Raw genomic sequence first — 55,202 nt, 5'->3', positions numbered from 1 at the left:
GGCCCCTTCATCTTGACGGTCTGGCCATCGACGGTCGCGGTAACGCCCGACGGCACCGTCACAGGCTTTTTGCCAACTCGTGACATGGATCGAAAATCCTTCTCAGAACACCGTGAAGAGGACTTCGCCGCCCACATTCGCGTCGCGCGCGCTGTGGTCGGCCATGATCCCCTTCGGCGTCGACAACACCGAAATGCCGAGCCCGTTGTTGACCCGCGGCAGGTTCTTCACCGAGGCGTAGACGCGACGCCCGGGCTTGGAAACACGTTCGATCTCGCGGATGACGGGCTCGCCGTCGAAATACTTCAGCTCGATCTCGATCTCGCTGCGACCCGAGGAATGCTCGACCGTGGCGTAGCCGCGGATGTAGCCCTCGGACTTCAGCACCTCGAGCACGTTCTCGCGCATCTTGGAGCCGGGCGTGGAGACCTTGGTCTTCGAGCGCATCTGCGCGTTGCGGATGCGGGTGATCAGATCGCTGATTGGATCGTGCGTAGACATCTAAACGACCCTCCTTACCAGCTCGACTTCACGAGGCCCGGGACCATGCCCTTGGAGCCAAGTTCGCGCAGCGCGATACGGGACAGCTTGTTCTTGCGATAGTTCGAGCGCGGACGGCCCGACAGCTCGCAACGCATGCGGATGCGGGTCGCCGACGAATTGCGCGGCATTTCCGCGAGCTTCAGGGTCGCGGCGAACCGCTCCTCCATCGGGATCTTCTTGTCGGCGATGATCGCCTTCAACCGCTCGCGCTTGGCGGCGGCGTTCTTCACCATCCGCTTGCGCCGGTTGTTCTTCTCGACTGAACTCTTCTTTGCCATGCTTGGCTCCTGGGTATCCGCGTTTGAGAGGCTTTAGGTCAGCGTCTCACTGCCGGAACGGGAAATTGAAAGCGGTCAACAAGGCCCTCGCCTCTTCGTCGGTCTTGGCCGTGGTGCAGACGGTGATGTCCATACCGCGGGCTTCCGTGACCTTGTCGAAGTCGATCTCGGGGAAAATGATGTGCTCCTTGATGCCGAGCGAATAGTTGCCGCGGCCGTCAAAGCTCTTCGGGTTCAGCCCGCGGAAGTCGCGGACGCGCGGCAGCGCGACCGTCACCAGGCGATCGATGAACTCGTACATGCGGGCCTTGCGCAGCGTGACCTTGCAGCCGATCGGCTGGTTCTCACGCAGCTTGAAGGTCGCGATCGCGATGCGCGAATAGGTCACGATCGCCTTCTGGCCGGCGATCTGGGTCAGTTCGGCGGCGGCGTTCTCAGCCTTCTTGCGGTCGTTGACGGAATCGCCGACGCCCATGTTCAGCACGACCTTGTCCAGCCGCGGAACCTGCATGACGTTCTCGTAACCGAACTTCTCGGTCAACGCGCCGCGAATCTTCGCGTCATATTCCGCGCGCAGGCGCGGCACGTAGGCGGTGTCAGCCATCGATCTCAGCTCCCGAGCTCTTGGCGATGCGGACCTTCTTGCCGTCCGCCAGAATCTTGAATCCGATGCGCGTCGGCTTTCCGTCCTTGCCGAGATACGCGATGTTGGACAGTTGGATCGGCGCCTCTTTCGAGATGATGCCGCCCTCCTGGGCCTGCGTCTGCTTCTGGTGACGCTTGACCATGTTGATGCCGCGCACGAGAGCCGTGCCGGCCTCCGGGCGCACCTCGAACACCTCGCCGGTGCGGCCCTTGTCACGGCCGGTCAGCACGACGACCTTGTCGCCCTTGCGGATCTTCGCAGCCATCACAGCACCTCCGGTGCGAGCGAAATGATCTTCATGTGGTTCTTGGCGCGCAGCTCGCGCGGCACGGGCCCGAAGATACGGGTACCGACCGGCTCGGCCTGGTTGTTGATCAGGACGGCGGCGTTGCGGTCGAAGCGGATGACCGAACCGTCAGCGCGGCGGATGTCCTTGCGGACACGCACCACCACGGCCTTCATCACGTCGCCCTTTTTCACCTTGCCACGCGGAATCGCTTCCTTGATCGAGACGACGATGATGTCGCCGATCGTGGCGTAGCGGCGCTTGGAGCCTCCGAGCACCTTGATACACATGACACGGCGTGCGCCAGAATTGTCGGCCACGTCGAGGTTGGTCTGCATCTGAATCATTGATGCACCTCGTCCTCTTTCTCTTTTGCGCCAGCCTGGCCGGCGCTCAACATTTCCCTGAAGTCAGTCGGCTAGATGCCGGCAGCTCAGGCGCTTTTCTTGTGTTCGCCCCGGATCACGACCCAGCGCTTCAACTTCGAAATCGGCTTCGATTCCTCGATCCAGACCACGTCACCCGGCTTGAACTGGTTGTTCTCGTCGTGCGCGTGATAGTTCTTCGAACGTCGGATCGTCTTCTTGTAGATCGGGTGCGTGAAACGGCGATCGACGCGCACCACGATGGTCTTGGCCTGCTTGTCGCTGACGACCACGCCCTGCAGAGTACGTTTCGGCATCTTCGTAGGCCTCTTACTTCTTCTTCGCGCGCTGCTGCGCGGCGACGGTCTTGATGCGGGCGATGTCGCGGCGGGCCTCGCGCAGGCGCGAGGTGTTCTCGAGCTGCCCGGTGGCACGCTGGAAGCGCAGGTTGAAGCGCTCCTTCTTCAGGTTCAGGATGGCGTCATCCTGCTGGTCGGGGCTCATCGCGCGGATGTCTTCAATCTTCATCTGGGCCATGGCCATTACTCCGCAATACGCTCGACGAAGCGCGTCTTGATCGGCAGCTTGGCGGCCGCCAGGGTCAGCGCCTCGCGCGCCGTCTGGGTGTTGACGCCGTCGATCTCGAACAGCACCCGGCCCGGCTTGACGCGGGCGACCCACAGCTCCGGCGAACCCTTGCCGGAGCCCATGCGGACTTCGGCCGGCTTCTTCGACACCGGAACGTCCGGGAACACGCGGATCCAGACGCGGCCGGCGCGCTTCATGTGGCGGGTCAGCGCGCGGCGGGCGGCCTCGATCTGGCGCGCGGTGACGCGCTCAGGCTCGGTCGCCTTCAGGCCGAACTGGCCGAATGCCAACGTCGCGCCCGAAGACGCAACGCCGTGGATGCGGCCCTTATGCGCCTTCCGGAACTTCGTTTTCTTAGGTTGCATCATGGCTTTAAGCCCTCAAATTCTCAGTCGGCTTCAGGCCGCGGCCGCGTCGCGACGCTGCCGGCCGCCACCGCTACCACCACCCTCACCTTCGGCCATTCTCTTGTCCTGGGCCATCGGATCGTGCTCGAGGATCTCACCCTTGAAGATCCAGACCTTGACGCCGCAGGTGCCGAAGGTCGTGAACGCGGTCGCGACGCCGTAGTCGATGTCGGCGCGCAGCGTGTGCAGCGGCACGCGGCCTTCGCGGTACCACTCCATGCGCGCGATTTCGGCACCGCCGAGACGGCCCGAGCAGTTGATGCGGATGCCCTCCGCGCCGAGACGCATCGCCGACTGAACGGCGCGCTTCATCGCGCGGCGGAACGCCACGCGGCGCTCGAGCTGCTGGGCGATCGACTCAGCCACCAGCGTCGCATCGAGCTCCGGCTTGCGGATCTCGACGATGTTGATGACGACGTCCGACGAGGTGATGTCCGCCACCTTCTTGCGCAGCTTGTCGATGTCGGCGCCCTTCTTGCCGATCACCACGCCCGGACGGGCCGAGTGGATGGTGACGCGGCACTTCTTGTGCGGACGCTCGATCACGATGCGGGCGACCGCCGCCTGCTTGAGCTCCTTGTGCAGGATCTCGCGGATCTTGACGTCCTCGTGCAGCAGCTTGCCGTATTCCTGCTTGCCGGCGAACCAGCGGGAGTCCCAGGTCCGGTTGATGCCGAGACGCAGACCGATCGGATTGATCTTTTGACCCATCGTATTCTCCTCGCGTCCCGTTAGGCGGCCGCTTCGGCTTCGACCTGACGAACGATGATCGTCAGTTGCGAAAATGGTTTGTAGACACGGCCCGAGCGGCCGCGGCCGCGCGCGGCAAAGCGCTTCATCACGAGGCCGTTGCCGACGAAAGCCTGCGCCACGACGAGATCGTCGACGTCGAGGTCGTGGTTGTTCTCGGCGTTGGCGATCGCCGACTCCAAGCACTTCTTGACGTCGACCGCGATCCGCTTGCGCGAGAACTGCAGGTCGGCGAGCGCGGCAGACGCCTTCCGGCCGCGAATGAGCTGGGCGACCAGATTGAGCTTCTGCGGGCTCACCCGCAGCATCCGGGCGACCGCCTTGGCCTCGTTGTCGGCGAGGCTCCGTTCGCGCTTAGGTTTGCTCATCGTTTAATCCTCAAGCCTTCTTGGCTTTCTTGTCGCCGGAGTGGCCGTGGAAGGTCCGGGTCGGCGAGAACTCGCCGAACTTGTGACCGACCATTTCCTCGTTGACCGCCACCGGCACGTGCTTCTGGCCGTTGTAGACGCCGAAGGTCAGGCCGACGAACTGCGGCAGGATGGTCGAACGACGGCTCCAGATCTTGATGACGTCGTGACGGCCGGACGCGCGCGCGGCATCTGCCTTCTTGAGCAGAGAACCCTCGACGAACGGGCCTTTCCAGACTGAACGAACCATGTCCGGCGTTCCTTACTTCTTCCGCTTGTGGCGGCTTAGGAGAATGAATTTGTTGGTCGACTTGTTGGTGCGGGTCTTCTTGCCCTTGGTCGGCTTGCCCCACGGGGTGACCGGGTGGCGACCGCCCGAGGTACGACCTTCACCACCGCCGTGCGGATGGTCGATCGGGTTCATTGCGACACCGCGGTTGTGCGGCCGGCGGCCCATCCAACGCTTGCGGCCGGCCTTGCCGATCGAGGTGTTCATGTGATCCGGGTTCGACACCGCACCGATCGTGCCGCGGCAACGGCCGTGGACCAGGCGCTGCTCGCCCGAGTTCAGGCGGATGATCACGTAGTCCTGGTCGCGACCGACGAGCTGGGCGTAGGTCCCAGCGGAACGGGCGAGCTGGCCGCCCTTCCCGATCTTGGTCTCGATGTTGTGGATGATCGTGCCGACCGGCATGTTGCCCAGCGGCATGACGTTGCCCGGCTTCACGTCGACATAGTTGCCGGCGACGATGATGTCACCCACGGCCAGGCGCTGCGGCGCCAGGATGTAGGCCTGCTCGCCGTCCTGGTACTTGATCAGCGCGATGAAGCCGGTGCGGTTCGGATCGTATTCCAGCCGCTCGACGGTGGCGGGAACGTCCACCTTCTCGCGCTTGAAGTCGACATTGCGCAGCGTCTTCTTGTGACCGCCGCCGCGGAAACGCACGGTGATGCGACCAGTATTGTTACGGCCACCCTTGGACAGCTTGCCCTCGGTGAGCGTCTTGACCGGCTTGCCCTTGTAGAGGGCCGAACGATCGACCATGACCAGTTGGCGCTGGCCCGGCGTCGTGGGATTGAATGTCTTCAGTGCCATCGTCGTACGACCTTACAGACCGGTGGTGACGTCGATCCGGTGGCCCTCTTCGAGGGTCACGATCGCGCGCTTGGTGTTCGACTGCGAACCGAGATTGCCGCGGAAGGCCTTGACCTTGCCCTTGCGGACCAGCGTGTTGACGCTCTTGACCTTGACGTCGAACAGCTTCTCGATCGCTTCCTTGATCTGCGGCTTGGTCGCTTTCGCGGCCACCTTGAACAGGACCTTGTTGTGCTCCGAGGCGATCGTCGCCTTTTCGGTCACGACCGGCGACAGGATCACGTCGTAGTGGCGAGGCTCGATGTTCTTCGTCATTTGAAGCGCGCCTCCAGCGCATCGATGGCGGCCTTGGTCAGAACGAGCTTCTGACGGCGCAGGATGTCGTAGACGTTGATGCCCTGGATCGGCAGCACGTCCATGTTCGGGATGTTGCGGGCCGCCGCGGCGAAGCCGTTGTTGAGCTCGGCGCCATCGATGATCAGCGCGTTGGTGAGCCCCAGGCCCGAGAAGTGGCCGAGCAGCGCCTTGGTCTTCGGCGCCTCAAGCGCGGCCTTCTCGATCACGACGAGATCGCCGTCCTTGGCCTTGGCCGAGAGCGCATGCTTCAGCGCCAGCGCGCGGACCTTCTTCGGCAGGTCGGTGGCGTGCGAACGCACCACCGGACCGAAAGCACGGCCGCCGCCACGGAACTGCGGCACGCGGGCCGAGCCGTGACGGGCACCGCCGGTGCCCTTCTGCTTGTACATCTTCTTGCCGGTGCGCCAGATCTCGGCGCGCCCCTTGGCCTTGTGCGTGCCGGCCTGGCGCTTGTTGAGCTGCCACTGCACGCAGCGCGCGATGATGTCCTCGCGCGGCTCGAGGCCGAAAATGGCGTCGGAGAGCTGGACCGAGCCGGCTTCCTTGCCCTCAAGGGTCGTGACCTTCAATTCCATCTCACGCACCCTCCTGCTGGGCCGCAGCCTCGGCTTCACCGCCCGCAACCTTGAACTTGCCGGGCTTCGGAGCTTCCTTCGGCAGCGGCTTCTTGACGGCGTCGCGCACGCGGATCCAGCCGCCCTTGGAGCCGGGAACGGCGCCTTCGACGAGGATCAGGCCGCGCTCGACATCGGTCTGGACGACGCGAAGGTTGAGCGTGGTGATGCGGTCGACACCCATGTGGCCGGGCATCTTCTTGTTCTTCCAGGTCTTGCCGGGATCCTGACGACCACCGGTCGAACCGATCGAGCGGTGCGAGATCGACACGCCGTGGGTGGCGCGCAGACCGCCGAAGTTCCAGCGCTTCATACCGCCCGCAAAGCCCTTACCGACCGAGGTGCCGGTGACGTCGACGAACTGGCCGACGACGAAGTGGTCGGCCTGGATCTCTGCACCGACCGGGATCATGGCGTCCGCGGAGACGCGGAATTCCTCGACCCGGCGCTTCGGCTCGACCTTAGCGACCGCGAACTGGCCGCGCTCGGCCTTGGGCATGTAAACGGTCTTGCGGCTGCCAGAACCGAGCTGCAGCGCGACGTAACCGTTCTTCTCTTCGGTGCGGTGGCCTACGACCTGGCAATTGCCGAGCTTCAGCACGGTCACGGGGATATGTTCGCCGGTCTCCGTGAAGACCCGCGTCATCCCGACCTTTTGTGCGATCACTCCGGAGCGCATCGGCTTGCTTCCTGTTCTTTCTGTCCGCTTTCGCGAACGGGATCCAAAATCTTAGAGCTTGATCTCGACGTCGACACCGGCAGCCAGGTCGAGCTTCATCAAAGCATCGACGGTCTGCGGGGTCGGATCGACGATGTCGAGCAGGCGCTTGTGAGTGCGCATCTCGAACTGTTCACGGCTCTTCTTGTCGACGTGCGGCGAACGGTTGACGGTGAACTTCTCGATGCGGGTGGGCAGCGGAATGGGTCCGCGGACCTGCGCTCCGGTGCGCTTCGCCGTGTTCACGATCTCGCGGGTCGACGTATCGAGAATACGATGGTCGAACGCTTTGAGACGGATACGAATATTTTGGCCGTTCATTGCCGTGGTCTTTCTTTGAGCAGAGTGGCGAGCAGCGAATAGCGAATGTATCCACTCGCTACTCGCCAATCCTTATTCGCGTAATTACTCGATGATCGAGGCGACGACGCCGGCGCCGACGGTACGGCCGCCTTCGCGGATCGCGAAGCGGAGCTTCTCTTCCATCGCGATCGGCACGATCAGGTGCACTTCCATCGCGATGTTGTCGCCCGGCATCACCATCTCGGTGCCTTCCGGCAGGTGCACGACACCGGTCACGTCGGTGGTGCGGAAGTAGAACTGCGGACGGTAGTTGGTGAAGAACGGGGTGTGGCGGCCGCCCTCTTCCTTGGTGAGGATGTAGGCCTCAGCCTTGAACTTGGTGTGCGGCTTGACCGAACCCGGCTTGCAGAGCACCTGGCCGCGCTCGACTTCCTCGCGCTTGGTGCCGCGGAGCAGAGCGCCGATGTTGTCGCCGGCCTGGCCCTGGTCGAGCAGCTTGCGGAACATTTCCACGCCGGTGACCGTGGTCTTCTGGGTCGCACGCAGACCGACGATCTCGATTTCCTCGCCGACCTTGATCACGCCGCGCTCGACGCGGCCGGTCACGACGGTGCCGCGGCCCGAGATCGAGAACACGTCTTCAACCGGCATCAGGAACGGCTGGTCGATCGGACGCTCCGGCTGCGGGATGTACTCGTCGACGTTCCGCATCAGCTCGAGGATGGCCTCATGGCCGAGCTTCTTGTCGGAGTCTTCGAGAGCGGCGAGCGCCGAACCCTTGATGATCGGGATCTTGTCGCCCGGGAACTCGTACTTCGAGAGCAGCTCGCGGACCTCGAGCTCGACGAGCTCGAGCAGCTCCGGATCGTCGACCATGTCGCACTTGTTGAGGAACACGACGAGCGCGGGCACGCCGACCTGGCGGGCAAGCAGGATGTGCTCGCGGGTCTGCGGCATCGGGCCGTCAGCAGCCGACACGACCAGAATCGCACCGTCCATCTGGGCGGCGCCGGTGATCATGTTCTTCACGTAGTCGGCGTGGCCGGGGCAGTCGACGTGGGCGTAGTGACGGTTCTGCGTCTCGTACTCGACGTGCGCGGTCGAGATGGTGATGCCGCGAGCCTTCTCTTCCGGCGCCTTGTCGATCTGGTCGTACGCCGTGAACGTCGCACCGCCGGTCTCGGCGAGAATCTTCGTGATCGCCGCGGTCAGCGACGTCTTGCCATGGTCGACGTGACCGATGGTGCCGATGTTGCAGTGCGGCTTGTTACGTTCAAACTTTGCTTTGGCCATTTGACTCTCCGTTCAATCGTCAGCTTGAGACCGACGACAATCAGGCAAACTTCTTCTGGACTTCTGCCGACACGTTCGCCGGCGCTTCTGCGTAGTGGTCGAACTGCATGGTGAAGGTCGCGCGACCCTGGCTCATCGAGCGCAGGTTATTCACGTAACCGAACATGTTCATGAGCGGCACCATCGCGTTGATGACGTTGGCGTTGCCGCGCATGTCCTGACCCTGGATCTGACCGCGCCGGGAATTCAGGTCGCCGATGACCGAACCGGTGTAGTCTTCCGGCGTCACCACCTCGACCTTCATGATCGGCTCGAGCAGGACGGACTTGCCCATCTGCAGCGCTTCGCGGAAGCAGGCGCGCGAGGCGATTTCGAAGGCGAGCGCCGACGAGTCGACGTCGTGGTACTTGCCGTCGACGAGCTGCACCTTGACGTCGACCACGGGGAAGCCCGCGACCACGCCGGACGACAGCACGCTCTCCAGGCCCTTCTCGACGCCGGGGATGTATTCCTTCGGCACCGCACCGCCGACGATCTTCGATTCGAACTCGTAGCCCTTGCCGGGCTCGTTCGGCTCGACGATGAACGACACCGCCGCGAACTGGCCGGTACCGCCGGTCTGCTTCTTGTGGGTGTAGCTGTGCTCCACGCGCTTGGTGACGCGCTCACGGAAGGCCACCTGCGGCGCGCCGATGTTGGCGTCGACCTTGTAGGTGCGCTTGAGGATGTCGACCTTGATGTCGAGATGGAGTTCGCCCATGCCCTTCAGGATGGTCTGACCGGACTCGTGGTCGGTCGACACGCGGAAGGACGGATCCTCCGCGGCGAGCTTGGCCAGCGCCACGCCCAGCTTCTCCTGGTCGGCCTTCGACTTCGGCTCGATCGCGATCTCGATGACCGGCTCGGGGAATTCCATCTTCTCCAGGATCACCTGCTTGTCGGGATCGCACAGCGTGTCACCGGTGCGCGCTTCCTTCAGGCCGGCCAGCGCGACGATGTCGCCGGCGTAGGCTTCCTTGATGTCCTCGCGGTTGTTCGCATGCATCAACAGCATGCGCCCGATCCGCTCCTTCTTCTCGCGGGTCGAGTTCACGACGCCGGTGCCCGACGCCAGAATGCCCGAATAGATGCGGCAGAAGGTGATGGTGCCGACGAACGGGTCGTCCATGATCTTGAACGCGAGCAGCGCCAGGGGCTCCTTGTCGTCCGCCTTGCGCACGACTTCGTTGCCCTTGTCGTCGGTGCCCTTGATCGCGGGCACGTCGAGCGGCGACGGCAGATAGTCGACGACGGCGTCGAGCAGCGGCTGCACGCCCTTGTTCTTGAAGGCCGAGCCACACAGCACGGGATAGAACGCCCCGGTCAGCACCGCCTTGCGGATCAGCCTCTTCAGCGTCGCCTCGTCCGGCTCCTTGCCGTCGAGGTAGGCGGCCATGGCGTCGTCGTCGAGCTCGACGGCGGCTTCCACCATCTTCTCGCGGTATTCCTTGGCCTGGTCGACGAGATCTTCCGGAATGTCGACGTAGTCGAACTTCGCGCCGAGCGCTTCATCGTTCCAGACGACGCCCTTCATCTTCACGAGGTCGACGAGACCCTTGAAGTTGTTCTCGGCGCCGATCGGAAGCTGGATCGCGACGGGCTTGGCACCGAGGCGATCGACGATGTCGGACAGACATTTGAAGAAGTCCGCACCGATCTTGTCCATCTTGTTGGCGAAGACGATGCGCGGAACCTTGTACTTGTCACCCTGGCGCCAGACGGTCTCGGTCTGCGGCTCGACGCCCTGGTTGGAGTCGAGCACGCACACGGCGCCGTCGAGCACGCGCAGCGAACGCTCGACCTCGATGGTGAAGTCGACGTGGCCGGGGGTGTCGATGATGTTCAGGCGCTTGCCGGCCCAGAAGGCGGTGGTCGCAGCCGAGGTGATCGTGATGCCACGCTCCTGCTCCTGCTCCATCCAGTCCATCGTCGCGGCACCCTCGTGCACTTCGCCGATCTTGTGGCTCTTGCCGGTGTAGTAGAGGATACGCTCGGTCGTCGTGGTCTTGCCGGCGTCGATATGCGCCATGATACCGAAGTTACGATAGTCTTCGATGGCATGTTGGCGGGGCATGGGGTGTTCCTTGCGAGTCCGATTGTTTCGCCGTTACCAGCGATAGTGCGAGAAGGCACGGTTGGCTTCCGCCATCCGGTGCACGTCTTCACGCTTCTTGACGGCGTTCCCCCGGTTATTCGATGCGTCCAAGAGCTCCGCCGAGAGCCGCTCGGTCATCGTCTTCTCATTGCGCTCGCGCGCAGCCGCGATCAGCCAGCGGATGCCCAGCGCCTGCCGGCGGGTTGAGCGAACCTCAACCGGAACCTGGTAGGTCGCGCCGCCGACGCGGCGGGAACGCACTTCGATCGTGGGCATCACATTCTCGAGCGCCTGCTCGAACACGCCGAGCGGGTTCTGCTTGGTCTTGGTTTCGATGATGCCGAGTGCACCGTAGACGATGCCTTCGGCGACCGACTTCTTGCCGGCATACATCACCGAGTTCATGAACTTCGTAATCACGATGTTCCCGAACTTCGGATCGGGCAGAACTTCGCGCTTTTCCGCTGAGTGGCGACGAGACATGGACGTGGTTCCCGCTTACTTCGGACGCTTGGCGCCGTACTTCGAACGACGCTGCTTACGGTTCTTGACGCCCTGGGTATCCAGAACGCCGCGGAGGATGTGGTAGCGCACACCGGGCAAGTCCTTGACGCGGCCGCCGCGGATCATGACCACCGAGTGCTCCTGGAGGTTATGGCCCTCACCGGGGATGTAGCCGATCACCTCGAAGCCGTTGGTCAGGCGCACCTTGGCGACCTTACGAAGCGCCGAGTTCGGCTTCTTCGGGGTCGTGGTGTAGACGCGCGTGCAAACCCCGCGCTTCTGCGGCGACTGCTGCAGCGCCGGCACCTTCTTGCGCGACTTCTGCACTTCACGCGGTTGTGCGATCAGTTGGTTGATCGTCGGCATCCTGGCCTTCACCCTTTTTCTGCCGCGGCCCGTTTCCGGGACCGCTGTCTTGCCGCGAACCGTTACCGGATTCGCAAATTCTTCTGCCGGACTGCCCGCCCGACGGGGCCGCCCTGCCCGGAATACTCCGCGCAAAGCGAAATTGCGCCAACCGCTCCATTGCTGAGCGGAAAGCGCTTCGACGCCACAGAGGACCGCAGTATCTAGCCCGATCAGCGAAAAGCTGCGGTCCGCACACCGAGGTCATGCATCCGAGTTCGATCTCAAGAGGACGTGCTCAAGAGAACTAAAATCGTCCTGGCATTGCCTAGCTATAATCGACAGCGTTTGAGCGGCATTCGTCGAGGTTGGTGCCCGCCTTTGCGATCCCAAAAGGATCAAACGGGTGGCCCGTTCCGACGTTGGCGATGCTCACCGCCTGTCGTTAAGTGAGGCGCTTTCTATAAGCGAGAATCGGTCAAGTCAAGGCGAAACGACAGTTACAAAGCGCCTCAGACGCCTGCAGAAATCGTCTCTTTGCCGCACTCGCCGCGTCTGCCGGATATGGGAACGAGGCACCCGTTCCGCCAGCCCAGAACAAATTATATCCGGGCAAAATATACTTTTATAACCAACGCCAAGGCTTTTTTTCTCTTCATGGTCAATCTGCCGCCTTCGGCAGAGACGAGCGCCATACGCTACACCGACATCGCCGTCATCGGCGGGGGGACTTTCCGGCTCGACCGCCGCCGCAATACTTGGGCGCGCCGGGATTTCGGCGGCGCTGATCGACCCGCATAGGAGCTATCCAACCGATTTTCGGGCCGAAAAAAATCAGCGGCCCGGTACAGCTCGAGCGCTTCTTACGGACGGGAATTGGGGAATCAGTGCTGCGTCGTGCGACCTTTGCCGGCGAGAACTGAATCGCGCGCGGCGGCCATCTCCTCGACAAGGCGCCGAGCCGGCAATTCAACATCCTCCACGAGGCGCGCATCATCGCCTTGTCAGCTCAGGGACTGCTGCGACGGCTTGGAGGTGCGTTCGATCTGGAGCCGAACTTCCTCGGTCACTCCTCGTCGCCCTCGTCCTCATCATCCTCGGCGAGGTCGTCTTCGTCGTCATCGAAGCCGGCGTGAGCCGCGGCGCCATCGGGCTGGTGCATCTGGTCGTTCCACAGCTTGCGATAGGCCCCGTTCCTGGCAAGCAGCTCGGCATGCGAGCCGCGCTCGATCGCCCTGCCCCCTGAGATCACGATGATCTCGTCCATCTCGACCACCGAGGTCAGCCGGTGCGTCGACCAGATCATGGTACGGCCCTTGGCGACCTTCAGCAGCGTGCGGTTGATCGCGGCTTCCGTGGTCTGGTCCAACGCCGAGGTCGCCTCGTCCAGCAGCAGCACCGACGGATTGCGGATGATCGCGCGCGCGATCGCGATGCGCTGGCGCTGACCGCCCGAGAGCGTATCGCCGCGCTCGCCGACCGGCGTGTCGTATCGCTGCGGCAGGCTCATGATGTAGCGGTGGATCTCGGCCTTCTTGGCGGCGTCCTCCACCTCCTCGTCGGTCGCACCCTCCTTGCCGAGCCGGATGTTCTCGCGGATCGACATGTTGAACAGCATGTTCTCCTGGAACACGACCGCCATGCTCCGGCGCAACGAATCCAGCGTGACCTTGCGGATGTCGACCCCGTCGATCGTGACCCGCCCCTCATCCGGCACGTACAGGCGCAGGATCAGGTTGAGCAGCGTGCTCTTGCCGGAGCCGCTGGGGCCGACGACGGCGATGCTCTTGCCGACGTTGAGCTTGAGGCTGAGATTGTCCACGACCGGCGTCTGGCTGCCTTCGTATTGGAAGGTGACGCGGTCGAATGTGATGTCGTGGGTGATGCGCGGCAGGTCGGGTGCGCCCGGGCGATCGGCGCCACGCGTCGGCTCGTCCAGCAGCTCCTGGATGTGGCGGATGGCGGCAGCCGAGGAGATGGACACCGGGATGAAGTGCATCACATGGGCGATGTTGTACGATACCTCCCAGAATGCGCTCTCGAATGTGACGAAGGTGCCGATTGTGATCTGGCCCTTGGTCGCGAGATACGCGCCGATTGCGAGCACGACGAGATGCAGGAGCAGCACCGAGATCGTGACCGTCCGCTCCACCATGGTCGACAGGAACGCGGCTGAGGCGATCCTGTTGCGCGTTTCGTCGTTACGGAGGCTGAAGAAGCCGAACATCTTGCGCTGCAGGCTGAACGCCTTGATCACGGCCTGCGCCGCCACGTTCTCCTGCACCATGCCGAGCAGCGCGGATTCGTTGAGCTTCTGCTCGTAATTCGCCTGCACCGCCTTCGGGGTGAGAATGCGCGGCCCGATCAGCGTGATCGGAAACACCAGCAGCGCGACCACCGCGAGCTGCCAGTTCAGGAACACCATCAGAATGATGCCGGCGATCAATTCCAGGAACGGAAGCGCCGCGCTGTTGGTGAAGGTCTTGACCGCGCCTTCGAATGCCGAAAGGTCGACGGAGAAGCGCGACAGGATCTCGCCGCGCTTGGTGCGGCCGAAATAGGCCGCCGGCAGATCCTGGACGTGCTCGAACAGCCGCCTGCGGACGTCGGAGATGACGCAGGCCGCGAGCCGCGCATCCCAGCGCTCGTACCAGACGGCGACGATCGAGGTGAAAATGCCGGCGGCTGCGAGCACGCCGAGGATCTTGTAGAGCGCCTGGAAGTCCTCCTCGCCGAGCGCATCGTCGATCAGGAACTTCAGGCTGAGTGGCATGATGACGTTGAACAGCGTCTCGACGATGACGCCGAACGACACGAACGCCAGGATGCGCTTGTAGTTCGTCAGGTACGGGGTGACGAAACCCCAGATGGTCGCGAGCGCGCCGGCGGCCTCGCGCGCGGTAAAGACGACGAGGTCCTCGTCCTCATCATCATCGTCGAGCCCCAGCTCGTCGTCCTCGTCTTCGTCGCCCTCGTCGTCTTCGAGTTCCGGCTTGGTGGCGGATGCGAGCTTGTCCTCGAGCTCGGCCGCTTCTTCCGCAGCGAGCTTCTGTTTGTCGGGCGAGAGAGGCCTGGATGCCATGAAACCAACCGGTGCTGACGGCCGGCATGACCGCAGAGAAATCAGGAAAAAAGCGGCGAACCGCTATTGCATCGATTCTATGCGATCAAGATGAATTCGGCAAAGCAATTGGCGAATTCGCGAGGACTAGTCCTCGTCCTCGACCTTGTCGAAGAAGGAATAGCGCAAACTGTCGGCGTCGGCGTACCACTGGCCTGGCCCCTTGTTGGCAGCGAGCGTCGCCTCCCAGAGCGCATCAGCGCAATCGTTACGGTGCATCGACAGGTCGAAGCCGTTGCCGAAGAACAGTTCGGACCATTCCCACCAGGTGCCGAGCTTCTTGACGCCGCGGAGCAGGTCGTAGCGATCGATCAGCGCCGGGGCCATGTCGGAGGTGATCGAGCCGAACACGAGCCCGGTCTTGACCACGCGATTGAGCTCGCGGATCGCGCGCACGACCTGCTTGGGGGAGACGTGGCACAGGCTGGTCTCGAACACGAATTCGAATGCGTCGTCCTTGAACGGCATGTCGACGATCGAGCCGAGCTTGTTGTACTTCTTCAGCGCCGTCGGCGTCCGGGCATGGATGGCGCGGTTGTTCTCGATGCCCCAGGCATCGATGCCGCGCTCGCGCAACGCCCCGACCAGCTCGCCGCTGGCGGAACCGGCGACGAGCAGCTTCGAGCCTTTCGCCCCGCCCCAGACGATGCCGATCAGCCTGGCGAGATAATCAGGATCGGTGAACTGGCGCCACACCTCGTGATAGGGGCCGACCCCACGATAGTTCTCGAAATAGCCGCGGTCGATCTTGTCGGAGACCCGCTCTCCGCTTTGCGCGCGCGCGCGGCGCAGGCGCATCATCTCGGTCAGGATGATGTCGGTGGCCGCATCCGAGGAGTCGAGCAGGCCGTTCAGCGTCGAGTCGAACAGATAGTCGCCGACCAGCACGATGCCGGGATGTTCCTTCGGCTCGGGCCGATGATTGGTCATGACGTCGCGCACGGGCAGACCGCCCGGCAGCGCGTTCACCGACGACAGCCAGCGATGGATCTTGCCTTCCATGAAATGCGCGCGCGCATCTCCGAGGGATGCCGGCAGCGATTTCAGCGCGGCGTCGATCAGCTCCTGGTCCGAGAGGTTGGCGAAGGCCAGCGCGTCCGAACCGGGAATCAGCCAGTTCAAGACGCCGTGCTTGCCGACGTCGTGGCGCGCGCCTTCATTGTAGACACAGCAGCCACCGAAGGCTTCCGACATGAACCAGGCGCCGGGGATCTTCTCCCCCCAGAACGGGGTATCGAACAGGATCGAGACGCGCAGATAATGCGCCGGACGGTCGAAGTAAGACACGTGCTTGACCATCGACTTGCGGAGCTGCTCGCCTTCCCAGCTCATGGTCGCGAGCCATGAATGCGGCAGGCAGACCAGCACGAGATCGAAATCGCGCGTCTCCGGCCCCTTGCCGTTCATCATCTTGAGCTGATAGCGCCCGGTCGACGCCTTGCCGACGGTGAGCACGCGATGATTGAGCTGGATGTCGGCGCTGACCTCCGACTGCAGGCAGTCGACGAGCTGCTCGTTGCCGTTCTGGATGGAATAGAGGCCGATATAGCCGTCCACGTCCATCAGGTAGTTCTTCAGCGCGTTGAGCCCGTTGGTATTGTGGCTTTCGGTGGCGATGTCGGAGCGCGCCATCACCTTGAAAAAGCGCTTGGCGGTTTCGTCCTCGACTTCCTCGTCAAGCACCTGCTCGGCCGTCTTGTAGGCCCAGGGGTTCTCGTTGTCGTGCGCGCCGACGCCCTCGTAATACTCGATCGGCGACATCATCTCGGCGCAACGCTTGCGGAACGCTTCGATTGCGGCCGCGGTCTTGGCGCCGTATTTGCGGCGCATGCCGGCCACGTCGTTCAGGAGCTCGCCGCCGAGCTGGACCTGCTCCGCATCCATCGGAATGGTCTGCAACCCGAAATGCTGGATCAGCTCGCGTAGCGGGTCGGGTCCGGTCATCGAGTAGTCGTAGATCTCGGCGACGCCGGCTTCGTACATCGCGGGGGCAGAATCGAACTTGCGCGTGACGATCTTGCCGCCGAGCCGATCGGAGGCCTCGAAGATGGTGACGCGGCAGAGATCGCCGAGCTTGCGCTTCAGATACCAGGCGCTCATCAGCCCGCCGGGGCCGCCGCCTACGATTGCGAGATCAAGCATGTGAGTTCCGTGGTCTCCGGCCGCCCCCCGTGTCGGGACCTCCGGTCTAAGTAGCCCTAGCAAAAGCGCTTTTCAGGCTGAAGGAAAGATGAACAAACGCGGTCCCCGCACCGCAACAAGGAAAGAAAGCAGCAAAAAGGCCGGCAAACGCCGGCCTTTTCATTGTCCTCGGTATTCTTACGGATGAAGCATCATTCCGCGGGTGGCAGCGCCACCGGCTCCGCTTCCGGCGCCGGCGAGACGATCGAAGCCTGCTTCTCGCGCTCGTCGAGGATCAGCTTGTCGCGCTTCATGGCGACTTCGCGGATCTTGGCCATGGAGGCGCCGGTGCCTGCCGGGATCAGCCGGCCGACGATGACGTTCTCCTTGAGGCCCTCGAGCGGATCGATCTTGCCGTTGACCGCCGCCTCCGTGAGGACGCGGGTGGTCTCCTGGAACGATGCCGCCGAGAAGAACGAGCGGGTCTGGAGGCTCGCCTTGGTGATGCCGAGCAGAACCGGCGTACCCGTGGCGGGCTTCTTGCCCTCTTCCTTGGCCTTCTCGTTGAGCGCGTCGAACTCGATCTTGTCGACCTGCTCGCCCGAGATCATGTCCGTGTCGCCCTGGTCGGTGACCTCCACCTTCTGGAGCATCTGGCGGACAATCACCTCGATGTGCTTGTCGTTGATGAGCACGCCCTGGAGCCGGTAGACCTCCTGGATCTCGTTGACCAGATAGGCCGCGAGCTCCTCGATGCCCTTGATCGCCAGGATGTCGTGCGGCGCCGGGTTGCCTTCGACGATGAAGTCGCCCTTTTCAACGACGTCGCCGTCCTGAAGGTGGATGTGCTTGCCCTTCGGGATCAGGTACTCGCGCGCCTCTTCCGTCTTGTCCATCGGCTCGATCGAGATGCGGCGCTTGTTCTTGTAGTCGCGGCCGAACCGGATGGTGCCCGCGATTTCCGCGATGATCGCCGCGTCCTTCGGACGCCGTGCCTCGAACAGCTCCGCCACGCGCGGCAGACCGCCCGTGATGTCACGCGTCTTGGCGCTTTCGGTCGAGATACGGGCGAGGATGTCGCCCGGCTGGACCTTGGCTCCGATGTCGACCGAGAGGATCGCATCGACCGACAGCATGTAGCGGGCATCGCCGCCACGGGCGAGCTTGAGCACCTTGCCGTCCTTGCCCTTGACCACGATGGCCGGACGCAGGTCCGAGCCGCCGCGGGTCGAGCGCCAGTCGATGACCACGCGCTTGGCGATGCCGGTGGATTCGTCGAGCGTTTCCGAGATCGACTGACCTTCCACCAGATCCTCGAAGCCGATCGTGCCTTCCACCTCGGTGAGAACCGGACGGGTGTACGGATCCCACTCGGCGATGCGCTGGCCGCGCTTGACAATGTCGCCCTCGTCGACGTGCAGACGCGAGCCGTACTGGATACGGTGCGTTGCACGCTCGGTGCCGTCGGCATCGACGATTGCCACCACCATGTTGCGCACCATCGCGATCAAGTGGCCTTCGCTGTTGCGGGCGATGGCCTTGTTCTTGATCACGATCTTGCCGTCGAAGTTGGATTCGACGAACGACTGCTCGTTGAGCTGCGCCGCACCGCCGATGTGGAAGGTGCGCATGGTGAGCTGGGTGCCCGGCTCACCGATCGACTGCGCCGCGATGACGCCGACCGCTTCGCCGTGGTTGACCGGCGTGCCGCGGGCGAGGTCGCGGCCGTAGCACTTGCCGCAGATGCCGTTGACGAGCTCGCAGGTCAGCGCCGAACGGATCTTCACCTCCTGGACGCCGCCCTGGTGGATGGCATCCACGTGGCTCTCTTCCATCAGCGTGCCGCGCTTGACGATCACCTTGCCGGTGCTGTCGCGCACGTCATCGCAGGCCACGCGTCCGAGGATGCGCGAGCCGAGCGAGGCGACCACGGTGCCGGCATCGACGATGGCGCGCATCTTGATGCCGAGCTTGGTGCCGCAATCGTCCTGCGTGATGATGCAGTCCTGCGCCACGTCGACCAGACGACGGGTCAGGTAACCGGAGTTCGCGGTCTTCAACGCGGTGTCCGCGAGGCCCTTGCGGGCGCCGTGGGTCGAGTTGAAGTACTCGAGCACCGAGAGGCCTTCCTTGAAGTTCGAGATGATCGGCGTCTCGATGATCTCGCCCGACGGCTTGGCCATCAGGCCGCGCATGCCGGCGAGCTGGCGCATCTGCGCCGGCGAACCACGCGCACCGGAGTGAGCCATCATGTAGATCGAGTTGATGTCGGCATCGGCTCCGCTCGACGTCTTCTTGGTGGCGGAGATCTCCTTCATCATCGCCTTGGCGATTTCTTCGGTCGCCTTCGACCAGGCGTCGACGACCTTGTTGTACTTCTCGCCGTGGGTGATCAGACCGTCATTGTACTGCTGCTCGAAATCCTTCGCCAGCGTACGGGTGGTGTCGACGATCTTCCACTTGCCGTGCGGCACGACCATGTCGTCCTTGCCGAACGAGATGCCGGCCTTGAAGGCGTTGTAGAAGCCGAGCGCCATGATGCGGTCGCAGAAGATCACAGTCTCCTTCTGGCCGCAGTGACGGTAGACTTGGTCGATCACGCCCGAAATCTCGCGCTTGGTCATCAGCTTGTTGATGATGTCGTACGAGATCTTGGGGTGCTTCGGCAGCACGTTGCCGAGCATGATGCGGCCGGGCGTGGTCTCGATCCAGCGGCGGGCCGGCTTGCCGTCCTCGCCGATGCCTTCCCACCGATACTTGATCTTGGTGTGGAGGTGGATGACCTTCGAATGCAGCGCGTGCTCGAGCTCGGACATCTCGCCGAACACCTTGCCCTCGCCGGGCATGCCTTCGCGCAGGATCGAGAGATAGTAGAGACCGAGCACGATGTCCTGCGACGGCACGATGATCGGCTGGCCGTTCGCCGGATGCAGGATGTTGTTGGTCGACATCATCAGGACGCGCGCTTCGAGCTGCGCTTCCAGCGACAGCGGAACGTGCACGGCCATCTGGTCGCCGTCGAAGTCGGCGTTGAACGCGGCGCAGACCAGCGGGTGGAGCTGGATCGCCTTGCCCTCGATCAGCACGGGCTCGAACGCCTGGATGCCGAGGCGGTGCAGCGTCGGCGCGCGGTTGAGCAGCACCGGATGCTCGCGGATCACCTCGTCCAGGATGTCCCAGACTTCGGGCCGCTCCTTCTCGACCAGCTTCTTCGCCTGCTTCACGGTGGTGGACAGGCCCTTGGCGTCAAGCCGCGAGTAGATGAACGGCTTGAACAGCTCGAGCGCCATCTTCTTCGGCAGGCCGCACTGATGCAGGCGCAGCTCGGGACCGACCACGATCACCGAACGGCCCGAATAGTCGACACGCTTGCCGAGCAGGTTCTGACGGAAGCGGCCCTGCTTGCCCTTGAGCATGTCGGCGAGCGACTTTAGCGGGCGCTTGTTGGCGCCAGTGATGACGCGGCCGCGGCGGCCGTTGTCGAACAGCGCGTCGACGGCCTCCTGAAGCATGCGCTTCTCGTTGCGGATGATGATGTCCGGCGCACGCAGCTCCATCAGCCGCTTCAAGCGGTTGTTGCGGTTGATGACGCGGCGGTAGAGGTCGTTGAGGTCCGAGGTCGCGAAGCGGCCGCCGTCCAGCGGCACCAGCGGACGCAGATCCGGCGGGATCACCGGGATCACGGTCATGATCATCCATTCCGGCTTGTTGCCGGAATGGCGGAACGCTTCGACGATCTTCAGGCGCTTGGCGAGCTTCTTGTGCTTGATGTCGGAGTCGGTCTCCTGCATCTCGACGCGCAAGGACGCCTCGAGCTTCTCGAGGTCCATGCCCTTGAGCAGCTCGCGGATCGCCTCGGCACCGATCATGGCGGTGAAGGAATCCTGGCCGTACTCGTCCTGCGCCTTCAGATACTCGTCTTCCGACAGGAGCTGGCGGTCCTTCAGCGCGGTGAGGCCCGGCTCCAACACGACGTAGTATTCGAAGTAGAGGATCCGCTCGAGATCCTTCAACGTCATGTCGAGCAGGAGGCCGATGCGCGAGGGCAGCGACTTCAGAAACCAGATGTGGGCGACGGGTGCGGCGAGCTCGATATGGCCCATGCGCTCGCGCCGGACGCGCGACAGCGTGACCTCGACCGAGCACTTCTCGCAGATGATGCCCTTGTACTTCATGCGCTTGTACTTGCCGCACAAGCACTCGTAGTCCTTGATCGGCCCGAATATGCGCGCGCAGAACAGGCCGTCGCGCTCGGGCTTGAAGGTACGGTAGTTGATGGTCTCCGGCTTCTTGATCTCGCCGTAGGACCAGGACAGAATCTTCTCTGGAGACGCGATCGAGATCCGGATCTGGTCGAAGACCTGAGCCGGCGTCGTCGGGTTAAAAAGATTCATAATCTCTTGGTTCATCGTCTTCTCCTCGCGTGCCGGTCGCCTCCCGGCAGCAAATTCGAAAATCTCACTTCGCGGGGCGCCCTGCCCTCAAGGCTCCGGACCGGGCGCCGATGCCCGGCCGAGCCGGCCGGGCATGAATGGTCGCGTTACTCGGCCGCTTCCGACGTCGGCGCCGGCCCCATCTTGGAATTGTGCAGGTCGACGTTGAGGCCGAGCGAGCGCATTTCCTTGACCAGCACGTTGAACGATTCCGGAATACCGGCCTCGAAGGTGTCGTCGCCGCGCACGATCGCCTCGTACACCTTGGTACGGCCGGCGACGTCGTCCGACTTCACGGTCAGCATTTCCTGAAGCGTGTAGGCCGCGCCGTAAGCTTCGAGCGCCCACACCTCCATTTCGCCGAAGCGCTGGCCGCCGAACTGCGCCTTGCCGCCCAGCGGCTGCTGGGTGACGAGCGAGTACGGACCGATCGAACGCGCATGGATCTTGTCGTCGACGAGGTGGTGCAGCTTGAGCATGTAGATGTAGCCCACCGTCACCTTGCGATCGAACGGATCGCCGGTGCGGCCGTCATAGACGGTCGACTGACCCGAAGCGTCGAGACCGGCGAGCTTCAGCATCTCCTCGATGTCGGACTCCTTGGCGCCGTCGAACACCGGCGTCGCAATCGGCACGCCGTGGCTCAGGTTGCGGCCGAGTTCGATCAGTTCGCCGTCGTTGAGCGTCTTGATCGTCTCGTCCTCGCCGTAGATCTTCTTCAAGGTCTCCTTCAGCGGCTTCACGTCCTGCTTCGACAGGTAGGCATCGACCGTCTGGCCGATGCGCTTGCCGAGGCCGGCGCAGGCCCAGCCGAGATGGGTCTCGAGAATCTGTCCGACGTTCATGCGCGAGGGCACGCCGAGCGGATTGAGCACGATGTCGGCATGCGTGCCGTCCTCGAGGAACGGCATGTCCTCGATCGGCACGATCTTCGACACCACGCCCTTGTTGCCGTGGCGGCCGGCCATCTTGTCGCCGGGCTGGATCTTGCGCTTCACCGCGACGAAGACCTTGACCATCTTCATCACACCGGGCGGCAGCTCGTCACCGCGCTGCAGCTTCTCGACCTTGTCGAGGAAGCGCTGCTCGAGCCCCTTCTTCGACTCGTCGTACTGCTTCCGCATGGCCTCGATCTCGGCCATCAGCTTGTCGTTAGGCGAGGCGAACAGCCACCACTGCGACTTCGGATACTCCTCGAGCACCGCGCGGGTGATCTTGGTGTCCTTCTTGAAGCCCTTGGGGCCCGCGATGCCCTGCCGTCCCTCAAGGAGGTCGGCGAGACGGCTGTAGACGTTGCGGTCGAGGATCGCCTGCTCGTCGTCACGGTCCTTGGCGAGACGCTCGATCTCTTCCCGTTCGATCGCCAGCGCACGCTCGTCCTTGTCGACGCCGTGGCGGTTGAACACGCGCACTTCGACGATCGTGCCCTGCACGCCCGGAGGAACGCGCAGCGAGGTATCGCGGACGTCGGAGGCCTTTTCGCCGAAGATGGCGCGCAGAAGCTTCTCTTCCGGCGTCATCGGGCTTTCGCCCTTCGGCGTGATCTTGCCGACCAGGATGTCGCCGGCGCGCACTTCCGCACCGATGTAGACGATGCCGGCTTCGTCGAGGTTCTTCAGCGCTTCTTCCGAGACGTTCGGAATGTCGCGGGTGATTTCCTCGGGGCCCAGCTTGGTGTCGCGGGCCATCACCTCGAACTCCTCGATGTGGATCGAGGTGAAGACGTCTTCCTTCACGATCCGCTCGGAGAGCAGGATCGAGTCTTCGAAGTTGTAGCCGTTCCACGGCATGAACGCGACCAGCACGTTGCGGCCGAGCGCGAGCTCGCCGAGATCGGTCGACGGACCGTCCGCGATGATGTCACCCTTCTTGACGATGTCGCCGACCTTCACCAGCGGACGCTGGTTGATGCAGGTCGACTGGTTGGAGCGCTGGTACTTCATCAGCCGGTAGATATCGACGCCCGACTTGGTCGGGTCGAGATCTTCCGTGGCGCGGATGACGACGCGGGTGGCGTCGATCTGGTCGATCACGCCCGAGCGGCGCGCCGCGATCGCGGCGCCGGAGTCGCGGGCGACCACGCCTTCCATGCCGGTGCCGACGAACGGCGCCTCGGCGCGAACCAGCGGCACCGCCTGGCGCTGCATGTTCGAGCCCATCAGCGCGCGGTTGGCGTCGTCGTTCTCGAGGAACGGGATCAGCGCCGCGGCGACCGAAACGAGCTGCTTCGGCGACACGTCCATGTAGTCGACCTTGTCCGGCGTCACCGGCATGACTTCGCCGGCGTGACGGCAGACCACGAGGTCTTCGGTGAAGCGGCCCTTCGGGTCGAGCGGCACGTTGGCCTGCGCGACCGTGTAGCGGCCCTCCTCCATCGCCGAGAGGTACACGACTTCGTCGGTGACGCGGCCGTCCTTCACCTTACGATACGGCGTCTCGACGAAGCCGTACTTGTTGACGCGCGCGAAGGTGGCAAGCGAGTTGATCAGACCGATGTTCGGACCTTCCGGCGTCTCGATCGGGCAGATGCGGCCGTAATGGGTCGGGTGCACGTCGCGCACCTCGAAGCCGGCGCGCTCGCGGGTCAGACCGCCCGGTCCGAGCGCCGACAGGCGCCGCTTGTGGGTGATCTCCGACAGCGGGTTGGTCTGGTCCATGAACTGCGAGAGCTGCGAGGAGCCGAAGAACTCGCGCACGGCGGCGGCCGCGGGCTTCGCGTTGATCAGGTCCTGCGGCATGACCGTGTCGATGTCGACCGAGGACATGCGCTCCTTGATCGCGCGCTCCATGCGGAGCAGGCCGATGCGGTACTGGTTCTCCATGAGCTCGCCGACCGAACGCACCCGGCGGTTGCCGAGATGGTCGATGTCGTCGATCTCGCCCTTGCCGTCGCGCAGGTCGACCAGCGTCTTGATGACGGAGAGGATGTCTTCCTTGCGCAGCGTGCGCTGGGTGTCGGGCGCATCGAGGTCGAGGCGCATATTCATCTTGACGCGGCCAACCGCGGAGAGGTCATAACGCTCGGCGTCGAAGAACAGCGACTGGAACATAGCCTGCGCCGATTCCAGCGTCGGCGGCTCGCCCGGACGCATCACGCGGTAGATGTCGAACAGCGCGTCCTCGCGCGTCATGTTCTTGTCGGCCGAGAGCGTGTTGCGGATGTAGGCCCCGACATTGACGTGGTCGATGTCGAGCAGCGGCAGCTCCTTGTAGCCCTGCTCGTTGAGGGCCTTCATGAGCTTGTCGGTGATCTCCTCGCCGGCTTCCGCGTAGATCTCGCCGGTCTTCGGATTGACGAGGTCTTCGGCGACGTAGTTGCCGACGAGCTCGTCATCGGCCATGCGCAGAGCCTTCAGCCCCTTCTCCTGGAGCTGGCGGGCGGCGCGCACGGTGAGCTTCTTGCCGGCCTCAAGCACGACCTTGCCGGTGTCGGCATCGATCAGGTCGTTGATGGTCGAGTAGCCACGGAAGCGGTTGGCGTCGAACGGGACGCGCCAGCCGTCCTTGGTCCGCTTGTAGAGGATCTTCTTGTAGAAGGTGTTGAGGATCGCCTCGCCGTCGAGCCCGAGCGCGAACATCAGCGACGTCACCGGAATCTTGCGGCGACGGTCGATACGCGCATAGACGATGTCCTTGGCGTCGAACTCGATGTCGAGCCAGGAGCCGCGATACGGGATCACGCGGGCGGCGAACAGCAGCTTGCCCGAGGAGTGGGTCTTGCCCTTGTCGTGGTCGAAGAACACGCCGGGTGAACGGTGCATCTGGGAGACGATGACACGCTCGGTGCCGTTGACAATGAAAGTGCCGTTCATCGTCATGAGCGGGATGTCGCCCATGTAGACGTCCTGCTCCTTGATGTCCTTCACCGACTTCGCGCCGGTCTCCTCATCGATATCGAACACGATCAGGCGCAGCGTCACCTTGAGCGGCGCAGCGAAGGTCATGCCGCGCTGGCGGCACTCGTCGACGTCGTACTTCGGCGGCTCGAACTCGTAGCGGACGAACTCCAGCATCGAGGTGCCGGAGAAATCCGAGATCGGGAACACCGAGCGGAACACCGCCTGCAAGCCCTCATCCGGCCGCCCGCCCGTGGGTTCATCGACCATCAGGAACTGGTCATAGGACGCCTTCTGAACCTCGATGAGGTTCGGCATCTCGGCGACTTCCTTGATGTGTCCGAAGAACTTGCGAACGCGTTTGCGACCGGTGAATGTCTGCTGCGCCATCGTGGCCTCTCATTTCGTCGCCCGCTCTGGGCGCGCCGTCCAGGACGCGGCTGCCACCGCCCCCGGGTTGAATTTTTCGAACCCGTTTTGGGGTCCGGAAGCCCAGTTTCAGGCCGCGATGTCCTGAATCTGTTCTTCAGACCTTCAAAACGCAAAACGACGCGCGGGGCGCAGATGCGCACCCGCCCGTCACAACGATAGTCTTCACGGACTGCAAAAGCCCGAAATAGCCTGCTCTCCCAACGGCTTACAGGGAAATCCGGCGTCCCTGCCCACCGCGCTTTCGTGCTGTCGACCCGATATGGGGCGACAATAGTGGAGATTCGAGGGGTAAGCCCCCAAATCCCCACACTTTTTCGTGTTCGGCTTGCGTCGGACTGCGCCGTCGCACGCCTTTTGCATTCAGCCCGTCCGCCGAGGCCAAAAAGGCCATCTGCATCGCGGGCCAAGATCCCGGGTCTCGCTGACGCTCGCCCGGGATCTCGCTCAAGTAAGCTGCGCTTACTTGAGCTCGACCTTCGCGCCAGCCTTCTCGAGCTGGGCCTTGATCTTGTCGGCCTCTTCCTTGTTCACGCCTTCCTTCAGCGGCTTCGGAGCGCCTTCGACGAGGTCCTTCGCTTCCTTCAGGCCGAGGCCGGTGATGGCGCGGACTTCCTTGATGACCTCGATCTTCTTGTCGCCGGCAGAGGCGAGAACGACCGTGAAGTCGGTTTTCTCTTCCGCCGGAGCGGCAGCAGCGCCACCGGCAGCCGGGCCAGCCACCGCGACGGCGGCAGCGGCGGACACGCCCCACTTCTCTTCGAGGAGCTTCGCCAGTTCGGCAGCTTCGAGCACGGTGAGGCTCGAGAGGTCGTCAACGATCTTCTGCAAGTCAGCCATTGTTCAGTTTCCTTGAGTGTAAGTCTGGTTCGGGTTTGAGTTTTGCGAAGGGCGTCAGGCCGCTTCGCCCTTTGAGGCATGAGCCTGGATGACGCGCGCGAGCTTGCCCGCGGGCGCATTGGCGAGCTGAGCGAGCTTGGTCGCCGGGGCCACGATGAGGCCGACGATCTTGCCGCGCAGTTCATCAAGCGACGGCAGCGAGGCAAGCGCCTTCACGCCATCGACATTCAGGACGGTCTTTCCCATCGAGCCGCCGACGATGACGAACTTTTCGTTCGCCTTGGCGAATTCGATGGCGACCTTTGGCGCCGCTACCGGATCGTTCGAAGTCGCGATCACGGTCGGCCCCTTCAGCATGGGGCCGATAGCAACGACGTCAGTGCCTTCAAGAGCAATTTTGGCGAGACGGTTCTTCGAGACCTTCACCGAGGCACCAGCCTGCTTCATCTGCTTGCGCAGGTTCTGCATCTGGGCAACGGTCAGGCCGGAATATTGAGCAACGATCGCGACGCTCGTGGTCTTGAAGACCTCATTGAGCTGTTCGACCGCTTCTTTCTTTGCCGCTCGTTCCACAGCAAGCTCTCTCCGGTTGGCGGTCGTCGCAAAAGAGCGGGACCGCCGGGTTGCACCCATCGTCCCACCCAAACCTGAACCTCCGGGCCAAAACCCCAAGGACACGCCGGGCAAGACGACAATTCAAAGCCTGCCCTCCCGGAACCCTTTTGAGGCCCACGGGTGTCGAGGTCCGAACCAAACCCATTCCGCGACCCGCCTGAAGCTGGATGCGAAGTGAAATCCGGTCTTCACCCGTCTATGCAGGCCATGCGATTAAGCCGTTGAGAAATCGAAATTCCCCGCGGGCGCCTGCAGTCTTGGACAGGACAAGGTCAGCCGGCGAACCGCCCGACCTCTGCTCGCATCCTCCAACCGACGGATCCTCTTTCCTTTTCCGGCAAATCCTTACGGACGTCCTGAAAAGGAATGATCTCCTGTCGTGTCGGGTTTTCGGGATGCGCGCACGGACGCGCTCGCTGGAGCCAGCGCGTCCGGAGCCGGTTCTTTAACCGCTCCGGGCCCGCTTGCCAAGAGCAAAATTCACACCACTTCCAATCGATTGCGCCGAGCCCTTGACGCGCGCCGAAAGGACCGATTCAGGCCGTTTTGACCGCATGCGGCAGCGGCTGGCCGGTGAAAAACGCGGTCAGGTTCGCCAGCACGCAGTTCTGCATGGCGCTGTGGGAGTCCAGGGTGTGGCCGCCGATATGGGGCGAGAGCACGACATTCGGGAGCGCCGTCAGCGCATCGGGCGCGTGCGGCTCCTTGTCGTAGACGTCCAGACCCGCCCCGGCGATGGTCTTGTCGCTCAAGGCCGCAACGAGGGCCTTCTCGTCGATCACCGAGCCGCGGGAGACGTTGACGACATAGCCGTCCCCTCCCAGGCGCTTGAGGATGTCGGCATTGACGACATGCTGGGTCTCGGCGCCGGCGCGAACCGCGATCATCAGCACGCTGCACCAATCGGCGAGCGCCTCCAGCGTTGGAAAGTATTGATAGGGCAGATTGTGCTTGGTGCGACTGAAATAGCCGACCTCCGCCTCGAATGCCGCGCAGCGCGCGGCGATCTTGCGGCCAATCTCGCCCATGCCGTAGACACCGATGCGCCGGCCAGGCAGGCCCGTTTGCGGCCGCATCATCGGCGACTGTTTTGACGCAGCCCAGTCGCCGCTGCGGACATACTGATCAGCGACCAGGATCCGCCGGGTCGCAGCTAACATCAGGGTCATCGCGATGTCGGCAACCGAGGCTGCATTGGCGCCCGGGCTGTGGCCGACCGCGATGTTGCGGGCAGCAGCGGCCTCGAGGTCGACACCGTCATAGCCGGTGCCGTAGCAGACGATTGCGCCTAGCTGCGGCAGGAGATCCATTGCTTCGGCGCCGAGCGGAGAGCCGCCGGCGGTCAGCAGTGCGCGGATGCCGCCGAGCTCCTGGGGTGAAAACACCTCCTGCGCCGGCTTGCCGCCGGTGTCGAGCAGGTCAAAACGCTCGGCGAAGCGCGTCATCATCGTCCTCGGGAAGCGCGAGTAGATCAGGACCTTGTCAGCCATTGTTCTTGTTTCCGTTGAGCGTCGCCCCACAAATGGAAGGGGCGGAATCGGTTGCCCAATTCCGCCCCTCGCCTCATCTCTTTAATCTTAATCCTGCGAGCCTCAGCCGAGGATAGTGCCCGGCTCAACCTTCACGCCGGGGCCCATGGTCGAGGACACCGCGACGCGCTGGATGTAGGTGCCCTTGGAGCCGGCGGGCTTCGCCTTGGCGACGGCATCGGCCAGCGCCTTGACGTTCTCGACCAGCTTGTCCTCGGAGAACGAGGCCTTGCCGACGCCGGCCTGCACGATGCCGGCCTTCTCGACCCGGAACTCGACCGAGCCGCCCTTGGCACCCTTCACCGCGCCGGTGACGTCCATGGTCACGGTGCCGATCTTCGGGTTCGGCATCAGGCCGCGCGGGCCGAGCACCTTACCGAGACGGCCGACCAGCGGCATCATGTCGGGGGTGGCGATACAGCGGTCGAAATCGATCGTGCCGTTCTGCACCCTCTCGACGAGGTCTTCGGCGCCGACGACGTCGGCACCCGCAGCCTTGGCCTCATCGGCCTTGGCGCCGCGGGCGAACACGCCGACGCGGAGCGTACGGCCGGTGCCGTTCGGCAGGGTCACGACGCCGCGGACCATCTGGTCAGCGTGACGCGGATCGACGCCGAGATTGATCGCAACCTCGATGGTCTCGTCGAACTTCGCCTTGGCGCGTTCCTTGACCATCTTGATGGCTTCCGCGAGCGGGTAAAGCTTTTCGCGGTCAACGCCCTCGCGGGCCTTGTTCAAACGCTTTCCGATTGCCATGACCGCTTACCCCGCAACTTCCAGACCCATCGAGCGGGCCGAGCCCTCGACCATCTTCATGGCCGCTTCGATGGTATCGCAATTGAGATCCTTCATCTTCTTCTCGGCGATCTCGCGCACCTGCGCCTTGGTCACCTGGCCGGCCTTGTCACGGCCCGGCGCCTTCGAGCCGGACTGGATCTTGGCGGCCTGCTTGAGGAAGAAGGACATCGGCGGCGTCTTCATCTCGAAGGTGAAGGAACGGTCCGCATAGATGGTGATGATCACCGGGATCGGGGTGTTCTTCTCTTCCTTCTGGGTCTGGGCGTTGAACGCCTTGCAGAACTCCATGATGTTGAGACCGCGCTGACCGAGCGCGGGACCGATCGGGGGCGAAGGGTTCGCCGCACCGGCCGGGACCTGAAGCTTCAGGTATCCGGTCACTTTCTTTGCCATGTATCACTCCTGTTGTGCCGGCAGACCGCCGGCGGTTTCAGGTTCGTGGTCTGGGTCGGATGCGGCTGGCGACCGCCCTCTCCCTCCCACGGCCTCTTTTTGCGCGAAGCTTTTGGCTTCACGCGTTACCCGGTCAGACCTTCTCGACCTGACCGAATTCCAGTTCGACCGGCGTGGCACGGCCGAAGATCGACACCGCGACCTTCACGCGCGAACGCGCCTCGTCGATTTCCTCGACCACACCCGAGAACGAGGCGAACGGGCCGTCGGCCACGCGCACATTCTCGCCGATCTCGAACGATACCGACGCCTTCGGACGTTCCACGCCTTCCTGCATCTGGTTCAGGATGCGCATCGCCTCCGATTCCGAGATCGGCATCGGCTTGTTCTCGGCGCCGAGGAAGCCGGTCACCTTGGGCGTGTTCTTGATCAGATGGAATGCCTCGTCGGTCAGCCTCATCTTCACCAGCACATAGCCCGGGAAGAACTTGCGCTCGGCGTCGATCTTGCGGCCGCGGCGCACTTCCGTGACCTTCTCGATCGGCACCAGGACCTGCTCGAACAGGTCCTCGAGCCCGCGCTGCTTGGCCTGCTCGCGGATCGATTCGGCGACTTTCTTCTCGAAGTTCGAATAGGCGTGGACGATGTACCAGCGCTTGTCGGACGATTGAATTGCGGCGGCTGTTGCCATCAGTGAATGCCCAAAAGAAGGGTGACGAGATAACGGATGATCTGGTCGGCGGCGAAGAAGAAGATCGATGCCAGCGCGACCATGACGAACACCATGATGGTGGTGATCGTCGTCTCGCGACGGGTCGGCCAGGTGACCTTGGCGGTCTCCGAGCGCACTTCCTGCAAGAACTTGAACGGGCTGACTGCCATCGTTTGATGTCCAAAGTCCGTCGTGAGACGAGATAAAGATTTCAGGGATCCGAACAGCCGCCGTTGGCCCAACCCTCGCGTGAAGGATGAGCCGGAAACCGGGCTCGCTTGTTCGGGATTTCAAAGCCGCGCCGGAAATCCGCGTCTAACGGGCCGGCTGCAGGTGTCGGGTAGATACTGCGGACGGGGCCAAAGGTCAAGATATCGGCAGGCCGCGCCCGACGGCATCGGCCCACGCCCGGCTTCCGCAGACTCAATCCGGATCAAGGGCTTACCGGGCCGGCATGAAGCGCGATCCGAGCTTCGCCCTGCCTCTGATCCGGTGATGATTGTCGGGACTAGCTGGCAGGAGTGGCAGGGCTCGAACCTGCGACCCCCGGTTTTGGAGACCGGTGCTCTACCAATTGAGCTACACTCCTACGAACCCTATCGTCGCCTTAGGGTCAGGCGCGCTTTCAAGCACAGGGGACGGCCGGATTGCAAGGGAGAAGCGCGCTGGCTTCGCTTGTTTGTGCCGCGGCTTCTGGGCCAGAGTTCATTCCCGATAATTATAAAGAGCAACCGGGAGTGCCCACATGACCGCCCAAGCGACTGTTCAAGCCGCCCCTCACGCCGCGATCACGCCGAAAACGCCGCCTTTGCCGGAGGCGAAGCCGGAAGCGCTTGGGCTGTCGCGTCCCCGTCTCCAGGCCATGTCGGACGCCTTCAAGCGCGAGGTCGACAAGGGAACCGTGCCCGGCGTCACCGTACTGGTGGCGCGCCGCGGTCAGGTCGGCTGGTTCGAGGCGTTGGGACGGCAGAGCCCGGCGGGTTCTGCGCCGATGGCGCGTGATTCGATCTTCCGCATCTTCTCGATGACCAAGCCGATCGTGTCCGTCGCCATCATGGCGCTGGTCGAGGACGGGCATCTGCTGCTCGGCGACGCCGTCGCAAAATTCATTCCGGAGTTCGCCGACCAGAAGGTCGGCGTGGTCAGCGGCGGCAAGCTGGAACTGGTTCCGAGCAAACGGCCGATGACGGTGCAGGACCTGCTCCGCCACACCTCTGGTTTGACCTATGAGCACCAGGGCGACGGGCCAGTGCACAAGATCTACCAGGACTCGCGGGTGCGCAGCCGCAAGATCTCCAACGCCGAGCACGCCGCCCTTGTCGCGAGCTTTCCGCTCGTCTGCCATCCCGGCGCGGAATTCAACTACAGCCGCTCGACCGACATCCTCGGTCGCATCGTCGAGATCATCAGCGGCAAGTCGCTCGGTACGTTCCTGGCCGAGCGGATTCTCGCGCCGCTCCAGATGACCGAAACCGGCTTCTCGACCCCTGAGGCCAATGCCCGCCGGCTCGCCGAGCCGTTTCCGGTCGATCCCTGGAGCGGCGACAAGGTCGCGCTCTTCAACATGCTGGAACAGCCGGTGATGGAGTCCGGCGGCGGCGGCCTCGTGTCGACCACGATGGACTATGCCCGCTTCTGCCTGATGCTGCGCAATGGCGGCACGCTCGACGGCAACAGGATCATCGGCCGCAAGACGCTGGAGCTGATGGCCTCCGATCACCTCGGACCGGGCGTTCCGACCAACGGCACCCTGCTCGCTCCCGGCCACGGTTTTGGCCTCGGCTTCGCCGTACGCAGGGACGCCGGCATCGCTCCGTTCCCCGGCAGCGTCGGCCAGTATTTCTGGAGCGGCATTGCAGGCACGTTCTTCTGGATCGATCCGAAGGAGGATCTGTTCGCGGTGTTCATGAGCCAGGGCCCGGGCCAGCGCGACTACACCCGCACGCTGGTGCGGAATCTGGTGTACGCGGCGGTGGATTGAAGACCCTTCGTCGGACGCGCGGCGCTCTCCCCGCTCTCATCTGTCATGCCCCGGCTTGACCGGGGCATCCAGTACTCCGCGGCGGTCGTTCGTTCGCACGACTTCCGCCTCTGGAATACTGGATCGCCCGATCAAGTCGGGCGATGACGCCGGTGTGGGGGCTGCATACTTGCCCATTCCCACGCGCTAACGCGTCAACTAATCGTCGCGCCGCCGTCGATCACCATGGTCTGGCCGGTCATGAAGTCGCCGGCCTTCGAGCCCAGGAACACGGCCGCACCCGCGATCTCGTCGGGAATGCCGATGCGCAGGAGCGGCGAGCGCGAGGTCGAGGCCTTCAGGTTCTCCGGATTGTCCCACAATGCCTTCGCAAAGTCGGTCTTGATCAGGCCGGGCGCGATGCAGTTCACGCGGATGTTGTGCTTGCCGTATTCGCAAGCGAGGTTGCGCGCGAGCTGCATGTCGGCGGCCTTGGAGATCGCGTAGGCGCCTAGGATGGTCGAGCCTTTCAGGCCGCCGATCGAGGAGACGATGATGATCGAGCCGTCCTTGCGCTCGATCATCTGCGGCACCACCATCGAGATCAGCCAGTTGTTGGCGACGATGTTGTTATCGAGGATCTTTCGGAACTGATCGTCCGAGATGCCGGCGAGCGGACCGTAATACGGGTTGGACGCTGCGTTGCAGACCAGCACGTCGATCTTGCCGAAGGCGCGATTGCTCTCGTCGACGAGGTTTTGCAGGTTCTCCTTCGAGGAGATGTTCGCAGCGATCGCGACCGCGGTATGCTTGCCGAACTTGCCGTTGATGTCCTTTGCGACCTGGTCGCAGACATCGGCCTTGCGCGAGGAGATCACGACCTTTGCGCCGTGCTCGGCCATGCGCTCGGCGATCGCAAGCCCGATGCCGCGCGTCGAGCCGGTGATGACGGCGACTTTTCCCTTCATGTCGAACAAGGTCATGTTTCTCTCCCACAGTACGATTTGAAATTGGCTCGGAGCTTACGCCGCGCTCGCGCGCAGCGACAACGGCCTTAGGCGAGCTTCTTGATTTCCGGTCCGGCCGGCTGATGCATCCCGGCGTGCGCTTCGTCCGCGATCCACGGCTGCTGGTTGACCATCGGCAGACGCCAGACCACCCGCTCGGCGCTCGCGTAATGATCGAGCCGCGTCACCGATACATTGTCGATATCGAACCCGAGCCCCTGCTCCGGCTGGCCGCCGAGCGCGAGTCCCAGCGCCGCCTTGATCGTGCCGCCATGAGCGACCGCGATCACATCCCGGCCCGCGGCTTCGACATTGATCCGCTCGATGGTGCGGCGGGTGCGGTTGTAAAGGTCCATGAAACTCTCGCCGCCCGGCGCGGGCTCGTTGATATCGGCGAACCAGCTCGAGCCGACCGGACGGCTCGCGACGAACGCGGCGCGGTTCATGCCCTGCCACTGGCCGAGATGTTGTTCGGCCAGATCCGCCTCCCATGTCATGGTCGCGGGCCTCGGAAAGCCCGCCGCCCAGATCGCTTCCGCAGTCTGGTGCGTGCGCATCAAATTGCTCGAGTACCACACCGCGTTGCGCGGCAGGACCTTTGCGACCGCAGCGAAGACGTAGGCATCGCTGGTGTCGCAGGCGATGTCGCTCTGCCCGTAGATGTTGCCGCCGTCATTGCGCACCGGCGCATGACGCACCCACCACCACCGTGTTGTGACCACATTCGGTTTGTCTGCGCCTGCCATCGAAACCCTTCCATCCCGTTTGATGTCGCTGTACGTGAGTAACGAACGTGTCTCAAGACACTTTGCCGTTTTAAGATTTCTTGGCCGTTTGAAATTCTGTTTGAAATTCCGTCGCGCGGCAAGCGTCGCGCGGGAGCCACAAGGGAGAAGCGCATGGGCCGCCTGCAAGGCAAATCTGTCATCATCACTGGCGCCGGCAGCGGCATCGGACGCGCGGCTGCACTGTTGTTCACCAAGGAAGGTGCAAAGCTGATCGCGGTTGATCGGACCGAAGCGGTGAAGGACACCGTCGAGGAGATCAGGAAGGCCGGCGGCACCGCGGAAGCGATGCTGGCGGATGCGGGCTCCGAGAAGGACGTCGTTGCCGTCATCGACAAGGCGGTGCAGACACACGGCCGGCTCGACGTGATCTGGGCCAATGCCGGCGTCTCCGGCGGGCTCGTTCCTATTCCCGAGCAGACTGTCGAGCACTGGCAGGAGATCTTGCGTGTCAATCTGATCGGGCCGTTCCTCGCCGTGAAGTACGCCATGCCGCACATGGTCAAGCAGCAGTCCGGCGCGATCGTGCTGACGGCCTCCGTCGCGGGCCTCAAGGCTGGCGCCAGCGGACATCCTTATGCTGCGAGCAAGGCCGGCGTGATCAGCCTGGTGCAGACCACCGCCTATTCGCTCTCCGGCACTGGCGTGCGCATCAACGCGGTCTGCCCCGGCCTGATTGAAACCGGCATGACAAAGCCGATCTTCGATCGCGCCAGGGAGCGCGGCACCTCCGATAAGATCGGCCAGCTCAACCCCTTGAAGCGCCCCGGCCAGCCGCACGAGCTCGCGGCGATGGGCTTGTTCCTTGCGAGCGACGAAGCATCGTATGTGAACGGCCAGGCCTTTCCAGTCGATGGCGGCCTCACGGCGTCGATGCCGTATACGGGCAAGCCGGTTTAACACGCGTTCTCGCCTTCGTCCTGTACGGCGCCGCCCCATCCTCGGTGTCGTCCCGGCGAAGGCCGGGACGGCGGTGGGGCGCATTGCACGCAACTGCCTCAACCTCGTCATTGCGAGCGCAGCGAAGCAATCCAGGCTGCCGCGGAAGGATTCTGGATTGCTTCGCTGCGCTCGCAATGACGGAGTGTGGGTGACGGCGGCGCTCTTTCAATTCGCATTTCCGTTGCGGACACACCTTCGCGTCCTCGCGGCTTGTTTCGCCCGAGCTTTGTTTCATCGCTTCACCCTCGCCAATGAAGGAGGGCGCAGGGAAGACCGGGAGCCGGCTGGCTCCCATGGCCCGCCATGCGCAAGAGCAGTTTGCGCTACAATGCACAGCGGGAAAAACCGCGGGGCAACCGGAAAACATCCCGGCCTTCCCTGCGCAGTGGTTGGAACGGCTTATGTCGTGCTCTCCCCGGGGAGCGATGCACTATTGCCCCCGTCGCCTTGCAGATGGCTGATGCGCGCGGTCCGGTCGGGCCGCCACATCACCGCAAGACTTGACGCACAGACTCCGGGCGCCAGGACCACACGATTTTGCCGTACGCTGATCACACCGGTCGTGTGCGCGATGCCTTCGCTCACGGTCGCCCGCCCTGCGAAGCCATTCGCGCCGACGCGACCTGCATCCACCGCCGCCCGGCCCGCGTGTCGTGACGATCGCGATACGCCCCTCTTCCTTGGGCCGGAGTGAGCGAAAACTACGGTAAAACAGAATTTCTGTAAAGACGAATATTTTCGTCTCGCGAATTGACCCACCGCTGGCGTGTTTTGCCCGACGGGCAGCGCAAGGACTTGTAGGGTGGGTTAGCCCGAACGGTCCGCGCGAGCGCGGCCCGATGGGCGTAACCCACCACCTTTCCACCCAGTGGTGAGACAAGCGGTGGGCTACGCTTCGCTAGCCACCCTACGAGACCATCGCGGCTACGGACCACCGTCTGATTTGCCCATCGGACTGCTCCGTTGGTATGGTTCATGCAAGCAGCTTCTATCTCCGCAACCTCTGACAAGACTCTGGAAATGCCAAGTTCAAGAACCGATCGTATCCGAAAGCTCCTCGCCGACCTCGTCGCCTTCGACACTGTCAGCGACCGCTCCAACCTGCCCTTGATCGCCCACATCGAGAGCTACCTTGCCGCCCTCGGCGTCAAAGCCGAGCGCATCGTCGATGAGCCGGCACAGAAGGCCTCGCTGTGGGTCACGATCGGGCCGGAGGATCGACCGGGCCTCGTGCTGTCAGGCCATACCGACGTGGTGCCGGTCGTCGGCCAGGACTGGAGCCACGATCCGTTCAAATTGGTCGAGCGCGACGGCAGGCTTTACGGCCGCGGCACCACCGATATGAAGGGATTCGTCGCCGTGTGTCTCGCGATGGTGCCGGAGATGCTGGAGGCGAAGCTGAAGACGCCGATCCATCTTGCGATCTCCTATGACGAGGAGATCGGCTGTGTCGGCGTCCGGCCGATGCTCGGCGAGGTCGCGAAGAAAAAAGTCAAGCCGCTCGGCTGTTTCGTCGGCGAGCCGACCCAGATGCAGGTCATCGTCGGCCATAAGGGCAAGCACGGCGTGCGCGCAACGTTCCGCGGGCTCGCCCGTCATTCCTCGATCGCGCCCGACGGCGTCAACGCGATCGAATATGCGGCCGAGCTGATCACCGAAATCCGTCGCCGTGCCGTGAAGCTGGCAAGCAGTGGTGAGCGCGACGACCTCTACGATGTCCCGCACACCACCCTCCTCACCAGCATCGTGCATGGCGGCGCTGCGCTCAACATCGTGCCGGATCATTGTGCGGTCGAGTTCGAATGCCGCGGCATCGGCATCACCGAATCCAAGCAGGTGACGGACGCGATCATCGCCTGGGCGAAAGCCGAGCTTGAGCCGGCGATGAAGGCAAAGCATCCGGAGTGCGGCATCGATTTCGAGGAGATCCTCGACTATCCCGCCCTCGACACCGACGCCGATGCCACGATCGTCACGCTGGCAAAACAGCTCGCCGGACGCAACGACCACGCCAAGGTCGCCTTCGGCACCGAGGCCGGCCTGTTCGTCAGCATGGCCGGTGTGCCATCAGTGGTGATCGGCCCGGGATCGATCGCGCAGGCGCATACGCCCGACGAGTTCGTGGAGATGGCGGAGCTGGAGAAGTGCGCGGGGTTTGTGGAGAAGCTGATCGCGCATTGCGCGGCGTCGTAATCGCACCCTCGTCATTGCGAGGAGCGAAGCGACGAAGCAATCCAGACCGTCGCCGCGGAGATATTCTGGATTGCTTCGCTTCGCTCGCAATGACGAAGTGCGAGCTCTCCTCATCATCGCGTCATGCCCCGCGACCCGGCACGCCAAGGCTTCGCCAGGCTTGCGGTCCTGGGCCGCCGAAGCTTTAGCGAAGGCGGCAGGCGGGGCATCCAGTACGCCGCGGCTTCTCCGTATCCTTGCACAGCCTCTGGAATACTGGATTGCCCGCCTTCGCGGGCAATGACGCGGAGAGTGTGGGGACAGCGTGTAGCCCGCATGAGCGAAGCGACATGCGGGACAGTTTTCCCTGGATCTCGCTGCGCTCGGCCCGGCTGCGGGGCCGAATCCGCCCTACCGGCTCAACGCTCCTGCAATGCCAGCCGCACGCCGACGGCACAGTAGATGGTCCCGACCACCTTGCCCTGCCACTTCACGACAGCCGGGTGGCGGCGTAGCAAAGAGCCGAGGCGGGCGGCGCCGACGGCAAACACGACCGTGCTGACAAGACCGAGCAGCACAAACACGACACCGAGGATGGCGAGCTGAAGCGTGGTCGATCCATGCTCCGGCCGGACGAATTGCGGCAGGAACGCGAGGAAGAACAGGGCCGTCTTGGGGTTGAGCACCTCGGTCAGGACGGCCTGCTGAAATGCATTCGTCGCGCTGATGGGCGGAGCGCCGCCGGCAATATCGATCGGCGCCTTGTCGAGCATGGCGCGGATGCCGAGGTAGATCAGGAAGGCCGCGCCCGCATATTTGACGGCGCTGAAAAGCAGCGCCGAGGTGGCGATGATTGCCGAGAGGCCCACGATTGCCATGCTCGTGTGAATTAGATCGCCCGCGGCGACCCCCGCTCCCGTCGCGATCCCGACCTTCGTGCCGGAACTCGCGGCGCGCGCCATGGTGAGCAGTGTGGCTGGCCCCGGGATGAAGACGAAGCCGAGCACAATGAGGATGTAGGTGATGAGGGTCGATGAATCGATCATGCGGATAGCCCTTCTTGCGGATGCGTCACCGCAACATCGCCGTCATGCCCCGCGACCCGGCTACGCCTAGGCTTCGCCGGGCTTGCGGTCCTGGGCCGCCGAAGCTTTAGCGAAGGCGGCAGGCGGGGCATCCAGTACGCTGCGGCTTCTCCGTATCCCTGCATGGCCTCTGGAATACTGGATTGCCCGCCTTCGCGGGCAATGACGCGGAGTGTGTGACGACAGCGACAATCTAAAACAAAAGGGCGCGGCCACCGGCCGCGCCTTCGTTCCTTACACCGCGCCCGCCTTCTGGGCGTATTCCCATGACGCCTTCGACAGCGGCACGGTGCGCTTGGCGGATTCGAGCGCCTTGGCGTTGGCAGCGGTGCCGTCGCGGATGCGGCCGGCGATACCTTGCGTGATGCCCGCGAGGCGGAAGAGATTGTAAGAGAAGTACCAGTTGAGGTCCGGCACGTTCATCTTGGTGACGTTGCAATAAATCTGTGCAGCCTCTTCCAGGCTCGGAATGTTCAGCGCCTTGAGGTCGGCGCCCTGCAGGCCCGGCATGATCCACTGCATCAACAGATAGGTGAAGTCGGCCATGGGATCGCCGAGCGTCGACAGCTCCCAATCGAGCACGGCCTGCACGCGCGGTTCCGTCGCATGGAAAATCATGTTGTCGAGACGATAGTCGCCGTGCACGATCGAGACGCGTGCCTGTTCGGGCACGGTCTTCGGCAGCCATTCGGCGACCTTCTCGAACTCAGGAATGTGCTGGGTCTCGGACGCCCGATACTGCTTGGTCCAGCGGTCGATCTGCCGTGCGAAATAATTGCCGGGCTTGCCGAAGTCGGCGAGGCCAATCGCGTTGGGATCGAACATATGGAGCTTGGCCAGCGTCTCGATCTTGCTGGTGAAGATCTTGCGCCGCGCTTCGGGATCCTGGCTCGGCAGTGTCGGATCCCAGAACACGCGGCCCTCCTCCATCGACATGATGTAGAAGGCCGCCCCGATGATGCTGTCGTCCTGGCAGAGCGCATAGGCACGCGCAACCGGAAAACCCTGCTTGCCGAGTGCTGCGATTACCCGGTATTCGCGATCGACCGCGTGCGCCGACGGCAGCAATTTGCCGAACGGTTTTCGGCGCATCACGTAGGAGCGGCTCGGCGTATTCAGCCGGTAGGTCGGATTCGACTGGCCGCCCTTGAACTGCAGGACGACCAGCGGCCCCTCATAGCCTTCGACGTTGTCGCGCATCCAGGCGTCCAGGCGCAGCTCGTCGAAACGATGCCGCTCCTCGACCGGCTTGGTGCCCGAGAACTCTTCGTCTTTCCTGACGCCGTCAGCCACGATGACGCTCCCTCTTCAGTCGGTGCATGATCCTAGCCGGTCACCGCGCACGCACTTGCGTCAAGCGGTCATCCGGCTTTTGCGGATCATGCCCTGTCGTTTCTTCAAGTCGGGAGCACCAAAGGGCGCTCCCTCTTAATGACCGGGAGAGTTTGCATACTTCCGGATTTCAAGTCTGGCAATGGCGCGATTGTGCACCTCGTCCGGACCGTCGGCGAGCCGCAGCGTGCGGATGTGGGCGTAGTCCTTGGCAAGCCCCGCCTCGTCCGAGACGCCGCCGCCGCCGAAGGCCTGGATCGCCTCGTCGATGATCTTCAGCGCCATGTTGGGGGCTGCGACCTTGATCATGGCGATCTCGGCCTGCGCCGTCTTGTTGCCGACCTTGTCCATCATGTCGGCGGCCTTGAGGCAGAGCAGACGCGTCATCTCGATGTTGGTGCGGGCTTCGCCGATGCGCTGCTCCCACACCGAATGCTCGACGATCTTCTTGCCGAAGGCGGTGCGCGACATCAGCCGCTTCACCATCTTCTCCAGCGCCTCCTCGGCCTTGCCGATGGTGCGCATGCAGTGATGGATGCGGCCCGGACCGAGGCGGCCCTGCGCGATCTCGAAGCCGCGGCCTTCGCCGAGCAGGATATTGGATGCGGGCACGCGCACGTTCTCGAGCAGCACCTGGGCATGACCGTGCGGCGCGTCATCGAAGCCGAACACTGGCAGCATCTTCTCGACCTTGATGCCGGGCGTGTCGAGCGGAACCAGGATCTGCGACTGCTGCTGATGTTTTGCAGCCGAAGGGTCAGTCTTGCCCATCAGGATCGCGATCTTGCAGCGGGGATCGCCGACGCCCGACGACCACCATTTGCGGCCGTTGATGACGTAAGTGTCGCCGTCGCGCTCGATTCGGGTCTCGATGTTGGTGGCATCGGACGACGCCACCGCCGGTTCAGTCATCAGGAAGGCGGAGCGGATCTCGCCGTCCATCAGCGGACGCAGCCATTTGCGCTTTTGCTCCTTGGTGCCGTAACGGATGAACACTTCCATGTTGCCGGTGTCGGGCGCCGAGCAGTTGAACACTTCAGAGGCCCAGGAGATGTGGCCCATCTGCTCCGACAGCAGCGCATATTCGAGATTGGTCAATCCCGCGCCGCGGAATTCATCGTCCTCATGCTCGGACGGCGGCATGAACATGTTCCAGAGGCCTTCGGCCTTCGCCTTCTTCTTGAGGTCTTCCAGGATCGGAATGACCTTCCAGCGATCGCCGCTCTTGTCCTGCTCGTTGTAGACCGGCACCGCCGGACGCACGTGCTTGGTCATGAACGACTGCACGCGGTCGAGCCATTCCTTCTGCTTGGGCGACAGATCGAAATCCATGGGATGCTCCTCGTCTCTTTCTACAAAGCGGTTTTGCGCCGGACTGTCCTCCCGCCGCGCGCAGCTCGCAAGCACCATTCGGCAAGTTGCGGATACGAGAGGGAACCAACGCCGCAAGCGCGGCTAATTCCATCAAGCGGATTGACTTTTTCCGACCTTCAAACGATAGTTTCATACAACTGTTTGAATTGCAACTCCCTCGCCTGAGGGCACTCCATGGCCAGCGATCACACCCGATCCGCAATCCTCGCTGCCGCCGAGCGGCTCTATGCCGATCGCGGCTTCGGCGACGTCACGCTGCGCGACATCGTCGCGGATGCCAATGTCAACTTAGCTGCGGTGAACTATCATTTCGGCTCGAAGGACGAGCTGATCGCAGAGCTGTTCGTGACGCGGTCGATCGCGACCAACCGCGAGCGGTTGCGCGAATTGAAGGCGGCCGAGGAGGAAGGCGGCGGCCGCGCGCCGATCGAGGTGATCTTGCGCGCCCTCGTCGGCCCGACGCTGCGCGGCTGCCTTGGTCCGGAGAACCAGCGCTCGACCGCGGCGCGCTTCATGATCCGCGCCTCGATCGAGTCCGTGCCGCCGATCCGCCGCATCAAGAACCGCGAGATCGACCATTTGCGGAAATTCGTCTCCGCGATGCGACGGTCCCTGCCCGAGCGCAGCGACATCGATATCTATTGGGGTCTCAACTTTGCGCTCGCTATGGCGCACCACACCATCCGCGAGAGCGAGCGGCTGACGAAGCTGTCGGAGGGCAAATGCGACCTCGACGACGTCGAGGACGTGATCGCGCGCGTGGTCAGTGTCGCGGCGATGGCGCTGACCGCCGGCAAGGCCGAGACCAAGGCCCCGGCGCGTGCGCTGGCACGCGATGCGCGTTAAATCTCAGACCATCGCGATGCAGTCGATCTCGATGTCGAAAGGCCCGGTCCATTCGGGAATGCAGACGAAGATCCGCGCCGGCGGCTGCTCCGGGAAATAGCGCGCATAGATCGCATTGAAGACGGCGAAGTGCCTGGCTGAGGTGCAGTAGACATTGCACTTCATGACGTTGTCGAGCGAGGCGCCCGCCGTCTGAAGGCACAGCTTCATCTGCTCCAGGATCAATTCGCTTTGGCGCTCGATCGGCGCAACCGCGATCTCGCCCGTCTCGGGGTCGAACGGCGGCAGGCCGGAGACGAAGATCATGTCGCCGGCGCGCGTCACCGGCGAGACCGGCGCCTTCCAGCGGTCGAGATAGGTCGAGATCGGTTCGACGCGCAGAGCCTCGCGCTTCATGGGCGGCCACCTTCGGTTCAAGCAAGGTAGCAACAGGCTACATCATCATGCAGCCAGCATGCTTCGCTTGAGCTCGAACTGTGGTCGCGCTCGCGGGCTACACCCGCTGCGGCATCTCCTCGGCCTCTTCCTTGGCGAGCAGCAGCAGCATCTCGATACCCATGTCGCCTTCCTGAGGCGAGCGGATGAACTCGATGGCGTTTGCGCTCTGTTGCAGCGCTGCAACGACGGCAACCGCCTGATTGGCCGTGGCCGCTTCTGTCGCCAGGATTGCCTTCTGGTTCTTGGCCTGGAACCCGATCGTGTAGGACATTCTTCTTCCCCCCGAACGCTGATGCGACGGATGGCAAAGATCGAATCAGAGTCGGGCGAAAAGAGGAAGCCGGGTCGACTACGGACCGGATTCACCTGGGGATTGTGGACAAGCCCCAGGCAAGCCCGAGCGTCACGCGGGTTCCGCGCGGTTGCATCGCGCTACCAGCTTATCCGCAACGATCCGGTGCCGGCATAAATCTGGCCCACGTTCGAGAATTCGCCGGTGAAGCGCGCCGAAAGTTCCGACCAGCGGTTCAACACCAGGCGCGAGCCGAGTTCCACGCGACCGGCGTCGCTGGCGGCCCGCGCGCCTTCGACGGTGAAGGCCGGAACCGGCATCGACACGAGCGTCGCGGTAACGTCGCGGGTCGGCGAGAATTCGTGCACCCAAGCAAGGCTTGCGAACGGCATCCACATCATGCCGTTGCCGAGATCGAACCGCGCATCGAATTTGCTACCGAGGAACAGCGGCAGCGACGACACGCTCCGCGCCGCGTAGCTCAGACCGAGCACGCCGGGCCCCGCGCCCGTGATGCTGGTCTCGGTATAGCCCGCCTGCCACAGCCTTGCCGCCTGGAGCGCGGCAAACGGCGTCACCGCGACCGTGCCGAAATCATAGGTGCGGCCGACCTCGAGCCTTCCGCCGAATTGATCGCTGCCGAACGAGCCCTTCGCGATCTCGTCAGCACCGACGCCGGTGATGATGCGCGTGGTCGAGTTGTTGAAGTGGCTGTAGGCGAGCTGCCCCGAGACGTAAGCCGCACCGAAGCGCTGCATCGCATAGGCGCCGAGATGGGCCCCGTCGAGCCGGCCGGAGGTGGCGCGATCATCGACATTGAACGTTGCGCTGGAGCCGCCGGCGGCGATGCCGACCAGAAGATCCGGACCAACGAGATGATCCACGCCAACCGCGCCGCCCGCGACACGGTCGCTGAAGCCTGCGCTGCCGACCGCCGCATCGCCCGACAGCGACTGTCCGGCGCCGAAGCCCGACGCCCAGGCGTGCCATTGCGGTTGCGCGAACGGCGGCGCCTTCAGCGCGTTGAACGCCGAGGTCGCCGGCCGCGCCTCGGCATAGCCGAGCGCACCCGATCCCGTCGCGCTGCCACGGGTGCCGGCGCGCCAGGCATTCATCTGGCCATCGATGGTCTGACCGAACATGTTGGCGGCGGCAAAGGCCGTGTTCTGGGTGCCGCTGGTGCCCTCGCCCGAAAGCTTGTCGAGCACGCCCACCGAACCTGCGGCGAGAAGCTGCGAATAGAATGCCGCGGCAACCCCCGTGAGCGAAGGCGTGTAGCCGGCCTCCAGCGCATTGCCGACCGCACGCTGGTTCGCCGTCTCACCTGCCACCGCGCCAAATCCCTGGCGCGTCAGGGTCAGGTCCACGGAGTTGGCGTTGTAGGTCGCGACCGCGTTGAAGAAGGCCGAGGACGAGGTGACGGCGCCGAACTGTCCGGTGACGGCTCCAGGGCTCTGCACGAGGCCGGTATAGGTGGTCGTCGACTGGTAGAGGCCCGCCTGCACGACCGCTCGCAAGGTACCGCCGAGCTTGGCCTGGTCCTGGGCATAGAGGCCGTCGCCATGGCCGGCACTGTCAACGCGCAGCGCCAGCGTGCCCTGCGCCGACTGGGTGAACGTGCCGCCAAAGTCGATGTTGCCGGGCGCAAGCGCCGTCGCCGGATCGCTGATGGTGACCAGGCCGTTGTTGGTTAGACTGTTGCCGGTGCCGATGAAGAACATGGCTCCGTCCAGCGTACCGTTGTTGGTGATGCTATTGCCCGTGGTGCCGAACGAGAACAGCGAATAGCCGTTGGTGCCGCCCTTGATGGTGCCGTTATTGACGACCGTGTTGCCGGTGCCGCCGAAGCCGACCGCGATGCCGGTGGCGCCGGTCGCGACGATCGTGCCGGTGTTGGTGATCGTGTTGCCGTTGCCCCAGATGCTGACACCGACGCTGTCGTCGCCGGCGGCATGGATCGTGCCGCTGTTGGTGAAAGTGTTGCTGTCGAGCAGAAAGACGCCCTGGCCGTTGGTGCCGCTACCGCCACCGATCGTGATGGTCCCCGAATTCTGGATGGTGTTGCCGGTCGCGTTGGCGGAGATGCCGGTCGAGGCCGTGCCGGTCAGCGTGATAGTGCCGGAATTGGTTGCGGCGTTGCCCGTGCCGAGAACATCGATGCCGACGCCCATGAGCGTCGATCCGGTGATCGCGCCGGTGTTGGACACCTTATTGTTGTTGCCCAGCATGAAGATGCCCGCGGCATTTGAGCCGATGGCGATCGTGCCGGTGTTGGTGAATGTGTTGTTGTTGCCGCTCCCCTGCATGCCCGCCGCATTGTCGCCGACCGAAATGGCGCCGTTGTTGACGGCCGTGTTGCCGGCGCCGAGGTCGATCGCGATCACGTTGGACGGAACGGTGATCGAGGCGCCGGACACCACCGTCAGCGACAGATTGCTCTCGAGGCCGGAGCCGAACCCGGTACTGTTCGCGCCGCTGCAGGTGACGACACTGCCCGACTGCACGCAGGCGGCGGCCGCAGGCCCCCCCGGCAAGGCGACCACCGCGGCCGCCGACAGCGAGAACGGGGCGGCCAGTCGCCGCAGCAGTCCCGTGCTGTCGCGCATTGAGGTCGGGCGGTGCACCGTCTTGATTGCGGCGGTGCGGCTTTCCATCGTCATCAGTCATTCCCAGTCTTGCGGCCGAAGCAGCCGTTCGGCCGGCAATTGACCCGAGGGCCGCGCAACTGTCTTGGCCTTGGCGGAACGCGCGATCGGCCCAGGCGGAACATCACGGCGGTTCGGCGGTCAGTGTGGCGCCCGTGCCACCAAATCCGCGTGCCGGCTTGTCTCAACGTGACATCGACCCGGGCGCAGCCGACATTTCGGCCGGCCAGGTCCAGCTTCGAACTTCCCTCTGGCATCCTGCGTCAAAGCTGCGGTACCGATGATTCCCGGGGGGCACATGCAGGACACAGGACCATTCCGGCGCGCACACATTTCGACCCGCGACTTTCCGGAAGCAAAACGGCTTCAGATGTGGCGGGAGGTCTACGGGCGCGGCATCGCCAGCGTCGACATCGAGCCGATCGGGGACCAGCCGTTTCATGCGGACGTGACGTTCAATCTGCTGCCCAACGTCAGCATCGCGGCCGGCTCGCGCTCGGCGGCGCATTATCGCGTCTCCAAGGAGCTCGCGACGCGGAGCAAGGACCTCCTCGCCATCAGCGTGCTGCGCTCGGGCCGCGCCAGTGCGACCCAGTTCGGCAAGGAGCTGATCTCAGGCGTCGGCAGCGCGAGCGTGATCGCGCCGCTCGATCCCTCGACCAGCACCATGCTGACCGAAGGAAGCTTCGTCACCCTGCTGTTCTCGCTGCCGGTGCTGGCGCGGCTCGCCCCGCACTATACGCGGGCGTTCGGCCGCTCGATCCCGAGTGACAACGACGCGCTGCGTCTTCTGACCCGCTATGTCGACGCGCTCGGCAACGGCGCGCCGCCGTCCGATCCGGCGGTCGCGCGTAGCGCATCCGAGCACCTGATCGATCTCGCCGCACTCGCGCTCGGCGCCCATGGCGACTATGCCGAGCTCGCGCGGCAGCGCGGTGGCACCGCGGCGCGGCTGAGCGCGATCAAGTCGGACATCCTGGCCGCGCTCAGCGATAGCGAGCTGTCGACGGAAGCGATCGCCGCCCGCCACGGCATCTCGCCGCGCTATGTGCGCAAATTGTTCGAGCAGGACGGCTCGTCTTTCTCGACCTTCGTGCTCGCCGAGCGGCTGGCAAGGGCCCACCGCATGCTGGTCGACCGCCGCTTCGGACATCTCAACATCGCCCGGATCGCCCACGAGAGCGGCTTTGGCGACGTCTCCTATTTCAACCGCGCCTTCCGCCGCCATTTCGGCAGCCGGCCCTCGGATTTTCGCGAGGCCGCGAAGTGTGCCTGGCGCGAGCAGCAGGAGTGAGGCGTTCAGGCCAGCCCGAGCATCGCCCGCGCATCGGCGGCCGTCGCGACAGCCGCACCGAGGCTCTTCAGGATCGCGGCTGCATGCGCGACCAGCTCCGCGTTGGTCTTCGCCAGCACGCCCTTCGACATATAAAGGTTGTCCTCCATGCCGACGCGGACGTGGCCGCCGAGCAAATACGCCTGTGCGACCATCGGGAACTCGGCGCGGCCGATGCCGAATCCGGACCAGATGGCGCCCGGCGGCAATAGGCTGCGGGCATAGAACATCGTCTCAGGCGTGGCGGAGAAGCCGTACTTCACCCCGAGCACAAGCGAGAACAAGCCCGGTCCCTTCAACGTGCCGTCGGCGAACAGGTCGCGTGCCAGATGGCAATCGCCGGAATCGAACAGCTCAATCTCCGGCAGCACGCCCGCCGCCGTCATCCGCTCGGCCATGATGCGGACGTTGCGCGGGGTGTTGATCACGACCTCGCCGCCGGAATTCATGGTGTTGAGGTCGAGCGTGCAGATGTCGGGCTTGAGCAATTCGACATGCTCGACGCGCTTTTCAGGCTGCAGCAGCGTGGTGCCGGGGCCGGCAACGCGGGGATCTTCGATCGAGGGGACGAAACGCCCGCCCGGACCGGTGGTGAGATTGATGATGAGGCTCTTGTTGCGCGCGCGGATCCTCTCCATCACCTCGCGGTAGAGCTCGATCGACATCGAGGGGCGGCCGGTCGCGGGATCGCGTACATGGATGTGCGCGATAGCTGCGCCCGCCTCTGCGGCCTCCAATGCAGATGTCGCGATCTGCTCGGGCGTGATCGGCAAGTAAGGCGACTGCTCGGGCTTGGTGAGATTGCCGGTGATCGCGCAGGTGATGATGGTCTTGCCGGTGATCATGCGATGGCGCCCCTTGTCGGTGTAACTCAACGCGATTACCGGCCCTCTTCCTTCTCCCGTTGTGGGAGATGGTGGCGCGCTCAGCAGCGCACTTGCGCGCCTGAGCACGCCGGGCCGCTAGATGATGCCCCGCTTCTTCAGCGCTTCGATCTTTCCGGCATCATAGCCGAGCTTGCCGCCGAGCACCTCCTGGGTGTGCTCGCCCAGCAGCGGCGGGGCGCGGTAGTCCTTGATCGGCGTCCCCGAGAAGGTCAGCGCGTTGCGGATCAGCGACAGATCGGGCTCGAAGGGGTGGTTGGCCTTCACCCGCATGCCACGCGACTGGACGTGCGGATCGCTAAACACCTGCTCGAAATTGTTGATCGGACCTGACGGCACCCCGGCCTCCTCCAGCTTCTCCAGCCAATAGGCCACCGGCTTCGTCAGGAACAGGCCGGCGAAGATCGCCATGATCTCCTTGCCGTGCACGACACGGTCGTTGTTCTTGATGAAGCGCTTGTCGTTGGCGAGCTCAGGCTCGCCGAGCACGGCGCAGGTACGCTGGAACTGGCCGTCATTGCCGACCACCAGCATCAGTTCGCCGTCGGTGCATCGGAACACGCCGGCCGGCATGCCACCATTGCCCCAGGTGCCGCGGCGCGGCGGTGTCTTGCCGTTGACGAGGTAGATCTGCAGCCAGTGCGACAATGACGCGATGACGGTATCGAACAGGCAGACGTCGAGATGCTGCCCTTCCCCGCCATTGACGTCGCGATGGTAGAGCGCCGAGAGAAGCCCGATCGAGGTGTTCATGCCAGTCATGTAGTCGACGATCGACGGGCCGACCTTCATCGGGCCCTCGCCTGGCTCGCCGTCGATATGGCCGGTGACGCTCATCAGGCCGCCCATCGCCTGCAGGATGGCGTCATAGCCGGCGCGCGGCGCGTACGGGCCGGTCTGGCCGAAGCCGGTCACCGAGCAATAGATGATGCCGGGGTTGATAGCCTTGATGGACTCGTAGTCGAGCCCGTAGCGCTTGAGATCGCCGACCTTGTAGTTCTCCATGAAGACGTCGACGTCTTTCGCGAGCTGCCGGATGATCTCCTGTCCTTCCGGCTTGGCGATGTTGACGGTGACGGACTTCTTGTTGCGATTGGCGCAAAGATAGAACGAATTGTTGTTGTTCGCCTTGCCCTCGGGGTCGGTCAGGTAAGGCGGGCCGAAGGCGCGTGCGTCGTCGCCGGTGCCCGGCCGTTCGATCTTGATCACCTCCGCGCCCAAATCGCCCAGCATCTGGGCCGACAAGGGACCCGCAAGCACGCGCGTGAGGTCAAGGATCTTGATGCCTGAAAGCGGCAAGGCCGACATGTAGGTTTCCTCCGGGAACTGATCTTGGCGCGGCGGCGTCAGGCCTTGGCCGCGCTCTTTGCGGATACACCATTTTCGCGCGCTGAGCACTGCACTGGCGGCATACGGCCATCCCCGCTCGACCGCAGGGGCGCCCGCCCCGGTAAAGCTAACGCTTTCTGACAACCTCCGTGACATGTTGGTGAAATTTTGGGGCCCTACCCCCGGCGAATCTTAACAGCCTCACCGCATCATTGGGGCCGCCACGCACAACGCGTCGCGCGTCCTCCTCGCCTATGACCTCTCGCACGAGACATTCATGAAGAGCTCGAAGATGGCCCGCCTTCTCTCCATCCTGCTCCGCCGGCCGCCGACACGCATCGCGCTCAGCGTCCTGTCGCTCGCCATTGTCCTCGGCTGTGGGCCCGCAGCACAGGCAGCCGGCCGCGACTTCACCGACGAGGTCAAAGCCAGGATCGCGGCACTGAACCTCAAGCCCCGCACCATTGAGCTGACGTCGGAAAAAGCGCTCCGGGCCCGCAATGCGATCAAGCAGGAGGATTTTCCCGCCGTAGACAAGATCGTTGCCACTGCCCTCGCGAGCAGCCGCGTGGAAACCTGGCGCTTCTTTCCCTTCGGCGATCTCATCGGCGCCATTCCGGATCTGAACGACCGGGACTTCGAAGGACATCTCGACGCCTGGGTCGCGCGGAACAAGAATGATGCGATACCGCTCCTGGTCCGTGCCGCCTACCTTCATGACAAGGCCTGGCTCGAACGCGGCAGCAACTTCGTCAGCGAGACGCCCGCCGCCCGCATGGAGGCCTATGGCGTCCTGATCGAGCGGGCGCGGACCGATATCGAAGCCTCGATCCACCTCGACGGCGGCAATCCCTACAGCTTCCAGCTATGGCTGAAGATCCTGCGTGGCTATGGCTTCTCCGACGAGATGATGCGCGCTTTCGAGGCGGGCGTCGCCAAATATCCCGGATACTATCCGCTGTATCCGGCCATGCTGGTCGTGCTCCAGCCGAAATGGGGCGGAAGCGTCGAGGCGATGTATGCTTTCGTCGATCGCTACGCCGGCGAAGCCGCCGACGGCTCGCCGCTGAAGCTGCTCCACGTCGCGCTCTATCGCTATCTCCTGGAGACCGCCGCTACCGGCTGCAGCCGCTTCTGGCCGGACAACGACAAGATGACAGAGTGCACCGCTCCCAGCATGCAGGCGGTCGTTACCAAGGACCTCGAGCGCAAGGTCGTGGACGCGTTGAACCTCTACGACCGCTTCGACAAATATCAGTTCAGCACGACGCTGGAGCAGCCGCTCTCCAACATGCTGAAGACCAGCGGTGGTGAGCATTACACCGGCGCCATGCTCGAGCTAGCTGCCAGCAGTATGCACAGCGACACCCAGCTCAAGCAGGACAAGCCCGGCAGCAACAACTACGTCATCGACAAGGTCGTCGCGGAGTCCTGGAGCCGCAAGGGCTTCTACGACAACGCCCTGCAAAAAGACGAGGAAGCGCTGCGCGACATCGAGGCCATGTCGTTCCCCGGCGACGAGGAGAAATACCTCGCCATTGCCGGCGTCTACGAGCACATGGCCTACCTCGCCAACAAGCTCCATCGCTACGTCGATATGATCGCCTATGAGGAAGCGGCCATCGCCATCGGCAACAAGACCGGGCAGGATCATGCCGTCTGTTTCGCCTATTACCAACTCAAGGATTACGACAACGCGATCCGCTCCTGCACGCAGGCGATCGATCGATGGCCGGGCAACCTGCCGGCGCATTACTGGCGCGGCGTGGCGCATAGTGACAAAGGCGATGCCGATCCGGCCGCGCGCGATCTGACTGTCGTCGCCGAGTCCGAGCACCAGTTCCGGAGCTCGGCCGCAATCGCGCTGTCGATGGTCCATTTCCGCCGCAACGACAACGGCAGCGCCTTGGATGTCCTCAACCGGTACAAATATCTCTACGATACCGCGGTGACATCCAAACAGGACATTGCGGTGAGCTACAACAATCGCTGCTATGCCTACATGCAACTCGGCGAGTTGAAGGCGGCGCTGGACGACTGCACGGCGTCGCTCAAATACGGCGCGATTCCGGATGCGTTCCGCAAGCAGCGCGAACTGATGACGCGCCTCAGTGCGAGCGCGACGGGCAAATAGGCCTCAGGCTGCGCCAGCCGCGGCGATTTGCGGGCGGCGGCGGCCGAGCAGGATCAGGATCAGCACTGTTGCGCAGGAAAACACCAAGGTCAGGCTCAGCGCGCCGCGGCTGCCGAACTGGGTGAGCAGGCTTACAAGCACGGGCGGAGAGATGGCGGAGGCGAGATTGAGCGGCAGCGCAATCATCGACATCGCCTTGGCGAACTCGGCCTGGTCGTAGAAGACCAGCGGTATCGTCGCCCGCGCGACCGCCATCGCGCCGCTGCCGGCGCCGTAGAGCAGGATGAAGATTGCGACCGCCCAGGTGGCGCCCTCGCTCAGCATCAGGAGCAGCATGGCGATCGGAAGCGCCGTGCCCGCGACGAGCCCCGTCGTGATTCCGTCCCATCGCCCGCCGCCGAGGAAATCGAGCCCGCGGGCGCTGACCTGGATCACGCCGAGCATCGAGCCGAAGGCGATCGCCTGCGCCGGTGCCAACCCCTCCGCCCGCAGGAGCTCGATGAGAACGGCACTCAGGCCGAAATTGACGAAGGCATTGAGGGTGATCGCGGAGACGACAAGGCCGAATGTGCTGCGGGGAATCGAAGGCGCTTCGGCACGCTTTGCCGGCGCATCGCCATCGTCCTTCGCGACGCTTCGGCGTGGGGCCGCGAAGGCATAGAGGGGAAGTGAAACGAGCGTCAGCATGGCCGCATAGACGAGACACGTCCCGCGCCAGCCGACGAGACCGCTCAGGAATGACGTGGTCGGCCAGAAGATGCTGCTAGACAGCCCCGTCACCAGCATGAGCGCGCCGATGGCGCTCTTGGCCTGCCGCCCGGCCACCTCATTCAGCATGATGTAAGTGCCGGTCGACAGCGACGCGCTGCCCGCCATGCCGAGCACGATCCAGGCGGCGAAATACAGCATCGGCTCGCGCGCAACGGACAGAACAACGAAGCCCGGCACGGCGATGACCGTGCCCAGCATCATGACTTTGCGCGCACCGTGCCGCGCAAATGCCTTGGCCAGCCAGGGCGCGCACAGCCCCATGGTCACGTAAAGAACCGACGTGCCGGCAAACACCGCCGGCAGGCTCATGCCGAGGTCCGCCGCGAGATCGCGGCCTATGATCGCGGGAAGGCCGATCGTCCCCCACCCGATGAGTTGGGTGATCGCGAGCACCAGCAGGATGCCGATGAGCCTGCCGTCAGATTTCAAGAACCGCATTCCGCCAGTCGCCCGCCCCAAGGGTGCAGATCACGCCGATGGGCCTGTCTTACCCGCAGTCGCAGGCAACGGGAATATCAGTTCCGAATGGCACTGCGGCGTCAGCCGCAGATCGGCTCCGCCGCAAGCGACGCTTACTTCGGGATCACTCAGGACGTGTGACCGGGATCGATGTGCTTGGGCGTCTTCTTGTCGCGCTGCGGGGTCATCTTGGCCGGGTCCGGCGCGCCGGGCACGCCGCGCGGACCGAGCTGATCTCGCTGGATGTCCTCTTCGGACCGCGACGGCTCGACGCCATTCTGCTCACGAGGCTTGGTCATCACGGCCTCCATCCAAACTTTGCTTGAAGACGCCCGGCCGAACTAGACGCCGAGCGCGGTCTCACCCGCCTCGCGGCCGGGCACGCTGACATGAACCTCATGGCCCTCACGAAGTGCCAGCGACGCCGCTGCCACCGCGGATTCGAAGGCAGACTCCTTGGTTTCGTATTTGCTGTTGACGTTGCCGTCGTGCAGCACGCCCCATCCATCCTGGATCGGCACGACGGCGTATTGAGCGAGGCCCATTGGTCCAACTCCCGGCTTGGCTTTTGGATCGTCTGAACTCTCAACGCGGCGCTGAGCTTAACGTTGCGTGAGCTGCGGCCGCGCGGAGGTGACGCGCCAGACCGTGTTGCCGCTGTCGTCGGCGACCAGCAGGGCACCGGTCTTGTCGACCGCGACGCCGACCGGGCGTCCGCGCGCCTGATTATCGCTGTTCAGGAAGCCGGTGACGACGTCCTGCGCCGGGCCGCTCGGCTTGCCGTCGGTGAACGGCACGAACACGACCTTGTAGCCGTTCAGAACCTGCCGGTTCCAACTGCCGTGCTCGCCGACGAACGCGCCGCCACGGTAGGCGTCAGGCAGGCTGGTGCCGGTGTAGAAGGCAAGGCCCAGCGGTGCGACATGCGAGCTCAGCGCGTAGTCCGGCACGATGGCTTTCGCGACCAGATCGGGCCGCTCCGGCTTGACGCGGGGATCGACGTGCTGGCCGTAATAGCTGTAGGGCCAGCCATAGAAGCCGCCTTCCTTCACCGACGTCATGTAGTCCGGAACAAGATCCGGGCCGAGCTCGTCGCGCTCGTTCACCACCGTCCAAAGCGCGCCGCTCTGCGGCTCGAAGCTCAGGCCATTGGGATTGCGCAAGCCGCTTGCGAAGACGCGCCAACGGCCGCTGGCGCGGTCGACCTCGAGGATGGCGGCGCGATTGTGCTCGGCCTCCATTCCGTTCTCGGTGATGTTGCTGTTGGAGCCAACGCCGACGTAGAGGGTTGCCCCATCCGGGCTCGCGACGAGACTCTTGGTCCAGTGATGATCGATCGGACCGCCCGGAAGCGGCGTCAGCACCGTCCCGGGCGCGGTGATCTTGGTATCGCCCTCGGTGTAGGGGTATCTGACGATGGCGTCGGTGTTGGCGACATAGAGATCATTGCCGACGAGCGCGACGCCGAACGGCGAGTTGAGGTGATCGAGGAACACACTCTGCGTCTCCGGCACGCCGTCGCCATCGCTGTCGCGAAGCAGCGTGATGCGGTTGCTCGCACCGTTATCGCCGCCGGACGTCGCCCAGGACTCAACGAGGCCCATCACGATCTCCTTAGGCCGCTTGATCGCGGCGGCGTTCGGCGCCTTGGATTCCACCACCAGCACGTCGCCATTGGGAAGAACGTAGGGCACACGCGGATGCTGCAGGCCCGTCGCGAACGCCTTGGCCTGCAGGCCCGGCGCAACGGTCGGCGTCTCGTCCTTCTTCCATCCGACGATGCGAGCGATGTGAATCGGCGGGAGAAGATATTGCTGGATGTCCGGCAGGGACGGATTGGTGCCGACTTGCGCCTTGGGATCGCCGCTGCCGTCATTGCAGCCGGTGAGACACAGCAGCGAACCGCACAACACCAAGCGGACAAATGCGGCAGTCATCGCGCAACCCCCACGCCATGACGATAGACCATCGCCCAGCCGAGCCAACCGGTGACGGGCAGGATGAGGACGGTGAGGATCGACAGGATCAGCCCGATAGGCCATACCGATGTCCAGGCGTCGCGCGTGTGGATCAGCGCATTGATGATTGCCAGGATCAGCGCCACGGCGTTCCCGATCAGATGCGGCCAGGCCGGCGTTTGCGCCCGGACCAGACGGTTGCCCAGGAAATCAGTCAGGCCCGCGATGGCCGCAAGCACGCCGAAGATGACGCCGACGAGCAGGAGCCAGGCGGAGAAATTCGCCCACATCATCTCGGCGGTCACGCTATAGGCGATGTCCGTCAGCAGCACGCCGATGAAGCACACGATTGGGATCGGCACCAGCATCGGATGAATGGGATGGCCTGCGATCTGCGCCGTGGAGCGCACGGGCACAACTTCCTGCACGATCTGCCTCGTGTGACGTCTCGCCCTGCCCGACCGGCCAACTCGTGCTTACAGTGAAGGTTCCTAAGGGGATTTGTCCGTCATCAAGCGAACAGCGCAGGAAAATGCGGCTGTTGCGCATCAACCGAAATCAACAGGCTGTGACCGCCCTTTGCAAGGACATCGTCTTGGCAGCACTATCGTGCAGGAGCCAGCGCGTCGGCCAGATACGCCTCATAAGCCCGCTTCAAGCCATCCTCCAGCGACGTCGTCGCGCGCCAGCCCAGTGCCGCGAGACGGCTGATGTCGAGCAGCTTGCGCGGCGTACCATCGGGGCGCGAGGTGTCGAACGTGATCTCACCGCGATAGCCGATGACATCGGCGACCAGGCGGGCGAAGTCGGCGATGGTGATGTCCTCGCCGGTGCCGATATTGATCAGCTCCGCCCCGGAATAAGTCTTCATCAGATGCACGCAGGCATCCGCCATGTCGTCGGCATGGAGGAACTCGCGGCGCGGCGTGCCGGTGCCCCAGACCGTGACGCATCTGGCGCCCGCGACCTTGGCCTCGTGGAAACGCCGGATCAGG

Annotated in this window: 54 protein-coding genes, 1 tRNA gene and 1 pseudogene (1 of these 56 running past the window's edge); 7 read left to right on the top strand and 49 right to left on the bottom strand. The window is 63.8% G+C overall.

Annotated elements, in window-relative coordinates; genetic code table 11:
- From rplF to rpsL, 21 genes are all read right to left on the bottom strand, one after another.
- On the bottom strand, nucleotides 1-86 hold the 5' end (the start) of the coding sequence (rplF, locus tag MTR72_RS36855; protein ID WP_280970307.1) for a 50S ribosomal protein L6. It extends 448 nt beyond the left edge of the window; only the first 86 of its 534 coding nucleotides appear in the window; the start codon lies at nucleotides 84-86; its stop codon lies beyond the left edge, outside the window.
- Between the two features lie 16 nt (nucleotides 87-102).
- The gene (gene rpsH, locus MTR72_RS36850; protein WP_280970306.1) at nucleotides 103-501 is read right to left on the bottom strand and encodes a 30S ribosomal protein S8; all 399 of its coding nucleotides are present in this window, start codon (nucleotides 499-501) and stop codon (nucleotides 103-105) included.
- 14 nt (nucleotides 502-515) lie between these two features.
- Nucleotides 516-821: a 30S ribosomal protein S14 gene (gene rpsN, locus MTR72_RS36845; protein ID WP_280970305.1), complete on the bottom strand. Its 306-nt coding sequence runs from the start codon at nucleotides 819-821 to the stop codon at nucleotides 516-518.
- Between the two features lie 46 nt (nucleotides 822-867).
- Nucleotides 868-1,425, bottom strand: a complete 558-nt coding sequence (gene rplE, locus MTR72_RS36840) for a 50S ribosomal protein L5 (RefSeq protein ID WP_280970304.1) — start codon at nucleotides 1,423-1,425, stop codon at nucleotides 868-870.
- Nucleotides 1,418-1,732: a 50S ribosomal protein L24 gene (gene rplX, locus MTR72_RS36835; RefSeq protein WP_280970303.1), complete on the bottom strand. Its 315-nt coding sequence runs from the start codon at nucleotides 1,730-1,732 to the stop codon at nucleotides 1,418-1,420. Before rplX ends, rplE begins: the two co-directional genes overlap by 8 nt.
- A complete protein-coding gene (rplN, locus tag MTR72_RS36830; RefSeq protein ID WP_008549246.1) occupies nucleotides 1,732-2,100 on the bottom strand; it encodes a 50S ribosomal protein L14 in 369 nt (122 codons plus the stop codon). Before rplN ends, rplX begins: the two co-directional genes overlap by 1 nt.
- A gap of 86 nt (nucleotides 2,101-2,186) precedes the next feature.
- Entirely contained in the window at nucleotides 2,187-2,435 is a 249-nt protein-coding gene (gene rpsQ, locus MTR72_RS36825) for a 30S ribosomal protein S17 (protein WP_027520956.1), read from the bottom strand.
- 13 nt (nucleotides 2,436-2,448) lie between these two features.
- Nucleotides 2,449-2,655, bottom strand: coding sequence for a 50S ribosomal protein L29 (rpmC, locus tag MTR72_RS36820; protein ID WP_063701850.1), 207 nt, complete (start codon nucleotides 2,653-2,655; stop codon nucleotides 2,449-2,451).
- Between the two features lie 5 nt (nucleotides 2,656-2,660).
- Nucleotides 2,661-3,074: a 50S ribosomal protein L16 gene (gene rplP, locus MTR72_RS36815; RefSeq protein ID WP_008136349.1), complete on the bottom strand. Its 414-nt coding sequence runs from the start codon at nucleotides 3,072-3,074 to the stop codon at nucleotides 2,661-2,663.
- 30 nt (nucleotides 3,075-3,104) lie between these two features.
- Nucleotides 3,105-3,824 carry a 30S ribosomal protein S3 gene (gene rpsC, locus MTR72_RS36810; protein ID WP_027554155.1) on the bottom strand — a complete coding sequence of 240 codons (720 nt, stop codon included), beginning with the start codon at nucleotides 3,822-3,824 and terminating at the stop codon, nucleotides 3,105-3,107.
- A 20-nt stretch (nucleotides 3,825-3,844) separates the two neighbouring features.
- Nucleotides 3,845-4,231: a 50S ribosomal protein L22 gene (gene rplV, locus MTR72_RS36805; RefSeq protein WP_008549264.1), complete on the bottom strand. Its 387-nt coding sequence runs from the start codon at nucleotides 4,229-4,231 to the stop codon at nucleotides 3,845-3,847.
- A gap of 10 nt (nucleotides 4,232-4,241) precedes the next feature.
- Nucleotides 4,242-4,520 carry a 30S ribosomal protein S19 gene (gene rpsS / locus MTR72_RS36800; protein ID WP_008136357.1) on the bottom strand — a complete coding sequence of 93 codons (279 nt, stop codon included), beginning with the start codon at nucleotides 4,518-4,520 and terminating at the stop codon, nucleotides 4,242-4,244.
- A gap of 12 nt (nucleotides 4,521-4,532) precedes the next feature.
- Nucleotides 4,533-5,366 (bottom strand): 50S ribosomal protein L2, encoded by an 834-nt coding sequence (gene rplB, locus MTR72_RS36795; RefSeq protein WP_341512049.1) that lies wholly within the window; start codon nucleotides 5,364-5,366, stop codon nucleotides 4,533-4,535.
- A gap of 12 nt (nucleotides 5,367-5,378) precedes the next feature.
- The gene (locus MTR72_RS36790) at nucleotides 5,379-5,681 is read right to left on the bottom strand and encodes a 50S ribosomal protein L23 (protein ID WP_018647244.1); all 303 of its coding nucleotides are present in this window, start codon (nucleotides 5,679-5,681) and stop codon (nucleotides 5,379-5,381) included.
- On the bottom strand, nucleotides 5,678-6,298 hold the full coding sequence (gene rplD, locus MTR72_RS36785; protein WP_280970299.1) for a 50S ribosomal protein L4: 621 nt from the start codon (nucleotides 6,296-6,298) through the stop codon (nucleotides 5,678-5,680). Before rplD ends, MTR72_RS36790 begins: the two co-directional genes overlap by 4 nt.
- A 1-nt stretch (nucleotide 6,299) precedes the next feature.
- On the bottom strand, nucleotides 6,300-7,016 hold the full coding sequence (gene rplC / locus MTR72_RS36780; RefSeq protein ID WP_280970298.1) for a 50S ribosomal protein L3: 717 nt from the start codon (nucleotides 7,014-7,016) through the stop codon (nucleotides 6,300-6,302).
- A 51-nt stretch (nucleotides 7,017-7,067) separates the two neighbouring features.
- Complete coding sequence (gene rpsJ, locus MTR72_RS36775; protein WP_002712302.1) at nucleotides 7,068-7,376, bottom strand: 30S ribosomal protein S10; 309 nt, start codon at nucleotides 7,374-7,376, stop codon at nucleotides 7,068-7,070.
- An 84-nt stretch (nucleotides 7,377-7,460) separates the two neighbouring features.
- The gene (gene tuf / locus MTR72_RS36770) at nucleotides 7,461-8,651 is read right to left on the bottom strand and encodes an elongation factor Tu (protein WP_280970296.1); all 1,191 of its coding nucleotides are present in this window, start codon (nucleotides 8,649-8,651) and stop codon (nucleotides 7,461-7,463) included.
- 40 nt (nucleotides 8,652-8,691) lie between these two features.
- A complete protein-coding gene (fusA, locus tag MTR72_RS36765; RefSeq protein ID WP_280970295.1) occupies nucleotides 8,692-10,764 on the bottom strand; it encodes an elongation factor G in 2,073 nt (690 codons plus the stop codon).
- A 33-nt stretch (nucleotides 10,765-10,797) separates the two neighbouring features.
- The gene (rpsG, locus tag MTR72_RS36760; RefSeq protein ID WP_063701818.1) at nucleotides 10,798-11,268 is read right to left on the bottom strand and encodes a 30S ribosomal protein S7; all 471 of its coding nucleotides are present in this window, start codon (nucleotides 11,266-11,268) and stop codon (nucleotides 10,798-10,800) included.
- A gap of 15 nt (nucleotides 11,269-11,283) precedes the next feature.
- Nucleotides 11,284-11,655, bottom strand: a complete 372-nt coding sequence (rpsL, locus tag MTR72_RS36755; RefSeq protein ID WP_007603006.1) for a 30S ribosomal protein S12 — start codon at nucleotides 11,653-11,655, stop codon at nucleotides 11,284-11,286.
- Between the two features lie 672 nt (nucleotides 11,656-12,327).
- Between rpsL and MTR72_RS36750 the strand changes: the two are divergent.
- Nucleotides 12,328-12,638: pseudogene (locus tag MTR72_RS36750) on the top strand (FAD-dependent oxidoreductase); the annotation flags it as partial.
- Between the two features lie 62 nt (nucleotides 12,639-12,700).
- On the opposite strand, the gene MTR72_RS36745 reads toward MTR72_RS36750, so the two are convergent.
- The 12 genes from MTR72_RS36745 to MTR72_RS36690 all read right to left on the bottom strand — a co-directional run bounded on the left by MTR72_RS36745 (nucleotide 12,701) and on the right by MTR72_RS36690 (nucleotide 31,050).
- Nucleotides 12,701-14,716, bottom strand: a complete 2,016-nt coding sequence (locus MTR72_RS36745) for an ABC transporter ATP-binding protein (RefSeq protein ID WP_280970294.1) — start codon at nucleotides 14,714-14,716, stop codon at nucleotides 12,701-12,703.
- Nucleotides 14,717-14,842: 126 nt separating this feature from the next.
- Nucleotides 14,843-16,897 carry an FAD-dependent oxidoreductase gene (locus tag MTR72_RS36740; protein ID WP_280970293.1) on the bottom strand — a complete coding sequence of 685 codons (2,055 nt, stop codon included), beginning with the start codon at nucleotides 16,895-16,897 and terminating at the stop codon, nucleotides 14,843-14,845.
- Between the two features lie 191 nt (nucleotides 16,898-17,088).
- A complete protein-coding gene (gene rpoC / locus MTR72_RS36735) occupies nucleotides 17,089-21,285 on the bottom strand; it encodes a DNA-directed RNA polymerase subunit beta' (protein WP_280970292.1) in 4,197 nt (1,398 codons plus the stop codon).
- 131 nt (nucleotides 21,286-21,416) lie between these two features.
- On the bottom strand, nucleotides 21,417-25,535 hold the full coding sequence (gene rpoB, locus MTR72_RS36730) for a DNA-directed RNA polymerase subunit beta (RefSeq protein WP_280970291.1): 4,119 nt from the start codon (nucleotides 25,533-25,535) through the stop codon (nucleotides 21,417-21,419).
- Nucleotides 25,536-26,036: 501 nt separating this feature from the next.
- On the bottom strand, nucleotides 26,037-26,414 hold the full coding sequence (gene rplL / locus MTR72_RS36725) for a 50S ribosomal protein L7/L12 (protein WP_279377085.1): 378 nt from the start codon (nucleotides 26,412-26,414) through the stop codon (nucleotides 26,037-26,039).
- A 54-nt stretch (nucleotides 26,415-26,468) separates the two neighbouring features.
- The gene (rplJ, locus tag MTR72_RS36720) at nucleotides 26,469-26,987 is read right to left on the bottom strand and encodes a 50S ribosomal protein L10 (RefSeq protein ID WP_280970290.1); all 519 of its coding nucleotides are present in this window, start codon (nucleotides 26,985-26,987) and stop codon (nucleotides 26,469-26,471) included.
- Nucleotides 26,988-27,565: 578 nt separating this feature from the next.
- The gene (locus MTR72_RS36715) at nucleotides 27,566-28,519 is read right to left on the bottom strand and encodes a 2-hydroxyacid dehydrogenase (RefSeq protein WP_280970289.1); all 954 of its coding nucleotides are present in this window, start codon (nucleotides 28,517-28,519) and stop codon (nucleotides 27,566-27,568) included.
- Nucleotides 28,520-28,621: 102 nt separating this feature from the next.
- Entirely contained in the window at nucleotides 28,622-29,314 is a 693-nt protein-coding gene (rplA, locus tag MTR72_RS36710) for a 50S ribosomal protein L1 (protein WP_280970288.1), read from the bottom strand.
- 6 nt (nucleotides 29,315-29,320) lie between these two features.
- Entirely contained in the window at nucleotides 29,321-29,749 is a 429-nt protein-coding gene (gene rplK / locus MTR72_RS36705; protein ID WP_280970287.1) for a 50S ribosomal protein L11, read from the bottom strand.
- 133 nt (nucleotides 29,750-29,882) lie between these two features.
- The gene (nusG, locus tag MTR72_RS36700) at nucleotides 29,883-30,440 is read right to left on the bottom strand and encodes a transcription termination/antitermination protein NusG (protein WP_280970286.1); all 558 of its coding nucleotides are present in this window, start codon (nucleotides 30,438-30,440) and stop codon (nucleotides 29,883-29,885) included.
- Entirely contained in the window at nucleotides 30,440-30,631 is a 192-nt protein-coding gene (secE, locus tag MTR72_RS36695) for a preprotein translocase subunit SecE (RefSeq protein WP_027520978.1), read from the bottom strand. Before secE ends, nusG begins: the two co-directional genes overlap by 1 nt.
- 343 nt (nucleotides 30,632-30,974) lie before the next feature.
- Nucleotides 30,975-31,050 (bottom strand) — tRNA-Trp (locus MTR72_RS36690).
- A 156-nt stretch (nucleotides 31,051-31,206) separates the two neighbouring features.
- On the opposite strand from MTR72_RS36690, the gene MTR72_RS36685 reads away from it, so the two are divergent.
- Nucleotides 31,207-32,442, top strand: coding sequence for a serine hydrolase domain-containing protein (locus MTR72_RS36685; protein ID WP_341512048.1), 1,236 nt, complete (start codon nucleotides 31,207-31,209; stop codon nucleotides 32,440-32,442).
- A 194-nt stretch (nucleotides 32,443-32,636) separates the two neighbouring features.
- Here the strand turns inward: MTR72_RS36685 and MTR72_RS36680 are convergent, their stop codons facing one another.
- Nucleotides 32,637-33,404 carry an SDR family NAD(P)-dependent oxidoreductase gene (locus tag MTR72_RS36680; RefSeq protein WP_280970284.1) on the bottom strand — a complete coding sequence of 256 codons (768 nt, stop codon included), beginning with the start codon at nucleotides 33,402-33,404 and terminating at the stop codon, nucleotides 32,637-32,639.
- Nucleotides 33,405-33,475: 71 nt separating this feature from the next.
- The gene (locus MTR72_RS36675) at nucleotides 33,476-34,174 is read right to left on the bottom strand and encodes a histidine phosphatase family protein (protein WP_280970283.1); all 699 of its coding nucleotides are present in this window, start codon (nucleotides 34,172-34,174) and stop codon (nucleotides 33,476-33,478) included.
- Nucleotides 34,175-34,327: 153 nt separating this feature from the next.
- On the opposite strand from MTR72_RS36675, the gene MTR72_RS36670 reads away from it, so the two are divergent.
- Together MTR72_RS36670 and argE are read left to right on the top strand one after the other, a co-directional pair.
- Nucleotides 34,328-35,113, top strand: coding sequence for an SDR family NAD(P)-dependent oxidoreductase (locus MTR72_RS36670; RefSeq protein WP_341512047.1), 786 nt, complete (start codon nucleotides 34,328-34,330; stop codon nucleotides 35,111-35,113).
- Nucleotides 35,114-36,175: 1,062 nt separating this feature from the next.
- Nucleotides 36,176-37,348 carry an acetylornithine deacetylase gene (argE, locus tag MTR72_RS36665; protein ID WP_280970281.1) on the top strand — a complete coding sequence of 391 codons (1,173 nt, stop codon included), beginning with the start codon at nucleotides 36,176-36,178 and terminating at the stop codon, nucleotides 37,346-37,348.
- 398 nt (nucleotides 37,349-37,746) lie between these two features.
- On the opposite strand, the gene MTR72_RS36660 is transcribed toward argE, so the two are convergent.
- The 3 genes from MTR72_RS36660 to MTR72_RS36650 form a co-directional block, all read right to left on the bottom strand.
- Nucleotides 37,747-38,373 (bottom strand): LysE family translocator, encoded by a 627-nt coding sequence (locus tag MTR72_RS36660; RefSeq protein ID WP_341512046.1) that lies wholly within the window; start codon nucleotides 38,371-38,373, stop codon nucleotides 37,747-37,749.
- A gap of 273 nt (nucleotides 38,374-38,646) precedes the next feature.
- Nucleotides 38,647-39,705, bottom strand: coding sequence for a phosphotransferase family protein (locus tag MTR72_RS36655; RefSeq protein WP_280970279.1), 1,059 nt, complete (start codon nucleotides 39,703-39,705; stop codon nucleotides 38,647-38,649).
- A 135-nt stretch (nucleotides 39,706-39,840) separates the two neighbouring features.
- The gene (locus MTR72_RS36650) at nucleotides 39,841-41,076 is read right to left on the bottom strand and encodes an acyl-CoA dehydrogenase family protein (RefSeq protein WP_280970278.1); all 1,236 of its coding nucleotides are present in this window, start codon (nucleotides 41,074-41,076) and stop codon (nucleotides 39,841-39,843) included.
- Between the two features lie 216 nt (nucleotides 41,077-41,292).
- Here MTR72_RS36650 and MTR72_RS36645 point away from each other — a divergent pair, with 216 nt between their 5' ends.
- Nucleotides 41,293-41,964, top strand: coding sequence for a TetR/AcrR family transcriptional regulator (locus MTR72_RS36645; RefSeq protein WP_280970277.1), 672 nt, complete (start codon nucleotides 41,293-41,295; stop codon nucleotides 41,962-41,964).
- A 3-nt stretch (nucleotides 41,965-41,967) separates the two neighbouring features.
- Here MTR72_RS36645 and MTR72_RS36640 read toward each other — a convergent pair whose 3' ends face one another.
- The 3 genes from MTR72_RS36640 to MTR72_RS36630 form a co-directional block, all read right to left on the bottom strand.
- Nucleotides 41,968-42,360: a RidA family protein gene (locus MTR72_RS36640; protein WP_280970276.1), complete on the bottom strand. Its 393-nt coding sequence runs from the start codon at nucleotides 42,358-42,360 to the stop codon at nucleotides 41,968-41,970.
- A 97-nt stretch (nucleotides 42,361-42,457) separates the two neighbouring features.
- Nucleotides 42,458-42,673, bottom strand: coding sequence for a hypothetical protein (locus MTR72_RS36635; protein WP_280970275.1), 216 nt, complete (start codon nucleotides 42,671-42,673; stop codon nucleotides 42,458-42,460).
- A gap of 161 nt (nucleotides 42,674-42,834) precedes the next feature.
- Complete coding sequence (locus tag MTR72_RS36630) at nucleotides 42,835-45,354, bottom strand: autotransporter outer membrane beta-barrel domain-containing protein (protein WP_341512045.1); 2,520 nt, start codon at nucleotides 45,352-45,354, stop codon at nucleotides 42,835-42,837.
- A gap of 283 nt (nucleotides 45,355-45,637) precedes the next feature.
- On the opposite strand from MTR72_RS36630, the gene MTR72_RS36625 reads away from it, so the two are divergent.
- On the top strand, nucleotides 45,638-46,633 hold the full coding sequence (locus MTR72_RS36625; protein ID WP_280970273.1) for an AraC family transcriptional regulator: 996 nt from the start codon (nucleotides 45,638-45,640) through the stop codon (nucleotides 46,631-46,633).
- Nucleotides 46,634-46,638: 5 nt separating this feature from the next.
- Here MTR72_RS36625 and MTR72_RS36620 read toward each other — a convergent pair whose 3' ends face one another.
- Both MTR72_RS36620 and MTR72_RS36615 read right to left on the bottom strand, forming a co-directional pair.
- Nucleotides 46,639-47,514, bottom strand: coding sequence for a BKACE family enzyme (locus MTR72_RS36620; RefSeq protein WP_280970947.1), 876 nt, complete (start codon nucleotides 47,512-47,514; stop codon nucleotides 46,639-46,641).
- Between the two features lie 120 nt (nucleotides 47,515-47,634).
- The gene (locus MTR72_RS36615; protein ID WP_341512044.1) at nucleotides 47,635-48,864 is read right to left on the bottom strand and encodes a CaiB/BaiF CoA transferase family protein; all 1,230 of its coding nucleotides are present in this window, start codon (nucleotides 48,862-48,864) and stop codon (nucleotides 47,635-47,637) included.
- A 298-nt stretch (nucleotides 48,865-49,162) separates the two neighbouring features.
- On the opposite strand from MTR72_RS36615, the gene MTR72_RS36610 reads away from it, so the two are divergent.
- Complete coding sequence (locus tag MTR72_RS36610; RefSeq protein ID WP_280970271.1) at nucleotides 49,163-51,019, top strand: tetratricopeptide repeat protein; 1,857 nt, start codon at nucleotides 49,163-49,165, stop codon at nucleotides 51,017-51,019.
- 3 nt (nucleotides 51,020-51,022) lie between these two features.
- Here MTR72_RS36610 and MTR72_RS36605 read toward each other — a convergent pair whose 3' ends face one another.
- The 6 genes from MTR72_RS36605 to MTR72_RS36580 all read right to left on the bottom strand — a co-directional run.
- Complete coding sequence (locus MTR72_RS36605; protein WP_280970270.1) at nucleotides 51,023-52,228, bottom strand: MFS transporter; 1,206 nt, start codon at nucleotides 52,226-52,228, stop codon at nucleotides 51,023-51,025.
- A gap of 149 nt (nucleotides 52,229-52,377) precedes the next feature.
- A complete protein-coding gene (locus MTR72_RS36600) occupies nucleotides 52,378-52,548 on the bottom strand; it encodes a hypothetical protein (protein ID WP_201724295.1) in 171 nt (56 codons plus the stop codon).
- Nucleotides 52,549-52,590: 42 nt separating this feature from the next.
- Nucleotides 52,591-52,794 (bottom strand): DUF2188 domain-containing protein, encoded by a 204-nt coding sequence (locus MTR72_RS36595; RefSeq protein ID WP_280970269.1) that lies wholly within the window; start codon nucleotides 52,792-52,794, stop codon nucleotides 52,591-52,593.
- 57 nt (nucleotides 52,795-52,851) lie between these two features.
- Nucleotides 52,852-54,186, bottom strand: a complete 1,335-nt coding sequence (locus MTR72_RS36590) for a PQQ-dependent sugar dehydrogenase (protein WP_280970268.1) — start codon at nucleotides 54,184-54,186, stop codon at nucleotides 52,852-52,854.
- Nucleotides 54,183-54,575, bottom strand: a complete 393-nt coding sequence (locus tag MTR72_RS36585) for a DUF2231 domain-containing protein (protein WP_445819678.1) — start codon at nucleotides 54,573-54,575, stop codon at nucleotides 54,183-54,185. The genes MTR72_RS36590 and MTR72_RS36585 overlap by 4 nt, the downstream gene beginning before the upstream one ends.
- A 236-nt stretch (nucleotides 54,576-54,811) precedes the next feature.
- On the bottom strand, nucleotides 54,812-55,202 hold a 391-nt coding region (locus MTR72_RS36580; RefSeq protein ID WP_341512042.1), incomplete at its 5' end, for an NAD-dependent epimerase/dehydratase family protein.

The organism is Bradyrhizobium sp. ISRA442, assembly GCF_038085055.1.
GTDB lineage: Bacteria > Pseudomonadota > Alphaproteobacteria > Rhizobiales > Xanthobacteraceae > Bradyrhizobium.
The sequence above is the reverse complement of the archived record's forward strand: the minus strand, read 5'-3'. Positions and strand labels throughout refer to the sequence as shown.

What these genes read in the sequence shown, in the direction of transcription:
- rpsH (WP_280970306.1), bottom strand. Translation starts at nt 501, where the DNA reads ATGTCTACGCACGATCCAATCAGCGATCTGATCACCCGCATCCGCAAC.
- rpsN (WP_280970305.1), bottom strand. Translation starts at nt 821, where the DNA reads ATGGCAAAGAAGAGTTCAGTCGAGAAGAACAACCGGCGCAAGCGGATG.
- rplE (WP_280970304.1), bottom strand. Translation starts at nt 1,425, where the DNA reads ATGGCTGACACCGCCTACGTGCCGCGCCTGCGCGCGGAATATGACGCG.
- rplX (WP_280970303.1), bottom strand. Translation starts at nt 1,732, where the DNA reads ATGGCTGCGAAGATCCGCAAGGGCGACAAGGTCGTCGTGCTGACCGGC.
- rplN (WP_008549246.1), bottom strand. Translation starts at nt 2,100, where the DNA reads ATGATTCAGATGCAGACCAACCTCGACGTGGCCGACAATTCTGGCGCA.
- rpsQ (WP_027520956.1), bottom strand. Translation starts at nt 2,435, where the DNA reads ATGCCGAAACGTACTCTGCAGGGCGTGGTCGTCAGCGACAAGCAGGCC.
- rpmC (WP_063701850.1), bottom strand. Translation starts at nt 2,655, where the DNA reads ATGGCCCAGATGAAGATTGAAGACATCCGCGCGATGAGCCCCGACCAG.
- rplP (WP_008136349.1), bottom strand. Translation starts at nt 3,074, where the DNA reads ATGATGCAACCTAAGAAAACGAAGTTCCGGAAGGCGCATAAGGGCCGC.
- rpsC (WP_027554155.1), bottom strand. Translation starts at nt 3,824, where the DNA reads ATGGGTCAAAAGATCAATCCGATCGGTCTGCGTCTCGGCATCAACCGG.
- rplV (WP_008549264.1), bottom strand. Translation starts at nt 4,231, where the DNA reads ATGAGCAAACCTAAGCGCGAACGGAGCCTCGCCGACAACGAGGCCAAG.
- rpsS (WP_008136357.1), bottom strand. Translation starts at nt 4,520, where the DNA reads ATGGTTCGTTCAGTCTGGAAAGGCCCGTTCGTCGAGGGTTCTCTGCTC.
- rplB (WP_341512049.1), bottom strand. Translation starts at nt 5,366, where the DNA reads ATGGCACTGAAGACATTCAATCCCACGACGCCGGGCCAGCGCCAACTG.
- MTR72_RS36790 (WP_018647244.1), bottom strand. Translation starts at nt 5,681, where the DNA reads ATGACGAAGAACATCGAGCCTCGCCACTACGACGTGATCCTGTCGCCG.
- rplD (WP_280970299.1), bottom strand. Translation starts at nt 6,298, where the DNA reads ATGGAATTGAAGGTCACGACCCTTGAGGGCAAGGAAGCCGGCTCGGTC.
- rplC (WP_280970298.1), bottom strand. Translation starts at nt 7,016, where the DNA reads ATGCGCTCCGGAGTGATCGCACAAAAGGTCGGGATGACGCGGGTCTTC.
- rpsJ (WP_002712302.1), bottom strand. Translation starts at nt 7,376, where the DNA reads ATGAACGGCCAAAATATTCGTATCCGTCTCAAAGCGTTCGACCATCGT.
- tuf (WP_280970296.1), bottom strand. Translation starts at nt 8,651, where the DNA reads ATGGCCAAAGCAAAGTTTGAACGTAACAAGCCGCACTGCAACATCGGC.
- fusA (WP_280970295.1), bottom strand. Translation starts at nt 10,764, where the DNA reads ATGCCCCGCCAACATGCCATCGAAGACTATCGTAACTTCGGTATCATG.
- rpsG (WP_063701818.1), bottom strand. Translation starts at nt 11,268, where the DNA reads ATGTCTCGTCGCCACTCAGCGGAAAAGCGCGAAGTTCTGCCCGATCCG.
- rpsL (WP_007603006.1), bottom strand. Translation starts at nt 11,655, where the DNA reads ATGCCGACGATCAACCAACTGATCGCACAACCGCGTGAAGTGCAGAAG.
- MTR72_RS36745 (WP_280970294.1), bottom strand. Translation starts at nt 14,716, where the DNA reads ATGGCATCCAGGCCTCTCTCGCCCGACAAACAGAAGCTCGCTGCGGAA.
- MTR72_RS36740 (WP_280970293.1), bottom strand. Translation starts at nt 16,897, where the DNA reads ATGCTTGATCTCGCAATCGTAGGCGGCGGCCCCGGCGGGCTGATGAGC.
- rpoC (WP_280970292.1), bottom strand. Translation starts at nt 21,285, where the DNA reads ATGAACCAAGAGATTATGAATCTTTTTAACCCGACGACGCCGGCTCAG.
- rpoB (WP_280970291.1), bottom strand. Translation starts at nt 25,535, where the DNA reads ATGGCGCAGCAGACATTCACCGGTCGCAAACGCGTTCGCAAGTTCTTC.
- rplL (WP_279377085.1), bottom strand. Translation starts at nt 26,414, where the DNA reads ATGGCTGACTTGCAGAAGATCGTTGACGACCTCTCGAGCCTCACCGTG.
- MTR72_RS36715 (WP_280970289.1), bottom strand. Translation starts at nt 28,519, where the DNA reads ATGGCTGACAAGGTCCTGATCTACTCGCGCTTCCCGAGGACGATGATG.
- rplA (WP_280970288.1), bottom strand. Translation starts at nt 29,314, where the DNA reads ATGGCAATCGGAAAGCGTTTGAACAAGGCCCGCGAGGGCGTTGACCGC.
- rplK (WP_280970287.1), bottom strand. Translation starts at nt 29,749, where the DNA reads ATGGCAAAGAAAGTGACCGGATACCTGAAGCTTCAGGTCCCGGCCGGT.
- nusG (WP_280970286.1), bottom strand. Translation starts at nt 30,440, where the DNA reads ATGGCAACAGCCGCCGCAATTCAATCGTCCGACAAGCGCTGGTACATC.
- secE (WP_027520978.1), bottom strand. Translation starts at nt 30,631, where the DNA reads ATGGCAGTCAGCCCGTTCAAGTTCTTGCAGGAAGTGCGCTCGGAGACC.
- MTR72_RS36685 (WP_341512048.1), top strand. Translation starts at nt 31,207, where the DNA reads ATGACCGCCCAAGCGACTGTTCAAGCCGCCCCTCACGCCGCGATCACG.
- MTR72_RS36680 (WP_280970284.1), bottom strand. Translation starts at nt 33,404, where the DNA reads ATGACCTTGTTCGACATGAAGGGAAAAGTCGCCGTCATCACCGGCTCG.
- MTR72_RS36675 (WP_280970283.1), bottom strand. Translation starts at nt 34,174, where the DNA reads ATGGCAGGCGCAGACAAACCGAATGTGGTCACAACACGGTGGTGGTGG.
- MTR72_RS36670 (WP_341512047.1), top strand. Translation starts at nt 34,328, where the DNA reads ATGGGCCGCCTGCAAGGCAAATCTGTCATCATCACTGGCGCCGGCAGC.
- argE (WP_280970281.1), top strand. Translation starts at nt 36,176, where the DNA reads ATGCCAAGTTCAAGAACCGATCGTATCCGAAAGCTCCTCGCCGACCTC.
- MTR72_RS36660 (WP_341512046.1), bottom strand. Translation starts at nt 38,373, where the DNA reads ATGATCGATTCATCGACCCTCATCACCTACATCCTCATTGTGCTCGGC.
- MTR72_RS36650 (WP_280970278.1), bottom strand. Translation starts at nt 41,076, where the DNA reads ATGGATTTCGATCTGTCGCCCAAGCAGAAGGAATGGCTCGACCGCGTG.
- MTR72_RS36645 (WP_280970277.1), top strand. Translation starts at nt 41,293, where the DNA reads ATGGCCAGCGATCACACCCGATCCGCAATCCTCGCTGCCGCCGAGCGG.
- MTR72_RS36640 (WP_280970276.1), bottom strand. Translation starts at nt 42,360, where the DNA reads ATGAAGCGCGAGGCTCTGCGCGTCGAACCGATCTCGACCTATCTCGAC.
- MTR72_RS36635 (WP_280970275.1), bottom strand. Translation starts at nt 42,673, where the DNA reads ATGTCCTACACGATCGGGTTCCAGGCCAAGAACCAGAAGGCAATCCTG.
- MTR72_RS36630 (WP_341512045.1), bottom strand. Translation starts at nt 45,354, where the DNA reads ATGACGATGGAAAGCCGCACCGCCGCAATCAAGACGGTGCACCGCCCG.
- MTR72_RS36625 (WP_280970273.1), top strand. Translation starts at nt 45,638, where the DNA reads ATGCAGGACACAGGACCATTCCGGCGCGCACACATTTCGACCCGCGAC.
- MTR72_RS36615 (WP_341512044.1), bottom strand. Translation starts at nt 48,864, where the DNA reads ATGTCGGCCTTGCCGCTTTCAGGCATCAAGATCCTTGACCTCACGCGC.
- MTR72_RS36610 (WP_280970271.1), top strand. Translation starts at nt 49,163, where the DNA reads ATGAAGAGCTCGAAGATGGCCCGCCTTCTCTCCATCCTGCTCCGCCGG.
- MTR72_RS36605 (WP_280970270.1), bottom strand. Translation starts at nt 52,228, where the DNA reads ATGCGGTTCTTGAAATCTGACGGCAGGCTCATCGGCATCCTGCTGGTG.
- MTR72_RS36600 (WP_201724295.1), bottom strand. Translation starts at nt 52,548, where the DNA reads ATGACCAAGCCTCGTGAGCAGAATGGCGTCGAGCCGTCGCGGTCCGAA.
- MTR72_RS36595 (WP_280970269.1), bottom strand. Translation starts at nt 52,794, where the DNA reads ATGGGCCTCGCTCAATACGCCGTCGTGCCGATCCAGGATGGATGGGGC.
- MTR72_RS36590 (WP_280970268.1), bottom strand. Translation starts at nt 54,186, where the DNA reads ATGACTGCCGCATTTGTCCGCTTGGTGTTGTGCGGTTCGCTGCTGTGT.
- MTR72_RS36585 (WP_445819678.1), bottom strand. Translation starts at nt 54,575, where the DNA reads ATGCTGGTGCCGATCCCAATCGTGTGCTTCATCGGCGTGCTGCTGACG.